The organism is Chryseobacterium soli (assembly GCF_000737705.1).
GTDB classification, from domain to species: domain Bacteria; phylum Bacteroidota; class Bacteroidia; order Flavobacteriales; family Weeksellaceae; genus Chryseobacterium; species Chryseobacterium soli.
On the sequence record NZ_JPRH01000004.1, the window covers coordinates 115,343 to 173,013 of the forward strand.

At 37.4% G+C, this 57,671-nt stretch carries 56 protein-coding genes and 1 pseudogene (1 of these 57 cut by a window edge); 35 read left to right on the top strand and 22 right to left on the bottom strand.

The window, feature by feature from the left end; all coding sequences use genetic code 11:
- The 8 genes and pseudogenes from IW15_RS10805 to IW15_RS10840 all read left to right on the top strand — a co-directional run.
- Nucleotides 1-2,589 (top strand): annotated as a pseudogene (locus IW15_RS10805) (CusA/CzcA family heavy metal efflux RND transporter); it begins 1,750 nt to the left of the window's first position.
- 7 nt (nucleotides 2,590-2,596) lie between these two features.
- Nucleotides 2,597-3,748 (top strand): efflux RND transporter periplasmic adaptor subunit, encoded by a 1,152-nt coding sequence (locus tag IW15_RS10810; protein WP_034711282.1) that lies wholly within the window; start codon nucleotides 2,597-2,599, stop codon nucleotides 3,746-3,748.
- A gap of 192 nt (nucleotides 3,749-3,940) precedes the next feature.
- The gene (locus IW15_RS10815) at nucleotides 3,941-4,150 is read left to right on the top strand and encodes a hypothetical protein (RefSeq protein ID WP_034711283.1); all 210 of its coding nucleotides are present in this window, start codon (nucleotides 3,941-3,943) and stop codon (nucleotides 4,148-4,150) included.
- A 428-nt stretch (nucleotides 4,151-4,578) separates the two neighbouring features.
- A complete protein-coding gene (locus IW15_RS10820) occupies nucleotides 4,579-6,723 on the top strand; it encodes a catalase (RefSeq protein WP_034711285.1) in 2,145 nt (714 codons plus the stop codon).
- 211 nt (nucleotides 6,724-6,934) lie between these two features.
- A complete protein-coding gene (locus IW15_RS10825; RefSeq protein ID WP_034711287.1) occupies nucleotides 6,935-7,435 on the top strand; it encodes a CinA family protein in 501 nt (166 codons plus the stop codon).
- Nucleotides 7,436-7,478: 43 nt separating this feature from the next.
- Nucleotides 7,479-8,138: a DUF6766 family protein gene (locus IW15_RS10830; protein WP_034711290.1), complete on the top strand. Its 660-nt coding sequence runs from the start codon at nucleotides 7,479-7,481 to the stop codon at nucleotides 8,136-8,138.
- A gap of 10 nt (nucleotides 8,139-8,148) precedes the next feature.
- The gene (locus IW15_RS10835; protein WP_034711292.1) at nucleotides 8,149-8,763 is read left to right on the top strand and encodes a hypothetical protein; all 615 of its coding nucleotides are present in this window, start codon (nucleotides 8,149-8,151) and stop codon (nucleotides 8,761-8,763) included.
- Between the two features lie 146 nt (nucleotides 8,764-8,909).
- The gene (locus tag IW15_RS10840; protein ID WP_034711294.1) at nucleotides 8,910-9,353 is read left to right on the top strand and encodes a low affinity iron permease family protein; all 444 of its coding nucleotides are present in this window, start codon (nucleotides 8,910-8,912) and stop codon (nucleotides 9,351-9,353) included.
- Nucleotides 9,354-9,413: 60 nt separating this feature from the next.
- Here IW15_RS10840 and IW15_RS10845 read toward each other — a convergent pair whose 3' ends face one another.
- Genes IW15_RS10845 through IW15_RS10870 form a run of 6 tightly spaced genes read right to left on the bottom strand, consistent with a single transcriptional unit; the run spans nucleotide 9,414 to nucleotide 14,091 of the window.
- Nucleotides 9,414-10,133: a lycopene cyclase domain-containing protein gene (locus IW15_RS10845; RefSeq protein ID WP_228384347.1), complete on the bottom strand. Its 720-nt coding sequence runs from the start codon at nucleotides 10,131-10,133 to the stop codon at nucleotides 9,414-9,416.
- Nucleotides 10,134-10,592: a sterol desaturase family protein gene (locus IW15_RS10850; protein WP_034711295.1), complete on the bottom strand. Its 459-nt coding sequence runs from the start codon at nucleotides 10,590-10,592 to the stop codon at nucleotides 10,134-10,136. It lies immediately after the preceding gene.
- 5 nt (nucleotides 10,593-10,597) lie between these two features.
- Nucleotides 10,598-11,062 (bottom strand): SRPBCC family protein, encoded by a 465-nt coding sequence (locus IW15_RS10855; RefSeq protein WP_034711296.1) that lies wholly within the window; start codon nucleotides 11,060-11,062, stop codon nucleotides 10,598-10,600.
- 36 nt (nucleotides 11,063-11,098) lie between these two features.
- Nucleotides 11,099-11,935 carry a phytoene/squalene synthase family protein gene (locus IW15_RS10860; protein ID WP_034711297.1) on the bottom strand — a complete coding sequence of 279 codons (837 nt, stop codon included), beginning with the start codon at nucleotides 11,933-11,935 and terminating at the stop codon, nucleotides 11,099-11,101.
- A gap of 11 nt (nucleotides 11,936-11,946) precedes the next feature.
- Nucleotides 11,947-13,413, bottom strand: a complete 1,467-nt coding sequence (locus IW15_RS10865) for a phytoene desaturase family protein (protein ID WP_034711298.1) — start codon at nucleotides 13,411-13,413, stop codon at nucleotides 11,947-11,949.
- A 3-nt stretch (nucleotides 13,414-13,416) separates the two neighbouring features.
- Nucleotides 13,417-14,091, bottom strand: coding sequence for a MarR family winged helix-turn-helix transcriptional regulator (locus IW15_RS10870; RefSeq protein WP_034711299.1), 675 nt, complete (start codon nucleotides 14,089-14,091; stop codon nucleotides 13,417-13,419).
- Nucleotides 14,092-14,346: 255 nt separating this feature from the next.
- Between IW15_RS10870 and IW15_RS10875 the strand changes: the two genes are divergently transcribed.
- From IW15_RS10875 to IW15_RS10890, 4 genes are all read left to right on the top strand, one after another.
- The gene (locus IW15_RS10875; protein ID WP_034711300.1) at nucleotides 14,347-16,152 is read left to right on the top strand and encodes a hypothetical protein; all 1,806 of its coding nucleotides are present in this window, start codon (nucleotides 14,347-14,349) and stop codon (nucleotides 16,150-16,152) included.
- A gap of 164 nt (nucleotides 16,153-16,316) precedes the next feature.
- Nucleotides 16,317-17,315: an aldo/keto reductase gene (locus IW15_RS10880; protein WP_034711301.1), complete on the top strand. Its 999-nt coding sequence runs from the start codon at nucleotides 16,317-16,319 to the stop codon at nucleotides 17,313-17,315.
- A gap of 16 nt (nucleotides 17,316-17,331) precedes the next feature.
- On the top strand, nucleotides 17,332-18,231 hold the full coding sequence (locus IW15_RS10885; RefSeq protein WP_034711302.1) for a helix-turn-helix domain-containing protein: 900 nt from the start codon (nucleotides 17,332-17,334) through the stop codon (nucleotides 18,229-18,231).
- A 239-nt stretch (nucleotides 18,232-18,470) separates the two neighbouring features.
- Nucleotides 18,471-19,415: an aldo/keto reductase gene (locus IW15_RS10890; RefSeq protein WP_034711303.1), complete on the top strand. Its 945-nt coding sequence runs from the start codon at nucleotides 18,471-18,473 to the stop codon at nucleotides 19,413-19,415.
- A gap of 69 nt (nucleotides 19,416-19,484) precedes the next feature.
- Here the strand turns inward: IW15_RS10890 and IW15_RS10895 are convergent, their stop codons facing one another.
- The 4 genes from IW15_RS10895 to IW15_RS10910 form a co-directional block, all read right to left on the bottom strand.
- Nucleotides 19,485-21,332, bottom strand: coding sequence for a chloride channel protein (locus IW15_RS10895; RefSeq protein ID WP_034711304.1), 1,848 nt, complete (start codon nucleotides 21,330-21,332; stop codon nucleotides 19,485-19,487).
- Nucleotides 21,333-21,594: 262 nt separating this feature from the next.
- A complete protein-coding gene (locus tag IW15_RS10900) occupies nucleotides 21,595-22,398 on the bottom strand; it encodes an SDR family oxidoreductase (RefSeq protein WP_034711305.1) in 804 nt (267 codons plus the stop codon).
- Nucleotides 22,399-22,414: 16 nt separating this feature from the next.
- The gene (locus tag IW15_RS10905; RefSeq protein ID WP_034711306.1) at nucleotides 22,415-24,076 is read right to left on the bottom strand and encodes an FAD-binding dehydrogenase; all 1,662 of its coding nucleotides are present in this window, start codon (nucleotides 24,074-24,076) and stop codon (nucleotides 22,415-22,417) included.
- A gap of 78 nt (nucleotides 24,077-24,154) precedes the next feature.
- Complete coding sequence (locus IW15_RS10910; protein ID WP_034711847.1) at nucleotides 24,155-24,502, bottom strand: winged helix-turn-helix transcriptional regulator; 348 nt, start codon at nucleotides 24,500-24,502, stop codon at nucleotides 24,155-24,157.
- 100 nt (nucleotides 24,503-24,602) lie between these two features.
- On the opposite strand from IW15_RS10910, the gene IW15_RS10915 reads away from it, so the two are divergent.
- The 4 genes from IW15_RS10915 (at nucleotide 24,603) to IW15_RS22015 (ending at nucleotide 27,203) form a co-directional block, all read left to right on the top strand.
- On the top strand, nucleotides 24,603-25,274 hold the full coding sequence (locus tag IW15_RS10915; protein WP_051881948.1) for an isochorismatase family protein: 672 nt from the start codon (nucleotides 24,603-24,605) through the stop codon (nucleotides 25,272-25,274).
- A 68-nt stretch (nucleotides 25,275-25,342) separates the two neighbouring features.
- Nucleotides 25,343-25,996: a hypothetical protein gene (locus tag IW15_RS10920; RefSeq protein WP_051881950.1), complete on the top strand. Its 654-nt coding sequence runs from the start codon at nucleotides 25,343-25,345 to the stop codon at nucleotides 25,994-25,996.
- 5 nt (nucleotides 25,997-26,001) lie between these two features.
- The gene (locus IW15_RS10925; protein WP_051881951.1) at nucleotides 26,002-26,367 is read left to right on the top strand and encodes a TMEM175 family protein; all 366 of its coding nucleotides are present in this window, start codon (nucleotides 26,002-26,004) and stop codon (nucleotides 26,365-26,367) included.
- 101 nt (nucleotides 26,368-26,468) lie between these two features.
- Nucleotides 26,469-27,203 (top strand): pirin family protein, encoded by a 735-nt coding sequence (locus tag IW15_RS22015; RefSeq protein ID WP_051881953.1) that lies wholly within the window; start codon nucleotides 26,469-26,471, stop codon nucleotides 27,201-27,203.
- Nucleotides 27,204-27,648: 445 nt separating this feature from the next.
- On the opposite strand, the gene IW15_RS23110 is transcribed toward IW15_RS22015, so the two are convergent.
- The gene (locus IW15_RS23110; RefSeq protein ID WP_262483665.1) at nucleotides 27,649-27,774 is read right to left on the bottom strand and encodes a hypothetical protein; all 126 of its coding nucleotides are present in this window, start codon (nucleotides 27,772-27,774) and stop codon (nucleotides 27,649-27,651) included.
- Nucleotides 27,775-28,005: 231 nt separating this feature from the next.
- On the opposite strand from IW15_RS23110, the gene IW15_RS10935 reads away from it, so the two are divergent.
- The 4 genes from IW15_RS10935 to IW15_RS10950 all read left to right on the top strand — a co-directional run bounded on the left by IW15_RS10935 (nucleotide 28,006) and on the right by IW15_RS10950 (nucleotide 29,552).
- Nucleotides 28,006-28,566: a helix-turn-helix domain-containing protein gene (locus IW15_RS10935; RefSeq protein WP_228384348.1), complete on the top strand. Its 561-nt coding sequence runs from the start codon at nucleotides 28,006-28,008 to the stop codon at nucleotides 28,564-28,566.
- An 88-nt stretch (nucleotides 28,567-28,654) separates the two neighbouring features.
- Nucleotides 28,655-28,879, top strand: a complete 225-nt coding sequence (locus tag IW15_RS10940; RefSeq protein ID WP_034711307.1) for a CsbD family protein — start codon at nucleotides 28,655-28,657, stop codon at nucleotides 28,877-28,879.
- Between the two features lie 9 nt (nucleotides 28,880-28,888).
- On the top strand, nucleotides 28,889-29,227 hold the full coding sequence (locus tag IW15_RS10945; RefSeq protein ID WP_034711308.1) for a cupin domain-containing protein: 339 nt from the start codon (nucleotides 28,889-28,891) through the stop codon (nucleotides 29,225-29,227).
- 55 nt (nucleotides 29,228-29,282) lie between these two features.
- The gene (locus IW15_RS10950; RefSeq protein WP_051881956.1) at nucleotides 29,283-29,552 is read left to right on the top strand and encodes a hypothetical protein; all 270 of its coding nucleotides are present in this window, start codon (nucleotides 29,283-29,285) and stop codon (nucleotides 29,550-29,552) included.
- A gap of 90 nt (nucleotides 29,553-29,642) precedes the next feature.
- On the opposite strand, the gene IW15_RS10955 is transcribed toward IW15_RS10950, so the two are convergent.
- The 3 genes from IW15_RS10955 to IW15_RS10965 form a co-directional block, all read right to left on the bottom strand.
- On the bottom strand, nucleotides 29,643-30,251 hold the full coding sequence (locus tag IW15_RS10955) for an alpha-ketoglutarate-dependent dioxygenase AlkB family protein (RefSeq protein WP_034711309.1): 609 nt from the start codon (nucleotides 30,249-30,251) through the stop codon (nucleotides 29,643-29,645).
- A gap of 64 nt (nucleotides 30,252-30,315) precedes the next feature.
- The gene (locus IW15_RS22500) at nucleotides 30,316-30,486 is read right to left on the bottom strand and encodes a lmo0937 family membrane protein (RefSeq protein ID WP_034711310.1); all 171 of its coding nucleotides are present in this window, start codon (nucleotides 30,484-30,486) and stop codon (nucleotides 30,316-30,318) included.
- 352 nt (nucleotides 30,487-30,838) lie between these two features.
- Complete coding sequence (locus IW15_RS10965; RefSeq protein ID WP_034711311.1) at nucleotides 30,839-31,231, bottom strand: VOC family protein; 393 nt, start codon at nucleotides 31,229-31,231, stop codon at nucleotides 30,839-30,841.
- An 88-nt stretch (nucleotides 31,232-31,319) separates the two neighbouring features.
- Here IW15_RS10965 and IW15_RS10970 point away from each other — a divergent pair, with 88 nt between their 5' ends.
- The 10 genes from IW15_RS10970 to IW15_RS11010 all read left to right on the top strand — a co-directional run bounded on the left by IW15_RS10970 (nucleotide 31,320) and on the right by IW15_RS11010 (nucleotide 41,350).
- Nucleotides 31,320-32,504 (top strand): MFS transporter, encoded by a 1,185-nt coding sequence (locus tag IW15_RS10970; protein WP_034711312.1) that lies wholly within the window; start codon nucleotides 31,320-31,322, stop codon nucleotides 32,502-32,504.
- Complete coding sequence (locus IW15_RS10975) at nucleotides 32,498-33,247, top strand: DeoR/GlpR family DNA-binding transcription regulator (RefSeq protein ID WP_034711313.1); 750 nt, start codon at nucleotides 32,498-32,500, stop codon at nucleotides 33,245-33,247. Before IW15_RS10970 ends, IW15_RS10975 begins: the two co-directional genes overlap by 7 nt.
- 118 nt (nucleotides 33,248-33,365) lie before the next feature.
- Nucleotides 33,366-36,137 carry an aconitate hydratase AcnA gene (gene acnA, locus IW15_RS10980; protein WP_034711314.1) on the top strand — a complete coding sequence of 924 codons (2,772 nt, stop codon included), beginning with the start codon at nucleotides 33,366-33,368 and terminating at the stop codon, nucleotides 36,135-36,137.
- 219 nt (nucleotides 36,138-36,356) lie between these two features.
- Entirely contained in the window at nucleotides 36,357-36,749 is a 393-nt protein-coding gene (locus tag IW15_RS10985; RefSeq protein WP_034711315.1) for a DoxX family protein, read from the top strand.
- A gap of 83 nt (nucleotides 36,750-36,832) precedes the next feature.
- Nucleotides 36,833-37,906, top strand: coding sequence for a sensor histidine kinase (locus IW15_RS10990; RefSeq protein ID WP_034711316.1), 1,074 nt, complete (start codon nucleotides 36,833-36,835; stop codon nucleotides 37,904-37,906).
- Nucleotides 37,887-38,588 (top strand): LytR/AlgR family response regulator transcription factor, encoded by a 702-nt coding sequence (locus IW15_RS10995; protein WP_034711317.1) that lies wholly within the window; start codon nucleotides 37,887-37,889, stop codon nucleotides 38,586-38,588. The genes IW15_RS10990 and IW15_RS10995 overlap by 20 nt, the downstream gene beginning before the upstream one ends.
- Before the next feature lie 218 nt (nucleotides 38,589-38,806).
- Complete coding sequence (locus tag IW15_RS11000; protein WP_034711318.1) at nucleotides 38,807-39,940, top strand: FAD-dependent oxidoreductase; 1,134 nt, start codon at nucleotides 38,807-38,809, stop codon at nucleotides 39,938-39,940.
- Nucleotides 39,941-40,046: 106 nt separating this feature from the next.
- Nucleotides 40,047-40,589, top strand: coding sequence for an exodeoxyribonuclease III (locus IW15_RS11005; protein ID WP_228384349.1), 543 nt, complete (start codon nucleotides 40,047-40,049; stop codon nucleotides 40,587-40,589).
- Nucleotides 40,558-40,824: an endonuclease/exonuclease/phosphatase family protein gene (locus tag IW15_RS23025; protein ID WP_228384350.1), complete on the top strand. Its 267-nt coding sequence runs from the start codon at nucleotides 40,558-40,560 to the stop codon at nucleotides 40,822-40,824. The genes IW15_RS11005 and IW15_RS23025 overlap by 32 nt, the downstream gene beginning before the upstream one ends.
- A gap of 100 nt (nucleotides 40,825-40,924) precedes the next feature.
- A complete protein-coding gene (locus IW15_RS11010; RefSeq protein ID WP_034711319.1) occupies nucleotides 40,925-41,350 on the top strand; it encodes a hypothetical protein in 426 nt (141 codons plus the stop codon).
- Between the two features lie 62 nt (nucleotides 41,351-41,412).
- Here the strand turns inward: IW15_RS11010 and IW15_RS11015 are convergent, their stop codons facing one another.
- A complete protein-coding gene (locus IW15_RS11015; protein ID WP_228384351.1) occupies nucleotides 41,413-44,280 on the bottom strand; it encodes an AsmA-like C-terminal region-containing protein in 2,868 nt (955 codons plus the stop codon).
- A gap of 265 nt (nucleotides 44,281-44,545) precedes the next feature.
- Between IW15_RS11015 and IW15_RS11020 the strand changes: the two genes are divergently transcribed.
- The 3 genes from IW15_RS11020 to IW15_RS11030 all read left to right on the top strand — a co-directional run bounded on the left by IW15_RS11020 (nucleotide 44,546) and on the right by IW15_RS11030 (nucleotide 49,801).
- Nucleotides 44,546-45,601, top strand: coding sequence for an AraC family transcriptional regulator (locus IW15_RS11020; protein ID WP_034711320.1), 1,056 nt, complete (start codon nucleotides 44,546-44,548; stop codon nucleotides 45,599-45,601).
- Nucleotides 45,602-45,747: 146 nt separating this feature from the next.
- Nucleotides 45,748-48,597: a TonB-dependent receptor gene (locus IW15_RS11025; RefSeq protein ID WP_034711321.1), complete on the top strand. Its 2,850-nt coding sequence runs from the start codon at nucleotides 45,748-45,750 to the stop codon at nucleotides 48,595-48,597.
- A 22-nt stretch (nucleotides 48,598-48,619) separates the two neighbouring features.
- On the top strand, nucleotides 48,620-49,801 hold the full coding sequence (locus IW15_RS11030) for a phosphatidylinositol-specific phospholipase C domain-containing protein (protein WP_034711322.1): 1,182 nt from the start codon (nucleotides 48,620-48,622) through the stop codon (nucleotides 49,799-49,801).
- A gap of 66 nt (nucleotides 49,802-49,867) precedes the next feature.
- Here the strand turns inward: IW15_RS11030 and mug are convergent, their stop codons facing one another.
- The 6 genes from mug to IW15_RS11060 all read right to left on the bottom strand — a co-directional run bounded on the left by mug (nucleotide 49,868) and on the right by IW15_RS11060 (nucleotide 54,351).
- Nucleotides 49,868-50,365: a G/U mismatch-specific DNA glycosylase gene (mug, locus tag IW15_RS11035; RefSeq protein WP_034711323.1), complete on the bottom strand. Its 498-nt coding sequence runs from the start codon at nucleotides 50,363-50,365 to the stop codon at nucleotides 49,868-49,870.
- Between the two features lie 60 nt (nucleotides 50,366-50,425).
- Nucleotides 50,426-51,046, bottom strand: a complete 621-nt coding sequence (locus IW15_RS11040) for a DNA-3-methyladenine glycosylase (RefSeq protein ID WP_228384352.1) — start codon at nucleotides 51,044-51,046, stop codon at nucleotides 50,426-50,428.
- Nucleotides 51,047-51,105: 59 nt separating this feature from the next.
- Entirely contained in the window at nucleotides 51,106-52,569 is a 1,464-nt protein-coding gene (gene pdxR, locus IW15_RS11045) for a MocR-like pyridoxine biosynthesis transcription factor PdxR (RefSeq protein ID WP_034711324.1), read from the bottom strand.
- 131 nt (nucleotides 52,570-52,700) lie between these two features.
- Nucleotides 52,701-53,135, bottom strand: a complete 435-nt coding sequence (locus IW15_RS11050) for a carboxymuconolactone decarboxylase family protein (RefSeq protein ID WP_034711325.1) — start codon at nucleotides 53,133-53,135, stop codon at nucleotides 52,701-52,703.
- A gap of 60 nt (nucleotides 53,136-53,195) precedes the next feature.
- The gene (locus tag IW15_RS11055; protein ID WP_034711326.1) at nucleotides 53,196-53,636 is read right to left on the bottom strand and encodes a DoxX family protein; all 441 of its coding nucleotides are present in this window, start codon (nucleotides 53,634-53,636) and stop codon (nucleotides 53,196-53,198) included.
- Between the two features lie 223 nt (nucleotides 53,637-53,859).
- A complete protein-coding gene (locus IW15_RS11060; RefSeq protein WP_034711327.1) occupies nucleotides 53,860-54,351 on the bottom strand; it encodes a hypothetical protein in 492 nt (163 codons plus the stop codon).
- A 252-nt stretch (nucleotides 54,352-54,603) separates the two neighbouring features.
- Between IW15_RS11060 and IW15_RS11065 the strand changes: the two genes are divergently transcribed.
- Complete coding sequence (locus IW15_RS11065) at nucleotides 54,604-56,034, top strand: exodeoxyribonuclease VII large subunit (RefSeq protein ID WP_034711328.1); 1,431 nt, start codon at nucleotides 54,604-54,606, stop codon at nucleotides 56,032-56,034.
- Between the two features lie 79 nt (nucleotides 56,035-56,113).
- Nucleotides 56,114-56,599 carry a hypothetical protein gene (locus IW15_RS11070; RefSeq protein WP_034711329.1) on the top strand — a complete coding sequence of 162 codons (486 nt, stop codon included), beginning with the start codon at nucleotides 56,114-56,116 and terminating at the stop codon, nucleotides 56,597-56,599.
- A gap of 80 nt (nucleotides 56,600-56,679) precedes the next feature.
- On the opposite strand, the gene IW15_RS11075 is transcribed toward IW15_RS11070, so the two are convergent.
- A complete protein-coding gene (locus IW15_RS11075; protein ID WP_034711861.1) occupies nucleotides 56,680-57,360 on the bottom strand; it encodes an XRE family transcriptional regulator in 681 nt (226 codons plus the stop codon).
- Nucleotides 57,361-57,671: the final 311 nt, after the last annotated feature.

Below are 57,671 nucleotides of genomic sequence, written 5' to 3' on the forward strand. Positions count from 1 at the left end.
TGCAACATCAATGAAACTAAAAAAGTAACCACGCAGGCTGCCAACATTTTATTAAAAAAGTTTCCGGAGGTTCAAAAGGTAGTCACTAAAATCGGAAGTGCCGAAATACCTACTGAACCCATGCCAATGGATGCCGGGGATATGATCATCGTTTTAAAACCTAAGAAAGAATGGACTTCTGCAACCTCATTCCCGGAGCTGTCAGCAAAAATGAGCGAAGCTTTAAAGGTAATTCCGGGATTAACAACCGGATTCCAGTTTCCTGTTCAGATGCGTTTCAATGAACTGATGACCGGGGCAAGACAGGATGTAGTCTGTAAAATTTACGGGGAAGATCTTGATAGCCTTGCATCGTATGCTAAAAAATTAGGAGCCATTATTACCACTGTAAAAGGAGCGCAGGATTTATATCTTGAGCCTGTTGTAGGCGCACCGCAGGTAGTTATTGACTATAATCGCCCGGCACTTTCACGGTACAATATTCCTGTAAAAGATATCAATAGGGTGATCAATATGGCTTTTGCGGGTCAGACAGCCGGGGCTTTATATGAAGGGGAAAGAAAATTTGATGTGGTGGTCCGTATGGATCATGAGCATAAAAAAGACCTCACCAGCATTCAGAATCTATTGGTTCCGACCTCTACCGGTGAGCAAATCCCATTATACCAGTTAGCCTCTATAGAACTGAAAAGCAGTCCAAACCAGATCCAGAGAGAAGATACCAAACGAAGAATTGTGGTAGGATTTAACGTTCGGGGAAGAGATGTCCAGACGATTGTGGAAGAACTTCAGCAGAAAGCAGATAAAAACTTACAATTATCATCAGGATATACCATTTCTTACGGAGGTGCTTTTGAAAATTTGAATGAAGCGAAAGCCAGATTGGGAATTGCTGTTCCTATTTCATTAGTGATGATTTTCCTCTTGCTTTTCTTTGCATTCGGTTCTGTAAAACACAGTCTTCTGATCTACACGGCTATTCCGTTATCCGCGATTGGCGGGGTGTATTTCCTTGCATTAAGGGGAATGCCTTTCAGCATCAGTGCGGGAGTAGGATTCATTGCCCTGTTTGGTGTTGCCGTACTGAACGGAATTGTATTGATCTCGGAATTTAACCGGCTTAAAAACAACGGAATAAAAAATACCAGCAGAATTGTACTGATGGGAACCAGAATACGTCTTCGTCCGGTCCTGATGACCGCTTTTGTGGCCTCATTAGGATTTTTACCGATGGCTTTGAGCAGCGGTGCAGGTGCGGAAGTGCAGAGGCCTCTGGCAACAGTCGTGATCGGAGGGTTGATGCTTGCTACCTTCTTAACCCTCTTTGTCCTGCCGATTCTTTATGTCTTATTTGAACGAATATCTAATAAAAAAATGAAATTTTCTAAAAAAAACCAATATAAAAAACTGACTATACTCCTGTTCTTTATTTCTTTCGGAAGTGCTCAGGCTCAGGAAACAATTACCCTTGAACAGGCATTGGAAAAGGCCTACCAACAGAATGGAACTCTAAAAAATTCAAAACTTATTTCAGAATATCAGGAAAAATTAAAATCCAGCTACCTGGACATCCCACAACTTGAAGTTACAGGCGGATTTGGACAGATTCAGGGGGAGGAAACCGATAATTCCATTTCAGTTTCCCAACGTTTCAATTTTCCAACCGTTTATTCTAAAAAGAAGCAGATGCTGGACGCCGAATGGATCGCGGGTCTCATTAATCAAAAATTAACAAAAACCCAACTGACGAAAGAGGTTTCCGAGGTATTTTATAGGATTATTACCCTTCGGGAAAAGAAAAAAGTACTTGAATATATTGAACGGCTTTATAATGGTTTTGCAGAAAAAGCAGGCTTACGATTGAAAAAGGGTGAGGCCAATATTTTAGAGGAATCTACCGCCGAAATTCAAAAAGAACAGGCCATAATCCAGCTGAATAGTCTTGAAAACAGTCTTGATATTGCAAAATTGCAGTTCCAGTTATTACTTCAGTCCGAACAGTCCTATCAGCCTGTGGCAGACCAACCCATAATGAAAGTGAATGTACAGTTTTCAGAAAATGACATTAAGCAGCATCCGGAACTGCAGTTCCTGGACCAGCAGATCAAAGTGAATGAAGCGGAAGCAAAACTGGAGAAAAGCAAACTTCTTCCGGATCTTCTGATCGGCTATACCAATCAGAGCATGAAAAATATCAATAATAACCGTTTTAATTCAGTTCTGCTGGGAGTGGGAATTCCTTTGTTTACAAAAGGACAGCGGGCTTTGGCAGAAGCTGCAAAATCTAAAATTAAAGTCTCTGAAAATGAGTATCAGAGAAAAGAAATTGAGCTTAAAAACAGGATGAAACAGCAGATTAATAATTATATGAATCAGCTTACGATTGTAGAAAATTACGAAAAGAAACAGCTTCCAAAATCAGAGACAATTCTTTTGGCTGCCCAGAAACAAATGGAAGCGGGAGAAATAGATTTTCTGAACTGGGTAATCCTCACCAATCAGGCCGTAAAAATAAAAGTTGATTATATCGAAAACCTGGAGAACCTGAACCAGATCGGAGCAGAACTTAATTTCTTAATTTCAAAATAAAAGCACAATGCATTTCAAAAAAACATCAATATACAGTCTTATCACCATAGCCGTTTTGTCTTCATGCTCAGGAAAAAAAGAAGAAGAAAAAACCGTGTATGAGAATACAAAATCATCCAAAAATGATCAGAATATTGTACACTTATCACAACAGCAGCTCACTACGGCAGGACTTACCACTACAACTCTTCAGAATAAAAATATGCTAAAGCTGGTAAGATTGAATGGTAAGGTGAATATTGCACCTTCACACATCAGTCTCCTGTCCAGCATTATGGGTGGGCATATCAAATCCATTAATGTTATCAACGGAAGTCATTTTTCTAAAGGGCAGGTATTGGCTGTAGTGGAAGATCCGCAGTTCATTCAGCTTCAGCAGGATTATCTGGTGACAAAAGCACAACTGGAATCTGCACGCCTCAACCTTAACCGACAAAAAGATCTGAATACCAGCAAGGCAAGCAGTGATAAAACATTGCAGACCGCACAGGCAGATTATTCTACTTTGAATGCCACCCTTAAAGGCCTCGAAGAGAAATTAAGAATTATCGGAATTAATGCAAAAGGTCTGAATTCAGGAAATATCAGAAGCCGTATTAATGTGTATGCCCCTTTCAATGGTTTTGTGAGTAAAATTTCGGTGAGTAACGGGCAATACATCAATCCGTCTGACACGTTGTTTGAACTCATCAATCCTGCCGGACTATTACTGGAATTAAAAGTTTTTGAAAATGATGTCAACGATCTTAAAATAGGGCAGGAGATTGCGGTGTACACCAATCAGAATCCCGATAAAAAATCCAATGCAAAAATCATCAGCATGGTTCCGAACATTGAAAACGGAGGTTCATCCATTGCCATTGCAAAACTTTCTGTACCCAATTCTGAATACATCATGGGAATGTATATGAACGCAGAAGTAAGCATCAACAGCAGATACACATTAGGACTCCCCAATGAAGCGATAGTTTCTTTTGAAAATAAAAATTATGTTTTTGAAGATATGGGAAAGCATACTTACAAAATGATTCCTGTAACTACCGGTATTTCTGATGATCAGTTCACGGAGATTACAAAAGCAGACTTTTTCAAGAATAAAAAGATTGTTGAGAAAGGAGCTTACAGCCTTCTGATGATGCTTAAAAATAAGGCAGAATAATATTTTACATTGCTGACAATGAAAAAGCCGTTCAAAGATTTGAGCGGCTTTTTATTTTAAAATTTCGTAGATAATTTTAAAGTTCTTCAAATAATGAACAAAATTACAGAAATCCCTTCCGGTATATGATCATGGTCATAAAATAGGGGCTGTATTTTATCTATTTTTGATTCACACCAAAATAGAAAGTACATGAAAAATATCATCTTATCAGTTCTCGGTTTGGGATTCATTGTCCTGAGCTGCACAAAAAAAGAAAAGGTAATTGAAAAGACCAATACGAATACCATTATTACCGATTCTACCACGACAGCTGCTCCTGCTGCAAGTTCCGACACCATGAAAATTTCACATAGTGACAGCACGTCACACCACTTAGATTCAGTAAAAAGAAGCAGATAATCAATCTTTATCTGCAATTTATCAATCCGTTTTCAACATCATGAAATCGGATTGATATTTATATACAGTATAGTATGAATGCCTTATTAAAGAAGTAATAATCATATCGTAAAACTCTTATGACTTGAGTCATAGGATATACAGTTATTTATTTCTAACTTAGATTAAATTGATTTTGAAAAATATTTAATAAAATTCACAAAATAATTAACATTTAATAAAATATTCTAAGTTTAATTATTTCATTAAAAATCATAATAAAAAAATAAGGAAAAGACTGTTATTTCTACTGATCAAGATTGATCATATGGCTGTAAAAATTATATTCAGTCCCATCATACTTGAAAATATCGATTGTAAAACGATCATTATATTCTGTTTCTTAATGAGACATATAAAAATAAACACCCAAATATTAAGATACCATTATGAAAAATAGCAAACTACCACCCAATGAAAAAGTAAACCAGCTTCAGGATCATACTACCGATAATAATGATCAGAAACTGACAACCAATCAGGGATTAAAAATTAATAATAATCAGGATTCATTAAAGGCAGACGAAAGAGGGCCTAGCTTATTGGAAGATTTTATCCTGAGAGAAAAAATCACACATTTTGACCATGAGAGAATCCCTGAAAGAATTGTCCACGCCCGTGGCTCTGGGGCTCATGGCGTTTTTAAAATGACCAAAAGTCTTGAAAAATATACCAAAGCCAAATTCTTACAGGAAGTCGGAAAAGAAACTCCGGTCTTTGTACGGTTTTCTACCGTGGCAGGAAGTTCAGGAAGTACAGATCTAGCACGGGATGTAAGAGGTTTCGCCATCAAGTTTTATACAGAAGAAGGGAATTATGACCTGGTAGGTAACAATATTCCGGTATTCTTTATTCAGGATGCCATGAAATTCCCGGATCTTATCCATGCAGTAAAGCCGGAACCCGATAATGCAATTCCACAGGCTGCTTCAGCCCATGATACGTTTTGGGATTTTATTTCCCTGATGCCGGAAAGCATGCACATGATCATGTGGGCCATGAGCGACAGAGCGATTCCAAGGAGTTTGAGAATGATGGAAGGATTTGGGGTTCATACCTTTAAATTCATCAACTGTGAAGGAACGGTACATTTTGTTAAATTCCATTTCAAACCCAAATTAGGAGTCCATTCTGTAGCCTGGGATGAAGCGACTAAAATATCCGGAAAAGATTCGGATTTCCATCGAAGAGATCTTTGGGAAGCTATTGAAAACGGAGCTTTCCCGGAATGGGAATTCGGCGTACAGCTGATTCCGGAAGAAGATGAGCACAAATTCGATTTTGATTTACTGGATCCTACCAAACTGATTCCTGAGGAAGAAGTTCCTGTGGAAATAGTGGGAACTTTAACGCTTAACAGAAATCCGGATAATTTTTTCGCAGAAACGGAGCAGATTGCTTTTCATCCAGGACATTTGGTTCCCGGCATTGATTTTACCAATGACCCGTTATTGCAGGGAAGATTATTTTCTTACACCGATACTCAGCTTTCAAGACTCGGATCTCCTAACTTCCATGAAATTCCGATCAACAGATCGATCAATACCGTTCACAATAACCAGCGTGACGGCCATATGCGTCAACAAATTGTAAAAGGAAAGGTAAGCTACGAACCGAATTCTATCGGCGGAGGATGTCCGTTCCAGGCCATGATGAAAGATGGAGGTTTCAGTACCCATAACGAAAGAGTAGATGGGCAGAAAATCCGTGCGAGAAGCCAGAGTTTTGTGGATCATTATTCACAGGCAAAACTATTTTACAATAGCCAGTCCGGCCCTGAAAAACAGCATCTTCAGAATGCTCTTATTTTTGAACTTTCCAAAGTAACTATTCCGGCGATCCGTGAAAGAGTGGTGGGACAGCTTGCTTTTATCAATAAAGATCTTGCTGCTGTAGTTGCTAAAAAAGTAGGCGTAAAAGTAACTCATCTGGACCAGCCTAACGGAAGTATTCCGGCAGATGCAGATCCAAAAACGTTACAAAGCCCTGAAAAAGAACCAGCCACCAAAACTTCTGAAGCATTAAGCATGGCCAATACCGTGAAAAACACCATTGAAAGCCGTGTAATCGGTTTTATCATGGAAAATGGGGTAAAAGCGACTGATGTTAAAACGCTTCAATCCAAACTGGAAGGAAAAGGGGCAACCGTGCAAATTATTGCGGGAAGTCTGGCTCCTGTAACCGCAGATGACGGTACTGTTTTTGAACCTAAACATTCTCTGACCAGTACAGCAAGTGTCTGCTTTGATGCGTTATATATCTGCAGCGGGAAAAAATCAACCGCACAGCTTATGAATGAAGATAATCTTCCGGGAACTTTATTATTCGTTAATGAAGCCTACAAACACTGTAAAGCCATTTATTTCGGACAGGAAACAGAGGCTATTTTTAATGCAAGTCATATTAAAAATAAAAAACATGATGATCCCGGAATCATTATTGCTGATCATAAAAATGCAGACGATGCGTTCGTTAAAGCGATTGCAGGCCATAGAGTATGGGAATTGGAAAAAGAAAGAAACAATCCGGCGTAAATACGTTGAAAAATCTGTCTTAAAGATTAGAAATATAATGTGAAAAGGTGGTTTCGGTATTAGCAGATGAATCTGCAAAAAATGCTCAATGAGAATTTTTTAAATACCGAAACCTCCTTTATCTATAAAAAAGTAATGAAGAATGGTAACCCCTTCATTATAGCTTATATAATATATCAGAACTAAAAAATCCTATTTAATATGTGTTATCATGAAACTTCAACAGAGTTTATTAGATTATATCAGCCATTCGTTATTAGCAACGAATGAAACGATTTCAGTGGCAGAAAGTGTAACTTCCGGACTTCTCCAGTTTTCATTTTCTCAGATGCAGAATGCTTCCTTATTTTACAAAGGAGGAATGACAGCTTATACTATCGAGGAAAAAGTGAAAATTCTGAATGTCGACAGAAAAGAAGCCGAAGAATGCGATGGTGTTTCGCAAAGCATTGCAGATAAAATGGCATTAAGTGTTGCCAAACTGTTTTCTACAGACTGGTCTATAGCCGTTACCGGATTTGTAACCCCAATTCGCAGCTCGGGATATAACCTGTTTTCCTTTTTCTCAATCGGATACAAAAATGAAGTTATCCTTTCCAAAAAGATTGAACTGCATCATAAAACCCAAGCAGAGAATGCTCAGTGGTATTATGCAGAATTCATACTGGGCTGTTTTAAAAGTGAACTCAATCAGGTGTCAATTTTAAAATAAACAGTATCAACCTCATACTAACTTATTCTTAAACAGTTCAGCAATGGCAGTTTCGAAAAATAGTTTTTTGTATAAAAATGGACTGAGCATTGTGGTTGTCAGTTTGTTTTTCATATTCCTTTTTTGCCAGCTGATCACCGGATGGCATGTGAAAAATGATGAACTGGCAGAACACCATCTTCCGCCATTAACGCTTTACCGTTATTTTCTGAGTCCTCACTTTATGCAGGCTACTTTTGAAAACTGGGAAAGCGAATTCCTGCAAATGGGAATGTATGTGCTGCTCACCGTTATGTTAAGGCAAAAAGGATCTGCCGAATCGAAAGCTATCGGTGAAAAAGAAGAGGTCGATAAAGAACCTGTTCCGCATGAAAAAGCACCGTGGCCGGTAAAAAAAGGCGGCTTCATTTTATCGCTATATCAACATTCGCTTTCTATTTCATTAGGTATATTATTTGTGTTGAGTTTTATTTTTCATTTTATCGGAAGCCTCAACAATTACAATGAGGGGCAGATCGATAAAAAATTAGGAATTATTACATGGAAAGAATATATCATCGACTCTCAGTTTTGGTTTGAATCTTTCCAGAACTGGCAAAGCGAATTTCTGGCAGTGGCATCTTTAGTTATCCTTTCCATCTGGCTTCGTGAGAAAGGATCTCCACAGTCTAAACCCGTAGATGCTCCTCATGATGAAAATTAAATAGTAAAACATGAAACCTAAACATATTCCCGGAATTCCAGAACAGGAAAAGGGCGGTTTCCATGATACGGAAAGCCGGAAAATTTGTAATGATACAGAAGCAGCCATTCAAAAATTTGCTGTTTTAAAAAGACGTTTTCTTTCTGTGCATCAATGGAAAAAATACTGCGGAAAAGGTTTTGCAGATTTCAGACTGTATGATGGATCAGGGAAAGCTGTTGAGCGAAATCCCCAACCCGGTGATTTTATAAGAATTGATATTCCGGGTCCCGGTAATGTAGAAGCAAAAGGATTTGACTGGGTAGAAATTACAGAAATTGATGACCAGACGCTTACGGGAACTAAGTCTGAAAGCTTAATGATTACCTGTCGTCCTTCGAAGATCCCAGGGAAAAATACAAACAGCCATATTGCTCATTTTTACACTTCTGAAGCAACTTCTACATTCATCATTTCCAGAAACGGGAACACTATTCAAGCGGGGATCTATGGCAGGAATGAATCTCCTAATTTTAATGCTTCATTTTTCGATATAATTCGCAATTCATTAATTGCTGCCGGCGGAATGATCGGTTTTTCTAAAATCCAATGGAAAAAACTTACTGATGGATTCTTAGATTTTTAATCTATAAAAAGCTCCAAAATTTTCGGCTCGTTATGCGTGCAGTCATAATTTTTCATATAATTAATTCACTAATTTAGAAGTGGTGAATTCGTCACTATTTATGATCTCAATAGTTTTCAAACTACACTATATAGCAATTAATTATTATGGAAAAGAAATTTTTTGACAAATTCGCAGACAAAGCGGTTTGTTTCACAGGAAGTGCGGGTGCATTTATAGCAGCAAGTGTTCTGGTACTGATTTGGGCGGTTACAGGTCCTGTTTTTAAGTTTTCTGAAACATGGCAGATGGTCATCAATACCGGAACCACCATCGTTACTTTTTTAATGGTATTTCTCATCCAGAAAGCTCAGAATAAGGATTCTAAAGCCATTCAGATAAAATTAAATGAATTAATCGCCGCTCATGAACAGGCGAGCAACACCATTGTAGACATCGAAGATCTTACCGAAGACGAACTTGATGAACTTCATAAAGTGTATGAGCAATTAGGAAAGTTTCCCAGAAAGAAAAGAGAAACAGAAACGAAAACTAAGCAATCAACCTCGCTTCAAGAAGAAGAACCTGTCGCTAACCTTAGATATAAATAGACTAAAAGGGAATTAGTCTATGATAATTACAAAAGCTGAATTAAAAATAAACAGATGTACTTATGATAGTAAGGTGTTATCTTCTTCCGAATTCTTATCTTTTTTAAACCATTGGAAGAAATACAGGTTCCAAAGAATCATTTCATAACCGTATACGGTATCTTCAATAGGAATAGTGAGAATTCGTATTCCGAGAAATTTTCCCGGGGTATAATTGACGATCGGGGATTCCAGTCCTGTACCGGTTAAAATTCCGTTTACTGCCAAAAATCCGGGCATCAGAAGGAAATAAATAAACGAAGCCTTACCAATCCACCGTACTTTTAAAATAAAATATAAGATAAACAGGCTCAATCCCGTTGTAAGGAAAGTCATGAAAGTATATAGTAACGGAGAAAACCACAAGGCAAGAAAAAAAGAAGCCAATATAGAAATCACGACAAATATCTTTTCAGGAAGCGGTTTCCAGTCCAGTTTGAAAAACTTATCCAAGCAATAATAAGTGAAAACACAGGAAAAGGGAATGCAGATAAAAAATAAAATTTCTTCAATAGGTAATCCCAAAAGCCGTACTCCAATAAGATAGTTGTCATTAAACCACCATACCCCAATTTTCGTAAACCACGAATCCCAGACAATAAAAAATACGGCAACCATCAGGGAAGCTCCTAAAAACGCCTTGAAATGCCTGCTAAATTTGATTTTCGGGTGAAATGAAAAGATAAAACAGATGATCACCGTAAAAAAATTAATCAGGAGGTAAGTATATTGCTGCATCATCTAAGCCTTGTTTTTATTAAAATACATTCTGAAATATTTCACAGGAACCCATAGAAACCCAAAACATTCTCCTTTCTCTTTTCCCATATGCTTATGATGCTGCTTATGGGCACGTCTTATGGCCAGCAGATAAGGATTTTGGGTATCTCTAAGGAGTTTGAACCGCTGGTGGATGAAAATATCATGTACGAAAAAATAAGCCATTCCATACAGCGTAATTCCAATAGAAATATAAAAGTAGATATTAAAATTATGAATGGTTCCGTAATACATCAGCGCAATAGTTGGAACCGCAAAAATCGCGAAAAAATAATCGTTGCGTTCCATATGCCCTTCATTGCTGTGGTCATGATGGTCTCTGTGAAGCGTCCACAGAAAACCATGCATGATGTATTTATGAATGCACCAGGTCATTCCTTCCATCACAAAAAAAGTAAGTAAGACCGTTAAAAAATTCATTTGTTTTATTTTTTCTGATTAAATAATTTCTCCAATACTGCATTTCGATATTCGAAAATATGTTCAAGCTTTTTCTTTACAAATAATTGATGCGCTATTTCTCCCAGGAATCCCATGGGAAGCTCATAATCAATGGTATCTTTCATTAAGACACCCTTTTCATTCGGGATAAATTCATGAAAATGATTCCATAACTTATAAGGTCCTTTATTCTGGAAATCAGTAAAACTTTTTTGAAAAGAAACCTGTTTAATTTCCGTCTGCCACTTCATTTTTATGCCTAATAAAGGCGAAACGTAGTAATCGATAATCATTCCTTTATAGATTTCATCATCTTCCAGTTTTGTGCGGACGATAAAATTCATATCCTTTGGCGTAATCTCTGAAAGGTTGTTAGCAGAGGAAAAGAATTTCCATGCCGTTTCCAGATTACAATATAGTTGCTGCTCGCGTTTAAGCTGATGTACCATTTCTATTTTTTTTAATTTTAACGTACTGCAATCAATTTACAGATAAGATATTTTATACTGCAGATAGCTGCTCATCATCAATGAAAACTTTCTGCCGTTGGAAATCCTGATCCGCTGATTGATGATCTTTTTAGCAGGAGTTCTTCTAATTTTTCCAAACAAAGAAATATAGTATTTGTAGGCCAGATATACTCCAAATCTTGAAGAATTAGGCAGTTTTTTAATACCTTCAAGAGCTTCCTGAAATTCTTCATAAATCTCTTTTTCAATCTGTTCTTTAATTGTATTGTTAAAATAAGAAATGTCCACATTGGGAAAATACGTGCGTCCCAGAATCTGATAGTCATCCTTCATATCCCGGAGAAAATTAACTTTCTGGAAAGCAGAACCCAATTTCATGGCAGAAGGTTTTAAACTGTCATACTGTTCCTTATTTCCATCCACAAAGATTTGTAAACACATCAAGCCAACCACTTCCGCAGATCCTAAAATATATTCTTTATAAAGATCAGAATCATAATCGATTTTCTGCAAATCCATTTGCATGCTGTTCAAAAACTGATTGACCAACTGTATATCAATTTCATACTTGTGAATGGTCTCCTGAAAAGACTGTAAAATAGGATTTAAAGAGATTTTTTCATCCAATGCCTCAACCGTCTGTTCCCGAAATCTCATTAGCAGGGCTTTTCTATCGTATTCATGAAAGCTGTCTACAATTTCGTCAGCGAGTCGTACATACCCATAGATGGCATAGATAGAATTTCTGATCTTTGGTGACAAAGCTAAAATCCCTAATGAAAAACTGGTGCTGTACTGTTTTGTCGTCTGTTTACTTATCTTATAAGAAAGATCGTCAAATAGTTTTTTCATACAAATACATTTTATTTATTGGCTTCGTTAGCTGCAATTTTCCCCGAAATAATAGACGGTGGAACTCCCGGTCCGGGAACCGTTAACTGTCCTGTATAAAACAGATTACTTATTTTTTTGTTCTTTAGTGATGGTTTTAGAACGGCTGTCTGGCTCAGCGTATTAGCCAATCCGTAAGCATTTCCTTCATAGGCATTATAATCTTCCTTAAAATCTTTAATGCAATAGCTTTTCTTATAATCGATTTTCGAGATAAGATTGGAAGTACCTGTATGTTTTTCAAGCCTGCCGATCATTTCCTGAAAATAATGCTCTCTGGTTTCTTCATGATCTTCAATTCCGGTAGCTACAGGCATTAAAAGGAAAATATTTTCACAGTGCTCAGGAGCCAGATTAGGATCTGTTTTTGAAGGACAGCATACATAAAATAAGGGCTGTGTGGGCCATTTTTTATCTTCATAAATTTCATGGGTATGAAGATCCAGATCATTTTCAAAGAATAACGTATGATGCTTCAGGTTAGGAATTTTGTCCTTAAAGCCCAGATAATAAATAAGGCAGGAAGGCGCAAAAGTGCGTGTTTTCCAGTAATCTTCAGTATAATTTCTATATTCCTCAGAAAGCATATGTTTCTCCGTATGATGGTAGTCTGAGGAGGCAATGACGGTATCAAATTCAATTTCAGTATCATTCACTACAATTGAAGTTGCTTTTTTATTTTTAATGATAATCTGGTCTACCTGAGCATTGCAATGGAATTGAGTACCCTGTTCTGTTGCCACTGATGCCATCGCATCAATAACCTTCGAAAATCCACCCATCGGATACCAGGTTCCCAGCTTGTAACCGCCATAATTCATCAGGCTGTATAAAGCAGGAATATCTTTAGGTGCAGCTCCCAGGAAGATTACAGGAAATTCCATGAGCATAATAAGTTTCGGATGTGAAAAATATTTCCTTACAAAACGATGAAAGTTCGATAGTAGATCCAGTTTCAATGCAGATTTTGCAATGGTAGGAGATATAAATTCCATCCAGGAATGGCAGGGTTTATTCACAAAATTCTTCATTCCGACTTCATATTTATACCGGGCATCTTCCATAAAATCATCCAGCCTTTTTCCTGCTCCGGTTTCTGTTGCTTCAAAAAGGTTTTTCATAGCCTCATAATTTTGAGGAACAGCCATGATTCCATCCGAAAAAACCATTTCAAACTGAGGATCAAGAGAAACAAGCTCATAAAAATCGGCTGCTTTTCTGCCAAAATCTTCAAAAAAAGATTCAATGATATCAGGCATCCAATACCAGCTTGGACCCATATCAAACACATAGCCATTCTCAGTGGTAAACTGACGCGCTCTTCCGCCTAAGCTGCTGTTTTTCTCAAAAACATGCACTTCATGACCTTGCTGAGAAGAGTAGGCGGCCGCTGATAATCCCGAAAAACCGGATCCAATAATGGCTATTTTCTTTTTCATGAATTAGTTTTTCTGAAATGAATATTCTTTATATACGGTTTCTATAAGATCTTTGGTTTCAATATGTCTTGAAAAAATAGGCGAGTGGAAATGATCCAGCTTATTCAGGATACGGATCAGATCCATCTTTTCGGAATGAGTAAGATTACCGGAAACAATATGGGTAGCCTGGCGGATCTTATTCATTTGAGCTTCCAATGCCGATTTTCCTTCTTCTGTAATTTCAATAACTTTAGTTCTTTTATCAACCGTTGAATCCGTCTGCTGTACCCAGCCCTGTTTGATCAGTCTGTTGATGATCAGAATTCCTACTGGTTTATCATGTATATTTTTCTTGATAAGCTCCATTTTGGTCATTGCACCAAATGCTTTGAGATTGATCAGGTAAATAAAATCTTCCTGAGTCGTAAAATCAGAATCCGCAATAGCAGACTTGGAGTAGGTTTTTGCATATCGGTTAAGGCGTACCAAAGAAGTGGCAATCGCACTTTCCGGAGTTCTTCCGTTTTCTTTTCCTTCCCATTCTGCTTCTTCATTGGTAGTGTGCACAGAATTGGTTTCCCGATCAGCGATCCATGCTGTAAACCCTTTCAACGTAGAAGGATAAGCTTCATTCTTATTTTCAGAATCAAAATTTTCCAGAAGATTGATGACTTCTTTTAATAGAGTAAAGTTCATGACTGCTTCTTTAATTGCATACAAATATACTAATTATTAAATATAAAGTATATTAAAAAACAAATATTATTCATATCTGTTTTTCAAAATATACCGTTTTGGTATATTTTAGTAGGTTATGGTATAAAATATTCTATTAAAACTGATTTTTAACATATTTTCGATATTAAATAAGGTATTTAATGCATAATTACTATTTAAAAGATAATTTTATTACGAGTAAAACTCCGTAAACAAGATTTTTAATTGATAAAAATGACAAATAAACCTTTACACAATTTCCATATTCCGGTAATGGGACTGGCTTATACGATAGACAGCCCGATCCGTGTTGCCCAATATGGCATTTCTTCCGTTATTTCTATTATAGACGATGAGATTATAGAAAGGATGAAAGACTTTTATGCTAAAAAATTTAATCTAGATTATTTAGGAATCAGCACAAAAACTGAAGATTATCGGGCCAAAAGAATTACCGACTACCTGAATATGGTGGATGATATCGTCAATGAAAAATTCGAGGCATTCAAACAGGAAATCACAAAGAATAAGGAAACCCTGAAAAATTTCATCGGAATGCTTCCCAATACTTCTGATCTCAAAAACGGACTGCAGAATATTCTTGTCCAGACAGACAACTGGGGAATGGCGATAAAAAGCTTTATCGAAGATAATTTACAGCCCGGAAGTATCGATGTGAACATTATGACGAAAGTAGACAAAGACAATTTCAGAAAGAATGAACAGCTTCCTGTGATGTATAATGATGCTCATGCTTCATTGCGTGGTTTCGCCAACAGTAAACTGTCTTCTTCAATGGTTCTTTCTGCAGGAATGAACCCGCGTTTATACAGCTATATCGAAGAATTTGATGATTTTTTCCCTGATTCCAATGGGGTTTTAAAAAAGAAGATCATCCTTAAAGTGAGTGATTTCCGCTCCGCTATGATCCAGGGAAATTTTCTGGCTAAAAAGGGACTTTGGATCTCGGAATACAGGATAGAATCCGGATTAAACTGCGGCGGCCATGCCTTTGCAACAGAAGGAATGCTGCTGGGACCGATCATGGAGGAGTTCAAACAGAAAAAAAATGATCTGATACAGTCTGCGCATGCTTTAATGATCATTGCTTTGGAGCAAAAGGGGAGACCTACTGTTGCTGAACCGCTGAAAATGAAAATTACCGTTCAGGGCGGAGTAGGAACTGCTGAAGAACATGATTTCTTGTTGGAAAATTACCATGTGGACAGTGTAGGCTGGGGTTCCCCTTTTTTACTGGTTCCGGAAGCCACTTCCGTAGATATTGAAACCCGAAAACTGCTTTTACAGTCGAAACAGGAGGACTTTTATCTGAGTCATATTTCACCTCTGGGAGTTCCTTTTAATTCAGTACGGGGCACTTCCAACGAAATATTGAAACAGCAAAAGGCAGCTCATCAAAAATTCGGGAGTTCCTGTCCTAAAAAACTATTGGCATTGAGCAAAGAATTTTCTCCAAAAGGAACGTGTACGGCATCCAAAAAATACCAGGACATCAAATTAAAGGAGCTGAAGGAAGACAATACTATATCACCAGAACAATATGAAAAAAGACAGGCAGCAATCACAGAGAAAGCATGTTTATGCATAGGTCTTGTGAATGCAGCCTATATGGAACAGGATTTACCAATTAAAGGAGAGAAACAAGGCGTAGTGATCTGTCCGGGGCCTAATCTGGCATTTTTTGATAAGGAAGTCTCTCTGTCTGAAATGGTGAATCATATCTATGGAAACACCAATATTCTTGCTGACCATGAACGACCGAATATGTTCATCAACGAATTGAAAATGTACATTGATTATCTGAAAAAAGAGATTGCCGATTCATTCGCTCCAATCACTCCTTCACAGGTAAAAAAATGGAATGCATTCAAAAAAAACCTGTTCGAAGGCATCGCGTATTACCATACTCTGTTTACCGCTTCTTCCTTTTTTAAAACAGATTTGAAAACGATCAGGATGCAGTTAGATCATTATCAACTAGAATTATCTGCCATTGAAATTCCGCAGCCCGATAAATAGAATTTTTTAATTGATGAATAACCTCTGTACCGGAGGTTATTTTTTTGCAATAATAACTGATGCTACATTCAATATCCTTGATTTACATACATTGTTCAGGATTTTGCATACAGGAAATTCATGATTTCTGACCAATTTTGAAGTATTAAAATCAACAATATAAAATGAAAACAATTGCATTGGGAAATCAGGGCCTTATCGTTCCAAATCTGGGATTAGGCTGTATGGGAATGACAGGTTTTGAAACCGGTGATATGTATGGGAAAGCAGACGAACAGGAAGCGATCGCTACTATTCACAGGTCTTTTGAACTGGGTGGTAATTTTTTGGATACGGCAGACCTGTACGGACCATTAAAAAACGAACAGCTTATTGCAAAAGCAATGGGCAACAACCGAAGTCAATATATTGTAGCAACCAAATTCGGTTGGGAAATTGATGATAACGATGCGGTAACCTGGGCCATTAACGGAAGCAAAGAATATGTAAAAAAAGCGGTTGAACGGTCATTGAAAAATTTAAAAACAGACTATATTGACCTGTATTATATGCACCGTCTTGATAAAAATACGCCAATCGAGGAAACCGTAGGCGCCATGGCAGATCTGGTAACGGAAGGGAAAGTACGGTACATCGGATTATCGGAGGTTTCTTCAGAAACGGTAAAAAGAGCCCATGCTGTGCATCCGATTACGGCTGTACAAAGTGAATATTCATTGTTTGAGCGTAGTGCAGAAGAACGGGGAGTACTGCAAACACTGAGGGATCTGGAAATCGGTTTTGTAGCCTATTCTCCTTTAGGCCGCGGCTTTTTATCCGGGCAGATTCGTTCTCTGGACGATTTGCCGGAGAATGATTTCCGAAGAGCAATTCCGAGATTTCAGGAAGCCTATTTTCATAAGAATATTGAATTGGTAGAGGCCATCGAAGCAATGGCCAAAGAAAAAGAAGTAACCACTTCCCAGCTTGCTTTGGCGTGGATCATCAGTAAAGGGATCATTCCTATACCGGGTACGAAACGTAGAAAGTATCTTGAACAGAATATTGAGGCCGGAACGATTCAACTCAGTGAAGCCGATCTTGTAAAGCTGGAAGATATTGTACCTTTAGGAACAGATACCGGTGCTCCTTATGATGAATTCAGCATGGGGCTGTTAGATTAATCTTTACATTTGTCATATGAATGCCATCACATCTGTTTCTGCTTTTCACCTACTGCTCTCGCTACCGGAACCCCGGCATCCGCTGGTAAGTGTTATCAACCTGTCGCAAAGCATTTTTCTGGAAGATGATATCTGGAAGGGTTTTGTGAACAGATTTTACTGTGTTGCCCTAAAAAAGGATGCAAAGGGTAAGATACGGTATGGCCAGCAGCATTATGATTATGATAAAGGCGTTCTCAGTTTTACCGCTCCCAATCAGGTGCAGTATCTGGATCTTCACAATATGGAATGCGGATCCGGATATCTTCTGATTTTCCATCCTGATTTTTTATTGAAACATCCACTGGCAAATACGATCTCAGGATACGGATTTTTCTCTTATGCCGTGAATGAAGCACTGCATTTATCAGCGGAAGAAGAGGAAGATCTCATTGAAATTCTTCAGAAAATAGATAAGGAGTGCCAGCATATCGACCGGCATACGCAGGAAATTATTTTATCACAGATTGATCTTTTGCTTAATTACTCCAACCGTTTTTACGAGCGGCAGTTTATTACCCGTAAAAACAGTAATCATCAGCTTCTGGCAAAATTTGAGCATTTCCTGAATGATTATTTCGACAGTGATCAACCTTCGGAGAAAGGTCTTTTAACGGTTCAGCATATCGCCACTGCCATGAATCTTTCATCCAACTATCTCAGCGATTTACTGCGCATTCATACAGGGCAGAATACTCAGCAGCACATTCATGAAAAACTGATCTCTAAGGCCAAAGAAAAATTGTCTGCCACCAGCTTATCCGTAAGTGAAATTGCTTATGAACTGGGGTTTGAACATTCACAGTCTTTCAGTACACTTTTTAAAAAGAAAACCAATATGGCTCCACTGGAATTCCGGGCTGTTTTTGGTGGATAAGAAAACTTTCTATAATAATATAATAAATGCTATCATAGCTAAAAGCAATCTCACGATAGAGGTTGCTTTTTCATTCACTTATACTATTAATATTATCTTAAATAGAAGGTTCTACAGTATTGGTGAACATATTTTTCCTTAAATTTACAATAGAGTACAAGATGTATTCTCTACTAATTTCATGATAATGCTTATTTAAGCATTACCGAACCATACAATCAAAAAAATAATTTTTACTTATGGAAAAAAGAAGGATAAAAAACACCGATTTATCAATTGCACCGATCAATTTTGGAGGAAATGTTTTTGGATGGACACTGGATGAAAAGCAGTCTTTTGACATACTGGATCAATTTACAGAAGCAGGATTTAATTTCATAGATACCGCAGATACCTATTCATGGTGGGTGAACGGAAAAGGAGGTCAGTCAGAGGAAATCATCGGAAAATGGATGAAAAGCCGCTCTAACCGAAAGGACCTTGTGATTGCTACCAAAGTAGGTTCGGAAACTAAAGAACATGGGTTTGATATCAGCAAAAAGCATATTTTACAGTCTGTGGACGAATCCTTGCAAAGGCTTCAAACCGATCATATTGATATGTATTATACCCATTTCGATGATCATAAAACACCTGTAGAAGAAACTCTTTCGGCCTATGACGAAATTATTAAAGCCGGGAAAGTACGCTATATTGCGGCTTCCAACCTTTCACCTGAGCGCTTAAAAGAATCATTCGAAGTTTCAGAAAAACACAATCTTCCCAAGTATGTTGCTTTGCAGCCTCATTACAACTTAATGGAAAGGGAAGGTTTTGAAAAAAACTATGCTCCGCTGGTGGAACAGTATGACCTGAGTGTATTTCCGTACTGGTCTTTGGCCGCTGGATTTTTAACCGGAAAATACCGTAATGAAGACGATCTGGCAAAAAGTCAGCGAGGTGAGGGAGTTAGAAAATATCTTAATCCTAAGGGACTGGAAGTCATCAAAGCTTTAGATCAGATCAGTGAGAAGCATAATACCACTCAGGGAGCCGCAGCATTAGCCTGGCTTTTAGCTAATCCACTCATTACAGCTCCTATTGTAAGTGCAACCAGCAAATCCCAGCTTACCACACTTTTCAATGCTCCAAAGCTTGTTCTTGATAAGGAAGACCTTGATCTTCTGAATACGGCAAGTCATTAAGCTAGAAAACTGATATAAACAAATAAGCTGTCCAACCGGGCAGCTTATTGTTTATTTTTATATTGATTTTTAATCTGAATATTCTTTCAAAAGCTGTCTGTAACTCATCAGAATAGAAGATTTCGAAATAAATCCTATGAAACCATTAGTTTCACTGACGACCGGGAGATTCCAAACTCCGGTATCATCAAAAATCTGCAGGATTTCCAAAGGTTTAAAGTCCGGATAAACTACAGCCGGAGGTGCTTTCATAATCTGAATAACAGATAATGAGGGATCAATTTCTTTATTAAAAAGATAAGGTCTTATATCATCCAATGTCAGAATTCCTTTCAATCTTTTGGTTTCATCGACTACAGCAAAAATATTTTTATTTCCATTTTTCACGAGTTCAAATAATTCTGTAACCGGTGCATTTTCGCTGATGGTCTCCGAATATTTATCAATAAAATCTTCAGTCCGCAATAAGAAAAGAATATTGTTGTCATGTTTATTGGTGAAAATTTTCCCCTGATCAGCTAAAAACTTCAATTCCGGAGAGATGGGAGAGAACCATTTGGCAATCAGATAAGACATGATGGCTACGATCATTAAAGGAATGAACAGGTCATATCCAAAACTGGATTCCGCAATCAGAAATATAGCAGTAAGCGGTGCATATAAAACTCCGCTCATGGCTCCTGCCATTCCTACTAATACAAGATTGGTCACCGGAACGTCTGCAAATCCTAAATGCTGGCAAATCAGTGCAAATAAATAGCCTACCGTACCGCCTGCAAAAAGAGAAGGTGCGAAATTCCCTCCGTTTCCACCACTGAAAATCGTAAAAGAAGTGGCAAAAGCTTTTAAAAGGCATACCAAAACTAAAAATATAATCACCGTCCAGTCTCCGATCTCAAAATACCTGAAAAAACTGTTTTCAATAATAGAGTAGGTGTTGCCATTCGTAAAAGCCTTTACTGTTTCATATCCTTCACCAAATAACGGCGGAAACAATACGCAGAGCAGTGATAATACGGCACCGCCAAACATCGCTTTACGCATCCGTGAAAGCTTTAACCCTTTAATGAAATGTTCAACTTTCTGAGAAATTACCAGGAAATAACGGGCATACAAGCCGGTTACAATTCCTAATATCAAATAGTAAGGAACATTTTTATAATTGAAAGGTTCTCTGGTATAAAATCTGAAAAGGACGTCTTCCTGAAGCAGTATCCTGGATAGAAGACTCCCACAGACCGCTGCAACCACCAACGGAATAAAATCGGTGAATACCACGCCTGTCAGCAGAATCTCAAAAGCAAACATAATTCCGGCAATAGGAGCGTTAAATGCTGATGCAATCCCTGCTGTAGCGCCCGCTGCCAGTAAAAGGGTTCGTTCTTTATAACTCAGTCTATAAGTTTGGGCATAATTGGAACCTATCGCAGCTCCCGTTACCGCAATGGGACTTTCCAGTCCGGCCGAACCTCCCAATCCAACGGTTATTGCACTCTGAATAACCTGAGAATACATTTTAACGGAAGCAACAATACTTGAATTCTGGGCAATTTCATATAAAATCGCACCAATCCCTTTTCTGTCCTGTCCTTTAAACAGGGTAAGAACGATACTTGTTGTAAGGACGATCCCTAAAAACGGGAAAATAATATAAAATAAAATCTGATATTCAAAATGAACCTTGTGGGTAATAAAATAATGGATATTATGAACCAGTGTCTTCAGGATTACTCCCGCAAGACCAGCCGTACAGCCCACCAGAATCCCGGAGAGAACCAGGAACTGGCTACGGCTGAGCCTGTTGTTCAGCCAATGCAGGATAAGCTCGTAACTGCGTGCTTTTTCAAGTCCATATTTCTGAAAGTCTCTTTTAAACTTTAGAAAACTTAGGTACTTTTTTTTATTGTGAATTTTCACCTGGGAATCATTTTAGTCCTGTCACCGAATTGTTACAGTTCCGTAAATTTATGAAATATATCAGGAATCATAAAATGACTGTGTTACAAAAATATTTCCAATACATTCATTTTTTACATGATCAGTTTAAACTTCGATACACAATATGTAACATTCCTGTTTTTTGTTTAAAAATACTGGTAAAATGCTGCGGATATTTAAATCCTAAATGATAAGCAATTTCAATAATGGATTTATCAATCTCCAAAATTATTTTTCCGGCTTACATCACTTTTGCTTTGCGGATAACTTTAGCTAACAATGCAGGAAAAAACCTTTTAAGATACACTCCGAATATTTCTTTTCCGCCAATAGCGACCTGATATTTCTGCTTTCTAATGGCTGTAAGCATTTTTTTTGCAAAAATTGAAGTCGGCATACCTTTCAGGGTAGCTTCATCCATCGTTCCCTGTGATGATCCGTTTCCCGTCACTGCATTCAGGGAAATATTGGTTCTTATAAATCCAGGACAGATTATGGTAATTAGTATATTGTCATTAAATAATTCAGCTCTCAGCGCATCAAAAAAACCGTGTAAAGCATGCTTTGCCGCTGCATAACCGCTCCGCATGGGAGCTCCGAAGATTCCCATCAGACTGGATACCACCGCGATCTGCCCACCTCCGTTTTTAATCATATAAGGAATAGCTGCCTTCGTGAGGGCTACGGTTCCTATAAAATCGGTTTCCATCAAGCGTTTATCAACTTCAATATCCGTTTCCATAGCCAGTGACCGTTGCGACAACCCTGCATTATTGATTAAAATATCAATACGTCCGAACTTTCCCACAGCCTCAGCTGCCACGGCAGGCATCTCTTTATAATCTAAAAGATCCAAGGGGAGAATGGCAAAACGGTCTGCACTCAGCTTTGCTTTTTCAGCAATGGCAACTAATTGGTCTTTTTTTCTTGACGAAAGAATGATTTTAGCTGTCGTTGTTGCGGCCAGTTCCATAACCAGTGCTTCTCCAATTCCGGAAGAAGCTCCGGTAATCCAGATTATTTTATCATTAAAATAGGTATTCATCGTATTGTATTTATGCTTATTTCAATGCTGCGATATATTTTCCTGCCTTCATTCCTGAAAAGATACATCCACCCAGAAAAGTGCCTTCCAATGCCCGGTATCCATGCATTCCGCCGCCGCCGAAACCGGAAACTTCTCCTGCAGCATACAATCCTTCAAGTACAGTATCATCTTCTTTTAAAACCTGTCCGTTAAGATTGGTTTTAATTCCTCCCAACGTTTTTCGGGTCAGAATATTAAGCCGAACGGCAATCAGTGGTCCGTTTGCGGGATCTAATATTTTATGCGGTACGGCTACACGACCCAGTTTATCACCCAGATATTTTCTGGTGCTCCGGATATAATTTACCTGAGTATCTTTTGAAAACGGATTATCCAATTCTCTGTCCCTGGCTTCAATCTGTGATTGTATATCTTCATACTCTAAAAGATGATCTCCGGAAAGGATATTCATTTTTGTGACGAGATCTTCCAGGGTATCAGAAACAATAAAATCTTTTCCATGCTCTTTAAATGCTTCTACAGGTCCCGGTGCCTTTTTTCCAAAGATCCTTTTTAAAAACAGTGCATAGTCTTTATTGGTAATATCGGGATTCTGCTCAGATCCGGAAAGGGCAAATTCTTTTTTAATAATTTTTTGAGTCAGAATAAACCAGGAATATGAAAATCCAGAATCCTGTATATATTTTAAAGTCCCCAACGTGTCAAATCCCGGTAAAAAGGGAGCGGGGAGACGTTTTCCTTTGGCATCAAACCAAAGTGAAGAAGGTCCCGGCAAGATCCTGATTCCGTGATCCGGCCATATAGGATTCCAGTTTTGCAGGCCTTCTGTATAATGCCACATTCTGTCGCGGTTGATCATATGGGCGCCAGCATTTTCTGCAATACTGATCATTTTCCCATCTACATAAGCGGGAACGCCGCATACCATTTTTTCCGGTGCCTTTCCTAACCTTTCAGGCCAGTTTTTCCGAACCAGCTCATGATTAGCGCCTATACCGCCAGATGCGATTACAATATGTGGTGCATGACAGGTAAATTGCGATACCATCTGCCGGTTGGTGGGTGCCCCTCTTTCCTGATCATCGTCTTTCAGAACATCACCTTTTACGCCGGTTACTTTACCATTTTCAGTAATAAGTTCGGTAACGCGATGTCTGAACTGCATCTTTAACAGTCCTTTTTCCTTTGCTGCATAAGCTTTTTCTACAAAAGGTTTTATAATTCCGGTTCCGGTACCCCAGCTTACGTGAAAACGGGGAACCGAATTTCCATGGCCGTCTGCAGATCCGTCACCACGTTCTGCCCATCCTACCATAAACATCAGTTGTATTCCCATCTTAGAAATATATTCGTACTTTTCCTTTGCAGCGAATTGCAAATAGGCTTCAGCCCATTGTCTCGGCCAATGATCTTCCTCACGGTCGAATCCTGCAGTACCCATCCAGTCCTGCCTTGCCAGCTCATAGGAATCTTTGATTCCCATTCTACGTTGCTGGGGTGAATTGATCAGAAACAGTCCGCCGAATGACCAAAAAGCCTGTCCGCCGATATTCTGTTCCGTTTCCTGGTCTATCAGCAATACTTTTTTCCCGGCATTGGTGATCTCCATTGCAGCAGTGAGGCCGGCCAGTCCGGTTCCGATGATGATCGCATCAGGCTGAAATTCTTTATCCATATATTGTATTTCTAAAGGTGTATTTCTTGTACGTCGTGCGTTATGCAGCCAACATTCTTTCTAAACTTCAATCAATCACTATTTGCCTACAATTTCTTTTCTAAAATGATTGCCCCAATTTAGCAATTCATCCAGCAGTTTTTCCATGGAGTGTCCAAGCGGCGTTAGCGAGTATTCAACCGTTACAGGCATACTGTCATACAAAGTGCGACTGATGATTTTGTTTTCTTCCAATGCTTTTAATTCTTGCGACAACATTTTTGGCGACACATCACCAATATCTCTTTGTATTTCTCCAAAGCGTTTTGTGCCATACATTAAAGAAATAACAATTGGTATTCGCCATTTGCCTTGAATAATTTCCAAAGCATCTCTTGAAGCCCTTAATCTAAATGGGCAAGCCTCATTTTTTGTTTTATTTTTCATACTACTTACTTTATGGTAACTACTTACCAATAGGTAACAACTATCGATTCAATAGCAAATATAGTTACTTTTGCATCATAACTAATTTAAAATTAAAAAGATGACAAAAAAATTATTTCAAACAGCTTTACTTATAGTAGCAACCATGATTTCAGTAGTGAGTTTTGGACAAACATCAAAAACCTCTACAAAATTTACCCCACAAAATTCTGCTATTCTTTTGATTGACCATCAAAAAACGACAATGGATTGGATTTACAGCCAGGATAAAAAAACAGTTGAAAACAATTTAAGAATGCTTGCAAGAATTGGTGCGGAAGTACATGTACCGTTACTCATTACCACAACAATGGAAGAACAAGTAGGCTTGACTTGGGAAGGAATTCAACAAGCAGCACCAGCACAATTTGCGGCGAGAATAAAAAGAGGCGGTACTTTAAACTGCTTTATAGACCCAAATTTTAAAACCGCTGTAAAAAACCTGAACAGAAAAAACCTTATTATTTGCGGATTAACAACTGATATATGTTTATTGCATACCGTTACTTCTGCAATTGAATTAGGTTACAATGTAATTGTAGTAGCAGATGCAAGCGGAAGTATGAGTACAATGGCAGATGAAACTTCATTTGATTATTTCAGACAAATTGGAGCAACCGTGTTATCTGCCAATGCAGCTGTAACCGAGTTGTTTCAAGATTTCAGTACACCAGACGGACAAAAAGTAATGAAAATAAACTTGGAAGAAGTGGTTTCAAAATTGGGCAAGTAATTTTTCACAATTTTAAAAATACCTTGTTTATAAAGCAAGGTGTTTTTTCTTAATGCAATTTTAAAACAATGAAATATCGAATTTCATTTCTCTTTTTACTTACTTCATTTATTGCAAATGCACAAGAAAAAGTAACACACAATGAAGCACCAAGCCCAGTAGAATTAAATATTGGAAACAACCGCTTTGGTTTGCAATTTTTGATGAACAAACATTTTACACCAGCAAGTAAATTTTCATTCCTTTCGGTTACAAGTTTTGAAAGCACTTACAACAATGATATAAACAACTTAGATTTCATCAACAATTCGCAAGTGAGTTATGAAATTTACAAAGGATTTGGCGTTGCAACAGGGATTTCAGTCAACAGAGTGTCGGGTTTAACACCGATTGTAGGATTGGAATACGTTTTCGTTAATAAAGAAATTTTATTGGTTTTAACACCTACTTATCATTTATCTAAAAATAAAAATATTGAAGGATTGGCATTAATTGAATACAAACCGAAGCTTACAGAAAAAATAAATCTTTATACTCGATTTCAAACATTATACAATTACAATTCAGAAAACAACCAGCACGAAAGAAGTTATATGCAATTTCGTTTAGGTGTAGGCATTAGCAATTATCAATTTGGTTTAGTAACCAATTTAGATTATTATGGAGCGGCTAAAATTCTTAAAGAGAATTATGGTGTTTTTTTACGGTTTAATTTTAAATAAAAGAAATGAATAAATCAAGATTAGAAGCATTTAGCGATGGTGTTTTGGTAATCATCATCACAATTATGGTTTTGGAAATTAAAGTGCCGGAAACTGCCAATTGGCAAGGTGTTACCCATTTAATACCAACATTAGTCAGCTATATTTTAAGTTTTGCTGTTGTAGGTGTGTATTGGAATAATCATCATCACTTACTACATGCTTTAAAAAAAGTATCATCTGCAATGATGTGGACCAATCTTAATTTATTGTTTTGGTTATCACTTATTCCGTTTGGTACAAAATGGATGGGGGAAACACATTTTGACCGTTTTACTGTAATTGCTTACCTACCGTATGCAATTTACTTTCTATCCCTACAGCATTTATAAATCCACATATTTCACTAGTATTTTTTGCAATTTCATCTACAATCTGGATTGTGCCAAGTAAAGAAATTGAAAAAGAATTATCACAACAAGAGTAGAATAAAATGATACAAATACAAAAAAAAACAGAACAGTTTAATACCACTATTTTTAATGGCCGATTTGTAGTAAACAAACCTGTAGCCAGTGGTTTTTCAACAGCAATCGCACCTTATTCAAATTTGTTTTATTGGAGCCACGCCATAGCACTTGAAGATTGCGAATTTGGATTACACCCACACGAAGGTTTTGAAATAATGACCTTTATTTTAGAAGGGGAGGTAACGCACTTTGACACAGCGTCGAAAGTTTGGACGCCTTTAGGAGCAGGTGACTTTCAAGTAATACAATCCAACAAAGGCATTCAGCATCAAGAAAGAATTTCCAAAGGAACAAGCAGTTTTCAAATTTGGTTTGATCCCAATTTTTACGAAGCCATCAAGCAAGAGCCTGTTTATGTGGATTATCACAGCAGGGACTTTGAAACATTATCTGAAAACGAAATTAAGACAACAACTTATATAGGAGGAAACAGCAAAGTATTTGCAATGACACCAGGGTTGATTATTAAGAAATTTGCATTTGACCACCAGACAAAAATAAGTTTGCAGCTAGATAATAACTCTAGTTACACTTTTTATGTTTTGCGTGGTAGTGGTTTAGCAGACAATCAAAAAATTACAAAAGATGATGCAATCAGACTATCTAATACCCAACAACTTGACATAGATTTTACAGGCGAACTTTTTTGTATTCAAACTCCAACCCAACTTGACTACAAACCTGTGTGGATACCATAAGCGAGGAAGAACAAACATACAGTGTTGCCAAAATCGGAGCTGACGGTTTGCTATATTTGAACTTTGGATATGGTATTGAATTTCCGCGTCTGGCAATACTCAGCCCCCAACCCTTTTTTCAGAATACGAAGAAAATTTAGGATACGGAATGATTCAGTATATTTAGAATTTACACACAGTCATTCTTTCCAAAATATTGAATATAATGGGAGAATATGGGCACGACTATAAAATGTATTAATAGTACAGATCGGCCTTTGGAATAGGCTGCAATACCGGAGATTCCCGGAGGAAAAGTTTCATTAATTGACTTCGGACAAATTAGTATTTAGTTGTGCTTTTTTATGCTTTTAAGATGTCTTCTTATCTTTTCCTCCTCGTCAAGAGTTTATATGGTCCTGTTTTTTCTAACTCATGTAAGATGAAGAAACTGTTGACAGAAATATTATATATCACTCTGCTTACTCTCTTTATCCTGACGTTTGATCAGCTTGTCAGCTTTTTTTTCTTTTGCTGTTTTCAACGCTGGGGTCTTATCTGATTTCTTTTTACCGTCTTTCTCTTTTGCCATAATGGAATATATTTTATTAATGGTAAAGGTGGTCTATTAAAAGCCAAAAAACTTATACTTATCTTTCCATTTGTTGCATAAATCATACTTCTTACCCATTTTCACATCGTAACTATAAATAAAATCATGCTTTCCCAGGATAACGACTGATAAAAACGTAACTTTGAGTATAATTACGCGTACTGATTTACAATATTGAGTGGATCTGCTTGAAAGTTCTTATACAATACAATGAAATTGTATATAAAATATATGGTGAGCCTTCGCTGTAAAATGGTTGTACACGAAGAACTGAATAATCTGGGTATAAAACATGCTGTTGTAGATCTGGGTATGGTAGAAATACTGGATGATATCACCAGGCAGCAGCGCGAAATACTGAAAGAAAATCTCCTGAAATCCGGACTGGAATTACTGGATGATAAAAAAAGCATTCTCATCGAAAAGATCAAAAACGTAATTACCGAAATGATCCATTATGCTGAGGAAATGCCCAAAGAAAATTTTTCAGATTACATCAGCGAAAAATTGGGGTATGATTATACGTATCTTGCCAATACATTTTCAGAAGTAAAAGGAATTACCATTCAACATTTCATTATCGTTAATAAAATCGAAAAAGTAAAAGAACTGCTGCTGTATGATGAACTCAATCTCACAGAGATATCTTATAAACTCAATTACAGCAGTGTTGCCCATCTTTCCAATCAGTTCAAGAAAATAACCGGGCTTTCTCCTTCTTTCTATAAACAGTTAAAAATCAAACGGAAAAACAATCTGGAAGACCTGTAAATACATGGGATATATATAACTTTATTACAACGTTGTACAACATCATCCATTTAAAACGAGTCATCTTTGTATGATAAATACCCTAATTATGGAAACCAATCACAACAGACCCCGTATACCCTTTAAAATTACCGGAGACTGGAAAACACAGTCAAAACAACTGAAAGAAAAATTTTCAGTTTTAACCGATTGGGATTTACTGTTTACCGAAGGTAAAGAAAGAGAACTTATTGAAAAAGTGGGAAACAGATTGAGAAAGAACAGGGAAGAGGTAATCGATCTTTTAAAATATATGAATCTTTCTTCAATATAACCCACCTGTATGAATCATACTCCACTTGAAAAATCAAAAGTACATGATACTGTTGAAATGATAGCATATGTTCCGCAGTCTGTGGTAAGCAAAACTATTATCATGAAATCTACGGGCAGCGTCAGTATTTTATCTTTTGATGCCGGTGAAGGAATGACTGAAAAAATTTCTCCTTTTGATTCTTTCGTACAGATTGTGGAAGGAAATGCAGAAATCATAATTGAGGAACGTGTTTTCTTTTTAGAAACCGGACAGTGTATGATCATCCCCGCCCATAAATCCAATTGTATTAAAGCAAACGAACGCCTTAAAATACTGATCACCATTATCAAAAGCGGGTATGAATAAATTCCGTAAAATCATCATATTATATTCTTAATCATTTAATGCAATTTTCTTCTTTATGAAAACCATTCATCTTTTTCAATTCAAAAAATCCATTACCAGCGAACCGCCTTCTTTTAATGAAAAATACAGACCTCTGAATGTAGATGATTTAATAAAATCCAATGCAGTTAATACCGAAAAAGTAAGAGAATTCATTATGGATGTTTCGGATGATTTCAATTTTGAGAATACACATATAGAAGATCTGCTGCGGATGTGTCTGAATGCCCGTGAATGCATTGATCATCATTTTGGTGCTGTTCTAAGCGATCCTGTTTCTGTGTAAAGCAATCATTCAATTTTCAAAATAATAGAACAATCCGAACAAAATTGATCATGGTAAAAAACAATATAGTAAAACCGATTGTTATTTTTATTATTCTTTGATTAAACGAAAAGTAAGATTAATACGGGGCTGCATAGGTTTTACCGATTTTGCAATCCGATGTTCCCAATGAGTTTGAAGATCTCCTTTCATAATAAGCAGCGAACCATGCGATAGTGGCAAACTGTATTTTTTATGATGATCATCAACTTTACGAAAGTCAAAATTTCTAACCTGTCCGAGACTGACAGACGCAATAACGGGCCGAATGCCCAATTCACTATCTTTATCCCTGTGCCAGGCAACAGAATCATTGGCATCACGGTATAAATTCAGCAATACCGTATTAAACTGATATCTCGTACTTTTTTCTATATTTTGCTTCAATGCCAACAATTCAGGAGACCAAGGATTGGTAGATACCATATTATTTCCCAATGTGTACGATTTTCCTTCCTCGCCATACCAGGCAGTAAGTCTGGGCGTGAGAACCGTTTTATCATACATTTTTTGAGACGTTTCTCTCCATGAAACATTTTCTATCAGCAGTTCATAAAGCATTGATGCTTCAGCTGCTGATAGAAAATGTTCTGTATACTCCAATAATTCTTCAGGGAATTGATAATAATCATCTGCACTAAATAAACTGAGCTGATCCATTACAAATAAATTGTTTTTTTGTAAAAATTCTTTTAATTGTCTCCCTGAACATTGGAGCATTTATCTAATCAAGAGGCTTTCTGCCTGAAATAAGATTATAAAGAACTACAATGATGGCAATAACCAATAAAATATGAACTAAATAACCTGTACTGATTCCCGGTATTACATTTAACATTCCTAAAAGCCAAACAATAATACAAATAACGGCGACTAACCATAATAGACTTCTCATAATGTAAATTTTTAAAGTTATATAAGTTAATACTAGCATATTTTATGCCTTTTATATTTATTATACATTAAATTTTAAACAAAATACCTCCAAAATCAGTATTTCAATTTTAAAATCAATCAGAAGCACAATAATTTTTCAAACAATTTAAATATTTAATTATCAGCATGTTAATTATTTAAAATAGGATAGCTAATTTATTTTCAGTTAAAAAACGGATTATTGTAAAGTGTGGTATCTAAATAATGATTTTGCCTTTTTAAACTAATTATTAAAGCCGGAATTTTAATGATAAATCAGGATTTTTCCTTGAAAATATTCAAAACCGAAACTGATAGATGACGATTTATTTTTATTCTGTGATTTCGATCCAGTTTCCTTCGGGATCTTCCACTATACTTTCATAATATCCGTCACCGGTAGTTCTTGGTTCTCCAACGATGGAATACCCGTCAGTACGCAGTTTTTCAGTCAGCAGATCCACTTTTTCTTTACTCCTTACCGACACTGCGAGATGAGCATAGCCCATTAACATACCTCTTGTAACATTATTGTCTATACAGTCAGGGCGCTGCATCAGTTCCAGCCGAGTAGAAGAATCAGTATCAAATGATAAAAAGTAAGAGGCATATTTTTTTACCTGATTCTCATATTTTTCATTACTGATCATCATAAAATATTCCATATAAAAGGTTCGCATCACTTCCAGATTACGGCACCAAATTGCCATGTGTTCAAATTTCATCTTTCCAATTTTAATTTAAATTAATCCTTAAAACATTTTGCAAATTTATGCAAATTTGCATAAATTTGTAAAATAAAATAATGATTGAATGATTACAACGAGAATAATTAAAGCAAAAAGAGCTACACAACTCATATTTTTAGTATGCGGATTGGGCATAGCAAGTTGGGCTCCCATGGTACCTCTGGCCAAAGACAGGCTTGGACTTAACGAAGCTGATTTAGGACTGCTGCTTCTTTTACTGGGAGGTGGAGCATTGCTAATGATGCCATTATCAGGTATTCTCATTAATAAAGCTGGAACCAGAAAAGTGATTGCCGGAAGCGTTGTGCTAAGTGCTCTATTACTGCCTTGGTTGTTGGTGATCTCAAACATATACATCATGGGAGCTTTTCTTTTTGCATTCGGATGCAGCATAGGAACCATCGATGTCGCCATGAATGCACATGGAGTACAGATTCAGAATGAGTATGGGAAACCTATCATGTCTTCATTACATGGATTATTCAGTGTTGGAGGACTTTTGGGATCACTTGGATTGGGGTTTTTAATGAAAATGGGGCTTAATCCTATTTATGCAGCAATCAGTATTTCCGGGCTTCTTATTTTTCTGCTGGTCATTCAGTTCAGGTATTTGCTGGGATATAAAGAGGAAAAAGAAATCATCCTAAAATTTTCTCATGCTGACAGCAAAAATAATGATCCCAAAAAGTTTCAATGGTTGAATTCAAAAATTATATTGCTGGGAACGATGTGTTTTATTGTATTTCTTTCCGAAGGAGCAATGCTAGACTGGAGCGCTGTATTTTTAAGAGATAACAAAGGGGTTGAACCTGCATTTTCAGGAATCGGGTATGCCGCATTTTCAGTAGCAATGGCGGTTATGAGATTATCAGGAGATTCTTTGGTTAGTAAGATAAGCAGCAGGGTAGTTGTGATAGGAGGCAGTCTTGTCGCTTCGTTTGGAATGCTCATTTTAATTTTCAGTCCATGGATAGGTTTATCTTTAGTGGGATACATCCTGCTGGGACTGGGTGCCGCGAATATTGTTCCGGTATTCTTCAGTGAGGGAGGAAGGATTCCGGGGATCTCATCAACGGTAGCCATTCCTGCTATTACCACTATGGGATACGCAGGCCAACTGGCAGGACCTGCATTATTAGGCTTTATTGCTCATCATTTTTCTTTGACCGTAGCCTTCGAAAGTATAGCTTTGCTGTTTATTGTGGTTGCATTACTCTATAAATTCAGAAATAACTCACCGGTATGCTAAAAGAAGAACGTTTTGAGATCATACTGACTCAATTAAAGGAAAAAACAAAGGTAACATTTGAAGAACTGGCTACAAGTCTTCAGGTCTCTGAAGATACTGTACGAAGGGATATTGAAGTCCTTCACCGGAACGGGCTTCTGTCAAAAGTAAGGGGTGGTGCTATACTAAGAGAAAAAGATCCTCTTTCTTTTCATGACAGACAATCATTTTCAGCGGATGAGAAAAATGTGATCGCTTTAAAAGTGCAGCCTTTCATTAAAGACGGAATGACGGTATTCATGGACGGAGGAACTACTATTACTGCCGCTGCACATGATATGCCCGCCAATATCAGGCTGCGTGTGATTACCAATAATATGTCGCTCATCCCTGTATTGAGTAAGTTTAAAAATATAGAGCTGGTGGTTTTAGGAGGAAATTATGATCCGGATCTCGCTGTTACTGCAGGACCGGCAACCTGCCATGAAGCATCTCAATACATTACCGATCTTTTTATTATGGGAACCTGCGCGGTAGATGGAGTATTTGGAATTTCAGCAACATCTGATGTGGATGCAGAAACAAAAAAAACAATGATCCAATCTTCAAAAAAGATCATTGCATTAGCTGATCAAAACAAACTCCGCCGTACAGAACCCTTCAAAATATGCAGCATCAGTGATATTCATATTTTAATTACAGATTTGCCAGCAGATGATTCAGAACTGGAGCCTTTAAGAAACTCAGCCATTCAAATCATATAACCTGTCTAGAAAGATAATGAGTACAAAAAACACGATTCTTAATGTTAATGTATCCTAATATTATGTAAACTATTCTTTTTTTGCGGTAACTTAGAAGTATATCTAAAAAACATCTGATATGAACACTTCAAACGCAAAATCTCTCCAACAACTTAACGTTAATGGTAAAACGTATTCCTACAGTTCTCTGAAAAACCTTTCGGCAGGAGTCAGCCACCTTCCTTTCAGCATCCGTATTCTTTTAGAGAATGTACTGAGAAATTATGATGGCTTCAGTATTACCGATGAACATATTAATACTTTGCTCAGCTGGACTCCGGCATTTACGGATAAAGATATTCCGTTTAAACCGGCAAGAATTCTGATGCAGGATTTTACAGGAGTTCCGGCCGTCGTAGATATGGCCTCTCTGCGGGCGGAATTTGTACGTCAGGGTAAGGATGGACAAAAGATCAATCCGGCAATTCCGGTGGATCTGGTGATTGACCATTCTGTTCAGGTAGATTACTTTGGGACAGATTATGCGTATGATAAAAATGTAGAACTGGAGTTTGAAAGAAATAAAGAACGGTACGAGCTTTTAAAATGGGCACAGCATGGGCTCAATAACTTTACGGTAGTTCCTCCCGGTATGGGCATCTGCCATCAGGTAAATCTGGAATATCTGGCTAAAGGAGTCATCAGCCGAGACGGCTGGCTGTTCCCGGACACTTTGGTAGGAACAGATTCACACACGCCCATGGTGAATGGAATTGGAGTGATTGCATGGGGTGTCGGAGGTATAGAAGCTGAAGCCGCCATGCTGGGACAGCCGATCTTTTTCACCTGTCCCGAAGTAGTAGGTTTAAAATTAACAGGTAAAATTCCTGATCATTGTACTGCCACTGATATGGTACTTTCTATTACGAAAATATTGAGAGATAAAGGAGTGGTAGGGAAATTTGTTGAAGTGTTCGGGGATGGTCTGGACCATCTGACCGTGACAGACCGTGCGACGATTTCCAATATGTCTCCGGAGTTTGGCTGTACGGTAACTTATTTCCCAATTGATAACAGAACATTGGAATATATGCATTCTACCAACCGTTCCCCAGAACAGATCCAGATTGTGGAAGAATATTGCAAAGAAAATCTTTTATGGAGAACAGGAAGTGAAGAAATCATTTATTCTTCTGTAGCAGAACTTGATCTTTCAACATTAGAGCCTACCGTATCCGGTCCTAAGCGTCCTCAGGATAAAATTTTAGTAAAAGATCTCAGTCATAAATTCTCTGAAGTGTTAATAGATGAGCATCACCGGATATATGAGCCTATTTCCAAAAGAACAGACTATGCATGGCTTGCCGATGGTGGATCAGGAACCGAATTTACCTTTGGAAAAGTGCCTATTGAAGGGGAACTGCATTCCGAAGTTATCCAGGATTCTCTGCGTACGGTAAGAATCAAACATAATAATTCCGAATTTACGTTGAGTGATGGAAGTATTGTTATTGCAGCAATCACCAGCTGTACTAACACTTCAAATCCTGCGGTGATGATCGGAGCCGGACTGCTAGCCCGAAATGCTATTGAAAAAGGTCTCAGAACCAAAAGCTGGGTAAAAACATCTTTAGCCCCAGGCTCTAAAGTGGTAACAAATTACCTGGACCGTTCAGGATTAAATACAGATCTTGAGGCGCTTCGCTTTCACACCGTTGGATATGGATGTACTTCCTGTATCGGGAATTCAGGGCCGCTTCCTCCGGCAATTGCTACAGCGATTGATAAAGGAGAATTGGTTGCTGCTTCAGTGCTTTCAGGAAACAGAAACTTCGAAGCCCGTGTTCACCCGCAGGTAAAAATGAATTTTCTCATGTCGCCGATGTTAGTTGTAGCTTATGCTTTAGTTGGACACGTCGACATCGATCTCATCCATGATCCCCTTGATTATGACCCTAACGGACAGCCTGTGTATTTAAAAGATATCTGGCCTTCCCGGGAAGAGATTCAAAAAACGATTAATGAATGCATGAAGCAGGAAGATTTTGAAGAAGTGTATAATGTGATCTTTGACGGAGCAGAAGACTGGCAGAATTTAGAAGTGAATCTTGATCAGAATTTTGAATGGAGAAAAGATTCCACCTATATTAAAGAAGCTCCTTTCTTTGAAAATATCAATGCGACTCCCGACGTAGTAACCGATATAAAAAATGCACGGGTTCTGCTGTATCTGGGAGATTCTGTAACAACGGATCATATTTCGCCTGCGGGATCATTTAAAGAAGATTCTGCAGCCGGAGGGTATTTAAAAAACAACAGCGTCAATAAAGAAGATTTTAATTCATACGGTTCCAGAAGAGGAAATCATGAGGTCATGATGCGCGGTACCTTTGCCAATGTAAGAATCAAAAACAAAATAGCAGATAAAGAAGGAGGATACAGCAGATATCTGCCGACCGGAGAAGTGAAAACCGTATACGACACTGCTATGCAGTACCACAATGACAATACTCCTTTAATTATACTGGCAGGAAAAGAATATGGTTCCGGTTCGTCCCGTGACTGGGCCGCAAAAGGTACTTTTCTGTTAGGAGTACGGGCAGTTATCGCTGAAAGTTTTGAGCGCATCCACCGAAGCAACCTTGTAGGAATGGGAGTCGTTCCGTTGGTTTTCAATGAGGGAGAAAATACAGAGTCATTAGGCCTGGACGGTACGGAAACCTATACCATTAGCGGTTTAGAAGACAATCTGGTTCCTCATAAAATATTGAATGTACATGCAGTTCATCCTTCAGGAAAAGAAACTCAGTTCACAGTTAAAGCCAGACTGGATTCTGCCATAGAAATTGAGTACTATAAAAATCAGGGAATCTTGCAGTATGTATTGCGTGATTATTTGAAAAATAATTAACCCTAAAATGTAAGAACAGCTCCTCCCGTTAAAGAGGAGCTTTTTTTAAATAATGAAATGAATAACCACAAAAAGTCTATTCTACCAATTTCAATCTTTTAATCTTTTAATCTTTTAATTAAATAAACCATACCTCCTAAAAAAATCATTGGTATACCTTTAAAAGCAGTTGATAGGAAATATAAATCTCTTATTTTCCTTATTTCTTACTTTTGGATCATGAAAAAGAGTTTCTTCCTTCGTTTGGCGCTTTCAGTAATCTTACTGATGCACAGTATAAGTTCTATCTTAAGTGGAGACGTTAATAATTTCGGAATCCACTTTCTCAATACTGTAGGTTTCAGTCCGATCGGGCTGTATCTTGCCTGGGCCGTTAAATTAACCCATCTTATCTCGGTACCATTGCTTTGGATAGACCGCTACATAAAACCTGTGGCGATCTGTAATATTTTAATTTTTGTTTTTGGGATCTATTATGTCCACCTGCAGAACGGATGGTTTGTCGTAGGCGGCGGAGCCAATGGTGTTGAATTTAACTTCCTGCTTATTTTCTGTTTTCTCAATCTTATGTATCCTGAGATTATCCTGCGAAGTAAAAAAATACGTAGTTGATAGACTGATCCTTTCATTTCGTAGTTTTTCTGTTTTTATATTGCGGGGAAAGATATTACTTTGTATGGTAAAACCTAATTCCCTTGAAATCCAATATATCGTCTAAACTATATACCCATCTGATTTTCTGGATCCTCTATCTTATTCTGGAAGTGTATCTGGATTTTTATTGGTCAAGGTACCAGTTTCCGGATTTCAAATGGCCGGTGCGCCTTCAGAATACGGTTATGCTGGAGTTAGGATACTTACTGATCAAAATTCCTCTTGCCTACGCGATGTTGTACGTTTATGAAAAAATTAATATCAAAAGGGTTTTTAAATATCTTTTATGCATCATTATTCTGGTAACGGGCGTATTGGTACACCGGTTTTTCACCCATTACATCATTTATCCGTTCATTTATGGCGTGAAAGAAACCCTCGACGGACATCAGCCTTCAGGATTTATTAACGGACTGGTAGCGTTCAATGCATTCATGGATCTCATTTTTATGGTTGGCTTAGTGTTCGGAATAGAAATTACCAGACAGAAAAACCTTCTGAATCAACAAATTTCAATACTGAAAGCAGAAAAACTTGATCAGGAACTCACCATGCTGAAAGCCCAGATCAATCCGCATTTTCTCTTCAATACCCTTAACAATATTTACGGAATGGCATTAAAAAAAGCCGATGAAACTCCCGATGTCATCCTCCAGCTTTCCAAAGTAATGCGGTACAATATTTATGAAGCGGCGGTAAAAAGTATCTCTCTCGAAAAAGACATTGACAATATTAAAGATTTTATACAGATTCAGAAAATCCGCCATCACCAGCTTTCTGTAGTTTTCAATGAAGATCTTGATCATCCTTCGCAGGAAATTTCACCGCTGATATTGATTCAGTTCGTTGAAAATGCTTTTAAACATGGCGTTTCTGAAAGCTTAGGACATTCATTTATTTCGATTGATATCCAACTGAAAAATGGAATTCTTACCTACAGAATTGAAAATTCCAAAGAGGAAAGATCTCAGGGACAGTCAACCAAAATGGGACTGAAAAACATCCACAGACAGCTTGAATTATTATATCCCAAGCATACACTCAGCGTTGAAGATCAAAATGACCGCTATATTGTAGAACTAAGCATTGATTTTAATGATACATCCAGCCTCTAAAAAATACCGCTGCATTATCGTGGAAGATGAACCTATTGCAGCAGAAATCCTCGAAACCTTTATCTCTAAAGACGAAAAGCTTCATCTTGTGGGAAAATGTACCGATGCTGTACATGCAAACAATCTGTTACATACCCACGAAATAGATCTTATGTTTCTGGATATAAATCTCCCGGTAATCAAAGGATTTGATTTCCTGAAACAATTAAAAAATCCACCATTTGTCATTGTAACCACTGCCTATCACGAATATGCCGTAGAAGGGTATGAGCTTGATGTCGTAGATTATCTGATGAAACCCATTCCTTACAGCAGATTTCTTACTGCAATCGGGAAGTTTACGTACCTCATCGAAGCAGAAGACGCTTTGTTAGAAATCGCTGATCGTGATCATATTTTTATTACCATTGGAAAAAAGCAGATCAAAATAACCTTGGAAGACATTTTTTATATTGAAAGCTTAAGAGAATACATTAATATTCATACTAAAACAGAGACTTTTACGGTTAAAATGCCTATCAGCCGAATAGAAGAAAGTCTAAATCCCAAGCTGTTTATACGGATTCATAAATCATATATTATTTCCAAGTCAAAAGTTGAAGTGAAATCTGCGAATATGATGCAGGTACATGGCAAAAAACTTCCGATAGGCAGAACTTATAAGCCTTCTATAGAATTTTAAATATAAATTTATTCTTTCAAAAACAGTCTATTTTGGAGTGTTTTTATTGTTAATAGACGTAAGCCGCTGTTTATATATTTATTTTTCAGGTTTGGGGAAATGGTTTTACTCTTAGTTTATAAAAAATGAAAAGAACCTGAAATCTTGATTTTGTCGTGTTTATACAATCCTGATCCGGGAGCATTTCAGAATTTTGTAACCAATAAACAAGACAAAATATGTTACTTAACAATAAAAAGGTAGCCATTATCGGTGCCGGCCCCGTAGGTTTAACTATGGCCATATTATTACAGCAAAAAGGAGTGGATGTATCCGTGTACGAAAGGGATACCGATGCACAAACCAGAATTTGGGGCGGGACTCTTGACCTGCATAAAGGTTCAGGACAGGAAGCTTTGAAAAAAGCAGGGCTGCTGGAACGCTATTATGAAAAGTCCATTCCGATGGGAATCATCATTACAGACGAACATGCCAATCATTTATTCACGAAAGAAATTACTCCTGAAAATCAATACGATAATCCGGAAATTAACAGAAATGATTTACGAACAATGCTTTTTGACAGTTTAAAAAGAGATACGATTGTTTGGAATAGCAAAATAACCGGACTTGATGAACAACAGGGAAAATGGCACCTGCAGTTTGAAAACCAGCCTGATGCCACCGCAGATGTCGTCATTATAGCCAATGGAGGAATGTCAAAGCTGAGAAAGTATGTTACGGATACCAAAGTTGAAGATACGGGAACTTTCATCATCCAGGGAGATGTTTCGGATCCTGAAATAAACTGCTCTGAATTTTATCAGTTATGCAATGGCAGCAGATTAATGACTGCTCATGGAGGAAATTTATTCGTTGCCAATCCCCGAAATAATGATGCATTAAGTTATGGAATCATTTTTAAAAAACCTGAAGAATGGGGCGATCATAATGGATTAAACTTTCATGATAAGAACAGTATTGTTGATTTTCTTTCCAGCAGATTCTCACATTGGGATGAACGGTATCAACAAGTATTCCGTGCAACTTCTTTCTTTGTGGGACTCCCGACCAGAAAACTGCCATTAGGCAAACCATTGAAAACAGGGCGTCCTTTGCCGATCACCCTTATCGGCGATGCTGCCCACCTGATGCCTCCGTTTGCAGGCCAGGGCGTAAATACGGGACTGATTGATACGTCTGTTTTATCTGATAACTTAACGAATGATACATTTGCAACCCTGCACGATGCGATCAGCGATTATGAACAGAAAATGTTTAGCTATGCTTTGGAAGCCCAGCTTGAATCAAGTAAAAATGAAATGGAAATGCGTGATACCGGCTTTTCTTTCATGACCCTGATCAGCCAGTAACTTTGGATTCCAATATGTTGTCCTTTTGATTTTTCATTTAATCATATATTTTGATGGAATAATTATTGCCTTATAACCAAAAGGGATCTAATAATTACCCCAAATCATGAAAATAGCAACGTATAATGTGAATGGAATCAACGGGCGGCTGCCAGTCTTACTTCAATGGCTGAAGGAAGCACAGCCCGATATTGTCTGCCTTCAGGAATTGAAAGCTCCACAGGAACGTTTTCCAATAGAGGAAATTAATGCTGCAGGATATCAGGCGATCTGGAAAGGGCAGAAAAGCTGGAACGGGGTTGCTATTCTTACCAAAGATCTTGAAATCACAGAAGTTCAGAATACGCTGCCCGGAGATCCTGAAGACGTTCAAAGCAGGTATATTGAAGCCATTATTGATCAGATGGTCATCTGCTGTCTTTATCTTCCCAACGGTAATCCTTATCCGGGGCCGAAATTTGATTATAAACTGTCATGGATCAAACGTCTGAAAAAAAGGACGAATGAACTCATCAGTATGGAACTTCCTGCCATTATCATTGGTGATTTCAATATTATTCCTACGGCATTGGATGCTCATCATCCTGAGCGGTGGGAAGATAATGCGCTGTATAGAATTGAAGAAAAAAGCCTATCAGGAATTACTTAAGAAAGGATGGCTTGATTCGATTCGTACTTTATTTCCCGATGAAGAAATCTATACTTTTTGGGATTATCTGTACAAATCGTACGACCGGAATGCAGGATTAAGACTGGATCATATCTTATTAAGTCCTTATCTCGTTTCCCGTTTACAATCGGGTGGAGTAGACCGCTACGTCCGGGGATGGGAAAAGACCAGCGATCATGCTCCTGTATGGATTGAATTACAAAAAGAAAAGTAATTATTTTTCTCATTAGAATGATTCATTTGATAAATTAATTAATGGTGGGAATTAAAACATTTTACGTAATATTAGAATATTAACTTAAACATTTCAATATATGAAAAACACAAATTTATTACTGGCAGCGATAATGACTGTAACGTTTGCCACAGCAGGATTTGCACAGAAAACAACTCCAAAAGCAGTAGGATCTGATAAAGATAAACACGGCTGCATCGGTTCGGCAGGCTATACTTTTTCGGTAGTAAAAGATAAATGTATCAAGCTGTTTGAGGAAAAAATACAGTTAAAGGAAGCTGACTCCAAAAAAACCTATATAGCCAATGCGGTGGTTATTTTAAGTAAGGATGGAAAGAAAGCAGAAGTATTCATGCCTGATGCCAAAGGGAGTATTATACTCACCAGAGCCGTTGAATACAGAGATACTACGCTATATAAAAACAAAAAAGGAGCTTACGAACTTTCTAAAGATAAAGACAGTTATACCCTGAAAAAATCTAAGAAAATTATTTTCAGTATTTAAAATTAAAAAGGCGGAGCCCAGATAATATATCTGGGCTCCGCCTTTTGCTATCTGCTAATGGATTATTTTTCCTTAAGATCTTTTCCAATCTGTTTCTCTGCATTCTCCGCTTTTTTCTCCTGAGCTTCTTTGTCTTTACGCTGTTGTCGACGTGTTTTTTTCTCCGCTCTTCTTTCTTCACGGATTACTTTGTTGGATTTCTTATTATACAAAGCGTCTGCAATTCCCTGTCCGGTTTTACTGAAAATTTTTATTTTCGGTTTGTCATGAGTTCCTGTTACTACGACCGGAAAACCGATCCATCCGCCAGGCGGCAATCCAACTCTTACCCGGAGATCCAGTAATCCGTTGAAACTTGTCGTTCCGCTGATAGAAGGTCTTAAAATCGAAACCTTGAAGGTGAATTTATCAACATGGATCAGATTATTTTTGATGAAGGTTTCAATAGTTACTCCTTTCATATCAGGATTGTTAAACGCATTAGCACCAATATCATTCCCAATTACGGAAAGCATTTTCAGATTTTTTACTTCCACATCCCGAAGGTTTACTATTCCGCCGCCTTCCAGTGATGGATAAATAGGGCTCATATTTTTATCAAAATCACCTTTCAGCTTATAATCCAGTGATACAATTCCTTTTACATTTTTTGCGGCAGTTGCCATTTCACGAACCATATCAATCTCTTTGTACGCTCTCTCTACATTAAAATCCTGAACTTTAAGGGCTACATCATAATTAGCGGTTAACGGAGATTCATCCTGATAACGGGCGTCAATATTCATCCGGCTTCCAATAATGTCAAAAGAGGTGTTTTTAAGATAAACTTCTCCTTTATTTACAGAAGCGGATCCCTTAAGATGATTAAGACCCAAGCCTTTAAATTCTACCTTCTTTGCATTGGCTTCCAGTGCTACATCCAGATTTTTCGGAACGATTACTACACCGTTGCTTTTCGGGTTTTCGGCTTTGGCGTATTCAACTTCTATAGATTTGTCAGTGTTGTCACCATTTTTAAGCGCCATAAATTCATCTATCAGAATATAATTGGAGTTCAGGACAAATTTTCCATGAAGTGTCCCTTTTCTTTCAATAAAATAATTAATCGTGTTCAGAAGATAACCATTTAGTGCAAAATCTGATTTTCCGTAGGTGGCAAAAAATTTTCTGAACCACATTTTTTCATTTTCAAACTGGAAATTTCCTTCTTTAATATAAAATGACTTCGGTAAATATTCTGTAGTAGCTTTAATATCCTTTAATACCAGAGTTCCTCTGTTATCAAGTTTGCTGTATTGACCTGTAGTGGCATAACTTTGACGTCCGTTAAGAGAAAGATCAGCCATAATTAATCCACTGATATCTAATCCTTTCTTAGCAAAAACTTTATAAATTCTGCCTACATTTAAAACTCCTTTTGCCTTTACCTTATACAGCAGATCTTCAAAATTCTGTAAATCTGCATTCACAAAAACAGGGTTTCCCTCAAAATCAAACTGAAAAGGATTCAATTGTACTCCAAGGCTTTTGAAAGTACCATCGGTATTGTTGACATGGGCTGCCATGCTGATATTTTGAATAGGATTAGGGTAATATTTGGTCTTCAGCCAACCGTTCTTAAGGTTGATATATCCATTGGTAATGGGAAACAGCTTTTTTTCGAGGCTGAAGATCCCGTCTGCTTTGATGTTGGTATCGATAAGACCTCTTATATCAATATCTTTTAATCCTAATGCCTGATCTAATGTCTGAAGATTAACCGCTCCTTTCACATCTGCTTTGATCTGCATTTCATTCAGTCCTTTCGTTTTTACTACCGCCCGGAAATTATTATTCGGGCCAAGATCAAAACTTAATTTTTTAAGATCCAGAGCCAATTGCTCGGTGTCCAATGACGGAAGATCCACATTGAGATCCATATTAAGGTTGTTCATAGGAACGGGAGCTTTCCCGCTGGATACAAATCCATTTTCTACAACCAGCTTGGCAATAAGTCTCGGCTTAAGCTTTTTAGGTTCACTAAATTTACCTTTTAAACTGAAAAACAGATCACTGTTACCTTCTATTTTCGTATCCTTTGCCCAGTCCAGATATTGTGGCGGCAATACGGAAATCATATCGCGAATTGTGGTTTTTTCAGATGCTGCATTGATGTTAAGATCATATCCATCTTTCAGAATACTTAAATCTCCGGTAAATTTTAATGGCAAATTATTAATTCTTAACTCATTTTTTCGGAGTACAAAAGTCAGTGCATTCGTATTGATTCGGGTGATCAGATCAGCATGCAGTGTTTTTTGCTTGGCATAATAGATCCTGTTCAGACTAAAATCCACTTTATCAATATCCAGATTGGTTTTAAGATCAAAAATATCTTCACTTAATCCTCCTTTTCCGGTATAATTTAGCCCTTTTGCATCCACTAAAACCCTTGCTGCATGATCATTATATCTGATATGGCAATTTCTGAACTTGATAAGATCCAGTTTTATGGATGCTCCTTTTTCATTGCTATCTTTTGGTGTTGTGGAAGGTTTGGAAATGTAAACGTTATAATTGGCTTCTCCTTTGGTATTCACAAAAACATTGGCGTAAGCATCCGTGACATATATTTCATCGATCTTCACTTCGCGGTTAAAAATCAGATTCTTTAAATTGATTCCTACAGAAACTTCTTTTGCCGCTAATAAAGTATCCTGTTGAAAAGGTTTCGACCCATTTAAAATAAGATCATCCACAGAAACCGTTAGGGAAGGAAAATGCCTGAAAAAAGTAAGATGTGTTTTTTTATAATCAAGTTTTCCGGCAAGATGTTTATTGGCAAATAATTTTACCTGTTGAGAAATCGTACCGGGAAATAAAATCGGAATGATAAACATCAGAAATAGAATTGATGCAACTGAAATTCCTGTCCATTTTAGAATTTTCAAAATTATTTTCTTAAACCTTTCCATAAATCTATAATTTTGATTCAACAATATAATTATTACATAATAAGTAAGAATAATGAATTATTTATTATCTAAAATCAAGCCATTTTCCCTGCATACATATTAAATTCAGAATCAAAAAGGGGAGGATACTTCATATTCTAAATACAGAGATTCTCAAAGAGGAAGTATTATCAATAATTTAATGCTGCGTTAAAAATAGACTTCTTCTTTATTGATAATTTTGAACAGATTTAACCGTTTTATGCTGTACATATTTATTGTAGTTATTCTCCAGGCCTTTATTACCCTGGCAGTTTTACTTTGCCTGGCGCAAAATAGAAATTCTTTTCACAATATGTTACTGCTTTATATTGTGACCGTAGTCCTGGATATGGGCTATGAATACTTTATCATCAACAGATTCGGCTATGAATCTGTTCTTTACGAAATCCCCTGCAGCTTAAGAATCTTCAAAGGGTTACTGTTTCTGTACATTACCCTTTACCTTATTGAGAGCAAGTGGCGGGATAAGCTGAAGTATCTGTTATATCCTTTCTCCCTGATTGTTTTATTCCACACTTTTGCCTTATCCATCATGTTATTTGGTTATAAAGAAGCAGACGCACTTTTACATCTGTATAAGACCTATTTCTTCAATTTTTATATTTATTATTGGACCGGAAGTCTCAGCGTTTGTATTTTTCTGCTTTATGTATTTCAGAACCGCACAAAAAATCCTTTTGCTAAAAAATTCAGATCATTTTTATCCTTTGTTTTACTGAGTGCTTTGGCATTTTGGGGAAGTTTTACATTAGGACTGGACGTTTTGTTATTCCAAAAAATTTACAGCCTCCTGTTTTTAGTTCAATTTGCCTGGATTTTGTACGTTTATATTTTAACGTACCAGGAACAGCTGAAGAAACTGGCTGCTGCTATCGCTGAAGAGATCACTGTTAAAGAAAAATACCAATACAAAGACCTTTCTAAAATAAATTTTGAGGATATAAAGCATTCCATCTCCGAATTTTACAGCAACAGCAGGGTATATCTGGATGAAGGCTTTACCCTGGAACAGCTTTCCCAGTACCTCTCAGTTTCCAAAACCGATCTCACCATTACTTTCAGTCAATATCTCTCTTCTAATTTTCATGAATATACGAATCGTAACCGCGTGCTACAGTTCAGGCGGATGCTTGAGGAAGAACCGGATGCCAATGTAACAGATCTCGCGTATCAATGCGGATTCAAATCCAAATCTACTTTTTACAAGTATTTTAAAAAGGAATTTAACTGTCTTCCGTCAGAATATGCCTTTTAACTTTTTGATGATGTTACAATTATTTAATATTCGTAATAAACATTAAATCAATCACTTAAAAACAACTACACACAAGTTTGGTCTGTTAAAATTTAAATGAACTTATTTTTTTTCGGGGCAGAACATCTTTGCAGCAAATTTAAAATATGTTACAAAGAAGATTTTTTTTAACCACTGCTGCCGTCTTTTTATTAGGCAGCGTTGCTGTAGCCCAAACCACCATACATGGGGTTGTAACAGATCATCAGGGGAATCTTCCCAATGCTTTGGTCTATCTTGAAAATAAAGGTGAAAAAATAACGTCCAATACAGACGGATCGTTTATTCTAAGTAATATTCCGGACGGAAATTACAGACTTGTCGTTGAATATAGCGGCTATGAAATTACCTATCTGCCCTTCACCATCACCGATAAAAAGCCTGTAGATCTTGGAATGATCCGCATAGGAGAAAATAAAGCTAAGGAAAATACAATTCAGGAAGTTGTGGTAACCAGTGTTTATAAAGCATCTCAGGCCAGGGCAATTACCATGAAGAAAAATTCCAATACCATTACGGAAGTGTTGAGTGCAGACGCTATTGGAAAGCTTCCGGACCGTAACGCAGCCGATGCTGTACAGCGTATGCAGGGCGTTTCCATTGAAAGAGATATGGGTGAAGGCCGGTTTGTCGCAGTACGGGGAACTCCGGTACAATGGACTTCTTCTACACTCAATGGCAACAGAATGCCGAGTGCCAGTGGTGATAATGCCAACAGAGGGCTGCAGATGGATATCTTCCCTTCAGAACTCATCCAAAATGTACGTTTATCTAAAGCTTTAACTCCCGACCTTGACGGAGATGCCATTGGAGGGAGCATAGACTTTATTACAAAAACATCACCCAACAAAGAAACTCTTGCGATCAGTACATCCACCGGATATGTGAATATGTCCAGATCACCTACTTTCAATTCCTCTATTGTCTACGGAAATAAAATTACAGATAAGTTAAAGTTCATTTCCTCAGCAGTGATATGGCAGCGATCCAGCGCGATAGACCAGATGCGTAATATTTTCAACTATGGTCTGGGTGGGACTGCATCCAATTCCATCAATCAGCTGCAGTTGCGTGATTACCTGGCTGACAGGAGAACGTTAGGCTTCAATTATGCTATGGATTATGACATCAACAGTAAAAACAAGCTGTATTTCAAAGGTTTATACAGCCAATACAAAGATCAGCAGTCAGTAAGAGAAACATATTTTAATTTTGACAGTAAAAATGTGATGCTGCAGGCAAGGCATGCGGATTATCTTACAGATCTGTATTCTATGCAGATTGGAGGAAACCATCAGGTAGGGCAGCGACTGGAAATAGACTGGTCTGCATCGAAGGCAAGATCTGCTTTTAAATTCAATTCTCCGGGCCAGCTGGATGAACATGACAGGGGATATCCTATTATTAATTTTATACAGCCCATGGGTTATGGAAATATTGCTTCTGATGGGAGAAAATATTTTGCAATGGACGCTCCCAATGGTGTCGGCGATCAGACAGAATATACATTACCTTACAATCAAAATACCATTACAGGCAATCAGTTAAAGCTGAACCAGGTTATCATCAGCCAAAACCGCAACAGCGAAACGGACCTGCGGGGCCAGGTGGATCTGAAATATACGGTTGCAGAAAATTTCAAATTACAGTTTGGAACCAAATTCAACAATAAGGAAAAAATAGTAGATGCCGCGGTATTGGTATGGATGCCCAAATCAGCATTAGGAATTCCGGGTGCACCAATAAGTTATATGAATCAGTTCGGACAGACTGATTTTCCATTGAACGGAGGCTTTATGAACCCTCTTGGAAATCCCTATCAATCTGTCATTATCAATCAGATTACCAATGCCCAGATTGACCAGTTTTACAATGCCGATACCCAAAACAGTCTCGGACTTCAGCAGGTAAGCGGGAAAAACAGCAGTTCCAATATCACCAGCTCTTATCGTGGACAGGAGAATGTTTGGGCAACTTATCTTATGGGCACCTGGAAAGTTAATGAAAAACTGCAGTTACTGGGCGGTGTACGTAATGAATATAACGATATTTCCTTTTACGGTAAAAAAGTAGTCTCCACTCAGGCCGGAACTGCAGCAGAGGACATTAAAGACAGTAAAAAGTACAATGTATTTCTCCCGATGGTTAATATGAAATGGAATCTCAGTAAAGACCAGATTGTGAGGGCTGCCTACACAAGATCTTTCGCAAGACCGGATTTTAATGATCTTAACCCGGGTACTATCGTGAATGATCTTTCCAGCACGATAACGCAGGGAAATACCCAGCTGAATCCTACATTCTCCAACAATTTCGATCTGATGTTCGAAAACTATTTTGGAAAACTAGACCTTGTAACTGCCGGAGCTTTCTATAAAGATATTACCGACCTGATTTATAAAGATCAATCGATTGTCAGCCTCAACGGACTTCCTTATACCTTTACCACTCCGAAAAATCTGGAAGGAGCAAAACTCTATGGTTTTGAAGTGGGGATTTCCAAACGTTTTGAAGGACTTCCAGGGTTTCTAAAACATTTTGGTTTCGAAGGAAACTACACTTTTATTGCTTCAGAAATGAAAATGCCGGTATATGAAAACGGCCGCCAGACAGGAACCATGAAAACTACGATTCCTAACCAGGCCAAGCATATTTTTAATACCATTTTATTTTATGAAACCGGTGCATTTATGCTCAGGCTGGCAGGAAATTACAAAGGAAATTATGTAAGCGAAATAAGAACTGCCGCAGGTCCGGATCATTATCAGCATTTTGATAAGAACTTTACAGTAGATGCTTCGGCTTCTTACAGCATTCACAAAAACATACGGCTTTTTGTAGAACTGAATAATATCTTCAATGAACCCAACCGCTATTATATGGGAATTAAATCCAGAGTAGAAAATATTTCATATTCGGGAATACGGGGTCAGATGGGTGCTACTTTCAATTTTTAATAATATAATAATCTTCAATTTTATGAAAAAATATATCTGTACTGCTGCCATAGCGGCTGCAACGTTATTCCATGCGCAGGAAAAATGCCGGAATATTAAAATCAATCAGATACAGGTGTTAGGAACTCATAATTCCTATGCAGAACCTGTAGATCCAAAGGTGCTTGAATTGGCAGCTCCCATTATCAAAAATGTTATGAAAAGCTATGATTCAGGAATGTCTCCGGAACAAAAAGCGAAATTTCAGGAATATCATCCTAACGGATTAGATTTTAATGAAGCGCTTAACTATAATCATCCGGATTTCATTCAACAGCTGAATGCCCATCTCCGCAGTCTCGAACTGGATGTGTACTATGATCCTAACGGAAACCGTTTTAATCATCCTACTTCGTATCGTGTTTTAAATGAAAAAGGAGTTAAAGATCTTGCTCCCCATAATACTCAAGGATTAGACCAACCAGGTTTCAAAGTACTGCATATGGCAGATATTGATTTCAGATCCCATTATCCGACTTTAAAAGCTGCGTTAACAGAACTTCGCCAATGGTCTGATAAAAATCCGAATCATACCCCAATTTTTATAATGGTCGAAGCTAAAGATTCAGGTTTTCCTATTTTTCCCAACAGTACTCAGGTGCTACCTTTCGATCAGACAGCCTATGATGATCTGGACAAGGAAATATCCCAATATCTTGGAAAAAATAAAATCATTACTCCCAAAGAGGTTCAGGGAACATTTCCTACCTTGCGTGAAGCCGTTATTCATGGTAACTGGCCAAAGCTGGAAGACAGCAGAGGCAAATTTATCCTGATGCTCCTTCCTGGAAGTGCCGGAACCCGATCTACTAAAGACAACCCGTATCTGATCAACGGTTCTCTGGAAAAAAGACTCATGTTCATGGAAAGTGAACCTGACGACAATTTTGGAGCTTTTATTTTAAGAGATAATGCCCTGATCCGTCAGAAGGAAATTAAAGAGATGGTACAACAAGGATTTATAGTAAGAACAAGAGCGGATATTGAAACCTATGAAGCTAAAGTAAATGATCCCACCCGTTCAAAAGCTGCCTTCAGCAGTGGGGCACAAGTGGTATCCACCGATTTTTTCAAACCGGGAAACAGCTATGGAACGCCTTATTTTGTGAAACCTCCACAGGATAAAGATTATCTTGCCAATCCGGTGAACGGAGAATGTCAATAAAAAAGTTCCGCCTCAAGTTATTCTGAGGCGGAACTTTTTATTTTATACCAAAGAATATGCTCTTAGCTAAAAGATATTTTTATGAAATTCAGTGTAAGAAGCTACGAGATTCTCAAGACTAAATCCACGGTTCAGGCCACTTGTATTGGGCAGCACCCAAACTTTAGCCCCACAAAATTCTTCATCCTGCAGTCCCCATGGGATATCTTTTTTTCCGGAGAATGCTTTGTATGCTGCTTTACCGAGAAAGGCAATGTATTTGGGCTGAAATTGGTTCATTTTATTTTTGAAAATTTCAAGGGAATGATCAAATTCTTCGTTGGAAAGCTCATCTGCACGGGATGTAGCCCTCGCTACAGCAGTCGTCAGTCCATATCCAAAATCTAAAATACTGGTGTCATTTTCAGCTTCAATCTGATAAGGGGTAAATCCTGCCTGATGCAGAACTTTCCAAAAACGGTTGCTTCTTCCTGAAAAATGATGCCCGTCGTCCGAGGATTTTAATCCCGGATTAATTCCGCAAAAAAGGACTGTCAGATCGGTTTTGATGATATCGGTTAACATAGCTTGAATTATTGAAAATGATTTCTATAAGAAGAGATTCTACAGGTTTTCTTTTACTAATTATTTATTAGGCTTACTTACATATTTATTGCCTTTTACAAAAAAACGCCATGGCAAGAATGCATCTTCCTGGGCATAGGCAACTCCTATACGAGGTCTGGCGGTAATCTCATCCGGCGTATACCGAATGTTGTGATCTTCAATCCATATCTCTTCTCCGGTTAAATCTTTGGTATTGAAAGAACGGTCAATTCCTAAAGCTTTCGCAGCAGAACCCGGGCCGGAAGAAATAGCAGCTTTAGAAACAGGCATATTCCTCCTGAGCTCCATGATTTCTGTACCTATTAAAGGCTCAACAGCCCGTACCAGTACGGCATGATGTTCGTCTTTAACAGAACTCACGATATTGAAGAGATGGTGAATGCCATAGCATAGATACACATAGGAAAGGCCGCCATCATTGTATAGAATTTCAGTTCTGTCGGTTCGTCGGCCGCCGTAAGCATGGGAAGCCTTATCCATTACCCCAAAATACGCTTCCGTTTCTACGATAATGCCTGCCGTAATATTTCCTTCGATCTCAGTAAAAAGCACTTTCCCCAAGAGATCTTTTGCCAGAAAAACGACATCCTGATTTTGATAATAAGAATATGGTAATTTCAAATCTTTATTGGTTATCATGAAATTTAAAGATAATCAAAAATTATATTTTTCCGACATAAAGTATCAAATGATATTGATCAGATAATTTTCCGTAACAGTTCAAGAGACTGTTCAATTTCCTGTTCATTAAGTGATGCAAATCCCAGTCTAAGGCCGTTGGGTATAAATATTTCATTATTATAAAACGAGCCGTCAGCAATTTTCAATCCCTTTTTTGCCGCAGATTGTGAAAGATCGGATAGGCTGATGGAAGTATCAAATACGGACCAAACGGCAAGGCCTCCTTCAGGAATTTTAAAATCAATCACATTACTGAATCTGCTATGAAGTATTTCACAAAACAGGTCCCTGCGCTGTCTGTATATTTTCAACGATTTTCGGAAATGCCTTTCCATTTCTCCATTATCAAACAAAGAAGAAAACGCTTCTTCCAGTAAGGAATCCCCCTGTTTATCGATCAGCTGCCTCAATGAAGATGAAGCTTCCACAAAACCAGGTTCAGCAATCATAAATCCTGTTCGGAGAGCAGGCGCAAAGGTTTTAGTAATAGACCCGATATAAATAACATTTCTGTTGTGGTCTATACTCGCTAACGGGATATAGGGTTTGTTGTCATAATGAAAATTGAAATCATAATCATCTTCAATGATTGCGAACCGATATTCTTTGGCCAGCTTCAGCAGTTTCAGTCTTCTTTCCATGCTCATCGTTACCGTAGTGGGAAAATGATGGCGCGGAATAATATAAACCGCTTTAATGGTCTGCTGCTGCAGGACTTCCTCAAGAACATCAATATCCATCCCATAATCATCTACCGGAATTCTTAAAAGAGAAGCCCCCGTATACCTGAAAATTTCATCAGCAGAGCGATAATTGGATACTCCAACAGCTATATGATCCGATGCTTTCAGTAAAAGCTGTGCGGCAAGATATATACCCATCTGACTGCCTTTGGTAATCAGAAGATTTTCAGGAGTAACTACTAAGCCCCTCGTATCCGCCAGATAACGGCACAAGGCATTACGAAGATGCTCCGAACCTTGCGGATATCCATATTTCAGGAAATTTTTCCCGTAAAACTTTTTAGAAATGCTTCGATATTCACGCATCAGCAGATCTATCGGTGTCAGCCTTACATCAGGAAATCCATCATCAATCGTTAAAACTGATTGCTGGAAATTCTCAGTTTCTTTCTTTCCTATAAAAGGATTATCCCATATAAATGATTCCTTTTGCAGATCCAAAACCCGGTTAGAAACATTTTTTTTATTTTTAGAAAGAGCAGGCAATTTTGACAATACAAATATGCCTTTACGTTCGATGGATTCAGCCCAGCCCTGGCTTACCAGTTCTTCATAAGCCAGTTTCACCGTATTCCGGTTGAGTCCGGTTAATTCCGAGAGTGCCCGCGTACTGGGCAATGCATCTCCAGCCTGTAACGTACCATCAGTAATCAGGCTGATAAAGCTATTGCACAGCTGAATATACAATGAAATATTGGATGCTCTGTTAAGCTGTATCAGTGTTTTGTAAGGTAACATTCCAGGTCAGATATTTTTTATTTTATCCTGTAATTTATGATAAAAAAATTATTAATAGATTAAAGCTCTATAAAAAACTGCTTCCAAACAAAGTAAGGAAACAGTGATAATTCAGATAAAAAATGATTATTCTAACCAGGAATTAATTGGGTGGTAATACCAATTCTATTCCAAGCGTTGATCGTTATGATGGCCAGAATCACCTGGGCCAGATACGTTTCTCCCAAAGCTTCCAGCGCTTCCTGGTACGTTTGATCTTTTACATGATTACTGATCAGAGTAACTTCCTCAGTTAAGGCTAATATCGTACGTTCTTCTTTGGTGAAAAAGGGAGTATCACGCCATGCGTTAAGGGCATAAATACGTTGTTCCGTTTCACCGGATTTTCGGGCTTCTTTTGTATGCATATCAATACAAAATGCACATCCGTTGATCTGTGAAGCTCTGATTTTTATCAAATCCTTATGTGTTGCTGTAAGGGGAGTACTTTCAATGAATTTTTCAAGACCCAGGATGGCTTTGTAGCCTGCCGGTTCTGCCTGATCAATTTTAATACGTGTTGCCATTTTATTATTATTTTATATTTGTTTTATCAGATGTAAATACTTTCTAAAAGAATGGGAGCATTATTTACCTTTAAAAAAATTGTCCAGGCTCCATTCATAATTGGGAATACGGGAAAGCAGGAAACTTGCAGCCGTTGCTGTAAAGACTCCAAAATTGATCGGTTTTTGTATCCCGACAAAAAGAGTCATAAATACAATAAATGTGAGCGTCAGTAATGAGCCCGCTATCGCAGCATATTTTGTTTTAAAACCTATGATTAAAAGGACGCCGATCACCAATTCACATACAGTAGCAATTCCGCCCATTACATTGACCATCGGTCTGTCTAAAAAAGGCATGAGCGTTGTCGTGTAACTAATGAAATTATCCCAATTTCCCCATTCTACATTTCCCGTACCTGCTGGTCCTAAAAGTCCTAATCTGTCTGAAACCGGTGTTAAAAATGTAATCCCTAATGCAAACCTTAACAGAAACTGTGGAATTTTAAATGAATCCTTCATAAATCTTGTATTTTATTGGCACAAAAGTAGGAACATTCTGAACCATGTTATAGATCCAGATTTGTCAAATTACATGGCCCAGCAAAATAATATGATTTAGTAGTATTTCAGATATTTTTAAAAGAAAAAAGAGCTATATTGATGTTCAACTATAGCTCTTTTTATATGGTAATGAGAATATTGTTATGGTCTTTATGCCGTCTTATCCTCCAGGTTTTTCTTATTACTTTTTAATGCCAATGGCTTTTAAAGCTGCATGTGTTAAATATATTTCTTCAAAAACAGTAAAGGACTCAATATCTTTAAATGTTGGAGACCTTAAGTCACTTTTATTAAAAGTCAGTTCAATAGAATCATCATAGTTGGCTACGATTCTTACCACAGAATATCCGTTATAATCAATCCTGAATTCTTCAAAAAAACATTTTTGTTCGGCCTTTTGATATATTTTGTGTTCTTCAGATCCAACCCCTTCATCATCTTTTCCATTGTTATGTTCAAGGGTTTTCCAAATCGTATAATTTTTGGGCATTTTCAGCACATTTCCTTTCGGATCTACAGGTACAAACATTCCAAGCGTTAGCGGTTTTTTAAGGAAATTAGCATAATTATTCATCAAGGCTAATGTTTGTAAATCAGCATATCCTTCGTGCGAATAATATTCAATCACAAAGGTTGTCATAGGAATCAGCTTGTGAGACGCTTCAGTCGGCATAACCAGTATTTTTTTTTGAGAAATAAATATAATATTTTTATTTCTTCTTCCAGCCTCTATTTACAGCTTTCCGATTATTCGTGGTAAACTGTTAATTAAACAACAGTACAGAGCTCTGAAGAATGAAATTTATTTTCAATATATTTTATGATTTCATAGTATTTTTTTCAACAAAAGAAAATAATATATTTGCAGATCACCATTGAAAATAAATACTTCAAGAAATTTTAAACTCTTGGGTATACCCATCAAATGTCAGATAACGAAATTACTTACCCCATTTATTCGCCGGCTTCAGTCATTGGGCTTTTCAGCAATGCATTAAAACTGCCTGCAACGGTAAATCTCATTTACCTGAAAGGAAAATATTCTTACGGCGGCGGTAAAGCCTATGGGAATTATTATTATGACTACCTGTATTCTGAAGGAGACAACACCAGCATAGGAGTTCGAATATCGTCTTTGATGCGAAGTACAATCATCAATAATGAAATTTACACCTTAAAAGGATTCATAGAAAAAAGTATAAAAAACTCAAGCATAGAACTTCGTTTTGTTGTTGATGAGATCATCCAGCAGGAAGAAAAAGCAATATCAGAAGAAGAACTGCTGCGTTATGAACTGATCCAGAAAAAGCTGGAAAAAGGATCGAAAGATCTGGAAACGGTGATCAGAGATAAAATCCTGAAAAATGAAGAAATAAGAATCGCCAATATTTATGGGCATAATGCCATTGTTCAGAAAGATTTTAAAGAAGGTCTGGATGTATCACAGGCTTTTTTTCATATTTCAGAATATACCTGCAATATCACGTCTTCTACTTCTATTCTGTCAAAATTAAGTGAGATCACTGCACTGGATTACGACATTATTGCCTTAGTAAGAGGAGGGGGCGACCGGCAAAGTCTCGAAGCGTTCAATGATCTGAAACTGTCCGAAACATTTATTGGTCTCAATACCGTTACTATTACCGCTATCGGCCATACGGTTGATGAAACATTATTAGATAAGCTTGCCGACAGAAGATTCTATCTACCTCATGATTATGGTGCCGGACTTCATTCCATTATCGAAAAACTTTCCCATGAAAAATCTAATTCCAGAGCTTTACTTATTGAAGAAGTGAAAAAAGATATGGTAAAGCAGTTTCTGGAACAGGTAACGACCTTGGAAAAGCAGCTGAAGAATAAGAATGACGAATTCACAGAAGCTCAAAAAGCATTTAAAGAACAGGCTGAAAATCAAAACAAAGCTTTTACAGACCAATTAAAACTCCGTAATGAAGAAGTGGAAAAATTAAAAAAAGACCTTTCCGAGAAACACGGGGAACAGCTGAAAATGCTTTCCGAACAGCTGGCAAAAAAGAACGATGAATTCCAGAAATTTCAGGAAGCATCCGCAAAGCAGGCTCAGGATGTACAGAAAAATTTCCAGGATCAGCAGAAGCTGCGTCAGGAAGAAATGGATAAATATAAAAAGGAAATCGCCTCTCTTCATGAGAAAAATATACAGTCTGCCGTGAATGAGAAAACAGCTACTTTAGATGCTAAGCTGGAAACCTATCAAAAGGAAAATACACTGCTTCAGCAAGAGCTGAATACTCATAAACCCAATTATACAAAGCAGATTATTTTTATCATTCTGGCTCTTATTGCAGGAATTATTATTGCTAAAATTCTATAAAAATCAAACATATGTGATTTAATTTAAAAGAACTATATTTACCAGTAAGCATTATTTCTTTAATTAAAAACTTAAACATATGTCATTTGTAACAGCAGAAGGAGCTAGAAAAGCTCAGTTATCCAAATCTGAAAGGCTACCGATTGCGAATGCAATGTTATCAGGTGCAGAAAATATTTCAAAATACAACAGTGGAGTATGCCACGATGTGGTAGGATACGCATTATACATGCTCGGTTCCGGAATAGCTCCCGATGATTTGGTTGAATTATACGGGCAAAAGTGGCTGAATAAATTCAATTACTCCGGAGGGCAAAAATGGAATGGATATTCTGTTATTCCAAAAGGAAAAGCGATAGGCTTTTATAGGCTTATTGATAAAACCTGGTTTCATTCAGCGATAAGTACGGGAAACGGAAATGAAATCCGTTCAGTAAATGGATTGGCATTGGGAACCGCATGGTCTGTACCTGTAGATTTAAAATGGGTATTGGGAAAAATAAATCCGGATGGAACATTCAATTATGACGGAACCAAAATAGAGGTGTACATCTCTTCTTTATAAGAACTAATTTCCATTACTTACAAAAGAAAAGCCGTTTCAATCAGTAATAAACGGCTTTATATATTTATATATTATAAGGATTAAAAATCCTCTGGAAAAATCCCTGAAGCATATTGCCATATTTCAAGAATGTCTTCTAAAGGAATCTCATACGGATCATAAAATGAATTGTCCGCAGCTACAGTAATCGAATATTCTTTTTTCCCTTTGAATCTTTTATAAGTAATACCATCGTTGGAAGTCACAAAAACATAGGTTTTCCCTTCTTTAAGCTCACTGATGCTTTCAATATATTTTCCGATAATAAAAGAGCCGTCTTTAAATGGCGGCATCGAATCTCCATCAGCAGGAAACGCCCTGAATTTCCCATTTTTAAGAAACGGAAAAGAAATTCTCTGCAACCCTTCAATGTATCCGGGATCACTGTACCCCGCCAAATATCCCATGGATGCTTTCTGGGAAACAATCTCAATGCTTTCATTTCCTGCCTGGTCTACTACAATCGGCAATACAATCCTGTTATCCGGAAGTTTCAGCATGTCTTCCAAAGGATATTTTGTAATGTCTACAGACAGTAAAAGATCAATACTGACATGAAAAAATTTGGACATTTTAATCAGTACGTCGATTGGGGGCCGGGATCTTCCGTTTTCATAGGAAATATATCGTGATCGGGTAATTTGTAAATGTTCGGCTATTTCACGTTGAGTTTTCCCCTGTTTACCTCTCAAAAGCCTTATATTATCTGAAAAAATTGACATTGTTAAAAATTAGAACGGTAAAAATACAAATACTTTAAAGATAACGCCAACTTTAGAGCTTATAAACTGATGCCTGGAAGCTGATAAAACCCCATAGATTCAGTAAATTTTGAAATCCTCTGCTTTTTATCTTCTAAAAAATTATCAAAGCTGGGAAAACCATTCTTTTTGAAATTCTCATTTAATAGTAAGAAAATCAATCAAATAACCGAAATAATTCACATAATGACATATTCATTAAATTGCGTTTATATTAATGAAATATTAAATTATAAAAATATTTTATTATTTTTTTCGAAAACATATTGATG

Excerpts from the sequence above, each read along its gene's own strand:
- IW15_RS11060 (WP_034711327.1), bottom strand. The coding sequence starts at position 54,351 with ATGCCGACTGAAGCGTCTCACAAGCTGATTCCTATGACAACCTTTGTG.
- IW15_RS10995 (WP_034711317.1), top strand. The coding sequence starts at position 37,887 with ATGATACATCCAGCCTCTAAAAAATACCGCTGCATTATCGTGGAAGAT.
- IW15_RS11070 (WP_034711329.1), top strand. The coding sequence starts at position 56,114 with ATGTCATTTGTAACAGCAGAAGGAGCTAGAAAAGCTCAGTTATCCAAA.
- IW15_RS11040 (WP_228384352.1), bottom strand. The coding sequence starts at position 51,046 with ATGATAACCAATAAAGATTTGAAATTACCATATTCTTATTATCAAAAT.
- IW15_RS10875 (WP_034711300.1), top strand. The coding sequence starts at position 14,347 with ATGACAAATAAACCTTTACACAATTTCCATATTCCGGTAATGGGACTG.
- IW15_RS10810 (WP_034711282.1), top strand. The coding sequence starts at position 2,597 with ATGCATTTCAAAAAAACATCAATATACAGTCTTATCACCATAGCCGTT.
- IW15_RS10905 (WP_034711306.1), bottom strand. The coding sequence starts at position 24,076 with ATGGATAAAGAATTTCAGCCTGATGCGATCATCATCGGAACCGGACTG.
- IW15_RS23110 (WP_262483665.1), bottom strand. The coding sequence starts at position 27,774 with ATGGCAAAAGAGAAAGACGGTAAAAAGAAATCAGATAAGACCCCAGCG.
- IW15_RS11025 (WP_034711321.1), top strand. The coding sequence starts at position 45,748 with ATGTTACAAAGAAGATTTTTTTTAACCACTGCTGCCGTCTTTTTATTA.
- IW15_RS10920 (WP_051881950.1), top strand. The coding sequence starts at position 25,343 with ATGAAATATCGAATTTCATTTCTCTTTTTACTTACTTCATTTATTGCA.
- IW15_RS11055 (WP_034711326.1), bottom strand. The coding sequence starts at position 53,636 with ATGAAGGATTCATTTAAAATTCCACAGTTTCTGTTAAGGTTTGCATTA.
- IW15_RS10815 (WP_034711283.1), top strand. The coding sequence starts at position 3,941 with ATGAAAAATATCATCTTATCAGTTCTCGGTTTGGGATTCATTGTCCTG.
- IW15_RS10825 (WP_034711287.1), top strand. The coding sequence starts at position 6,935 with ATGAAACTTCAACAGAGTTTATTAGATTATATCAGCCATTCGTTATTA.
- IW15_RS10865 (WP_034711298.1), bottom strand. The coding sequence starts at position 13,413 with ATGAAAAAGAAAATAGCCATTATTGGATCCGGTTTTTCGGGATTATCA.
- IW15_RS10975 (WP_034711313.1), top strand. The coding sequence starts at position 32,498 with ATGCTAAAAGAAGAACGTTTTGAGATCATACTGACTCAATTAAAGGAA.
- IW15_RS10950 (WP_051881956.1), top strand. The coding sequence starts at position 29,283 with ATGAAAACCATTCATCTTTTTCAATTCAAAAAATCCATTACCAGCGAA.
- IW15_RS10915 (WP_051881948.1), top strand. The coding sequence starts at position 24,603 with ATGACAAAAAAATTATTTCAAACAGCTTTACTTATAGTAGCAACCATG.
- IW15_RS11005 (WP_228384349.1), top strand. The coding sequence starts at position 40,047 with ATGAAAATAGCAACGTATAATGTGAATGGAATCAACGGGCGGCTGCCA.
- IW15_RS10860 (WP_034711297.1), bottom strand. The coding sequence starts at position 11,935 with ATGAAAAAACTATTTGACGATCTTTCTTATAAGATAAGTAAACAGACG.
- IW15_RS10855 (WP_034711296.1), bottom strand. The coding sequence starts at position 11,062 with ATGGTACATCAGCTTAAACGCGAGCAGCAACTATATTGTAATCTGGAA.
- IW15_RS10965 (WP_034711311.1), bottom strand. The coding sequence starts at position 31,231 with ATGAAATTTGAACACATGGCAATTTGGTGCCGTAATCTGGAAGTGATG.
- IW15_RS22015 (WP_051881953.1), top strand. The coding sequence starts at position 26,469 with ATGATACAAATACAAAAAAAAACAGAACAGTTTAATACCACTATTTTT.
- acnA (WP_034711314.1), top strand. The coding sequence starts at position 33,366 with ATGAACACTTCAAACGCAAAATCTCTCCAACAACTTAACGTTAATGGT.
- IW15_RS10890 (WP_034711303.1), top strand. The coding sequence starts at position 18,471 with ATGGAAAAAAGAAGGATAAAAAACACCGATTTATCAATTGCACCGATC.
- IW15_RS11030 (WP_034711322.1), top strand. The coding sequence starts at position 48,620 with ATGAAAAAATATATCTGTACTGCTGCCATAGCGGCTGCAACGTTATTC.
- IW15_RS10910 (WP_034711847.1), bottom strand. The coding sequence starts at position 24,502 with ATGAAAAATAAAACAAAAAATGAGGCTTGCCCATTTAGATTAAGGGCT.
- IW15_RS10925 (WP_051881951.1), top strand. The coding sequence starts at position 26,002 with ATGAATAAATCAAGATTAGAAGCATTTAGCGATGGTGTTTTGGTAATC.
- IW15_RS11075 (WP_034711861.1), bottom strand. The coding sequence starts at position 57,360 with ATGTCAATTTTTTCAGATAATATAAGGCTTTTGAGAGGTAAACAGGGG.
- IW15_RS10820 (WP_034711285.1), top strand. The coding sequence starts at position 4,579 with ATGAAAAATAGCAAACTACCACCCAATGAAAAAGTAAACCAGCTTCAG.
- IW15_RS10940 (WP_034711307.1), top strand. The coding sequence starts at position 28,655 with ATGGAAACCAATCACAACAGACCCCGTATACCCTTTAAAATTACCGGA.
- IW15_RS11000 (WP_034711318.1), top strand. The coding sequence starts at position 38,807 with ATGTTACTTAACAATAAAAAGGTAGCCATTATCGGTGCCGGCCCCGTA.
- mug (WP_034711323.1), bottom strand. The coding sequence starts at position 50,365 with ATGTTAACCGATATCATCAAAACCGATCTGACAGTCCTTTTTTGCGGA.
- pdxR (WP_034711324.1), bottom strand. The coding sequence starts at position 52,569 with ATGTTACCTTACAAAACACTGATACAGCTTAACAGAGCATCCAATATT.
- IW15_RS10970 (WP_034711312.1), top strand. The coding sequence starts at position 31,320 with ATGATTACAACGAGAATAATTAAAGCAAAAAGAGCTACACAACTCATA.
- IW15_RS11010 (WP_034711319.1), top strand. The coding sequence starts at position 40,925 with ATGAAAAACACAAATTTATTACTGGCAGCGATAATGACTGTAACGTTT.
- IW15_RS11050 (WP_034711325.1), bottom strand. The coding sequence starts at position 53,135 with ATGGCAACACGTATTAAAATTGATCAGGCAGAACCGGCAGGCTACAAA.
- IW15_RS10830 (WP_034711290.1), top strand. The coding sequence starts at position 7,479 with ATGGCAGTTTCGAAAAATAGTTTTTTGTATAAAAATGGACTGAGCATT.
- IW15_RS10835 (WP_034711292.1), top strand. The coding sequence starts at position 8,149 with ATGAAACCTAAACATATTCCCGGAATTCCAGAACAGGAAAAGGGCGGT.
- IW15_RS11020 (WP_034711320.1), top strand. The coding sequence starts at position 44,546 with ATGCTGTACATATTTATTGTAGTTATTCTCCAGGCCTTTATTACCCTG.
- IW15_RS10935 (WP_228384348.1), top strand. The coding sequence starts at position 28,006 with ATGAAATTGTATATAAAATATATGGTGAGCCTTCGCTGTAAAATGGTT.
- IW15_RS10955 (WP_034711309.1), bottom strand. The coding sequence starts at position 30,251 with ATGGATCAGCTCAGTTTATTTAGTGCAGATGATTATTATCAATTCCCT.
- IW15_RS10885 (WP_034711302.1), top strand. The coding sequence starts at position 17,332 with ATGAATGCCATCACATCTGTTTCTGCTTTTCACCTACTGCTCTCGCTA.
- IW15_RS10985 (WP_034711315.1), top strand. The coding sequence starts at position 36,357 with ATGAAAAAGAGTTTCTTCCTTCGTTTGGCGCTTTCAGTAATCTTACTG.
- IW15_RS10840 (WP_034711294.1), top strand. The coding sequence starts at position 8,910 with ATGGAAAAGAAATTTTTTGACAAATTCGCAGACAAAGCGGTTTGTTTC.
- IW15_RS10850 (WP_034711295.1), bottom strand. The coding sequence starts at position 10,592 with ATGAATTTTTTAACGGTCTTACTTACTTTTTTTGTGATGGAAGGAATG.
- IW15_RS11065 (WP_034711328.1), top strand. The coding sequence starts at position 54,604 with ATGTCAGATAACGAAATTACTTACCCCATTTATTCGCCGGCTTCAGTC.
- IW15_RS10870 (WP_034711299.1), bottom strand. The coding sequence starts at position 14,091 with ATGAACTTTACTCTATTAAAAGAAGTCATCAATCTTCTGGAAAATTTT.
- IW15_RS10845 (WP_228384347.1), bottom strand. The coding sequence starts at position 10,133 with ATGATGCAGCAATATACTTACCTCCTGATTAATTTTTTTACGGTGATC.
- IW15_RS22500 (WP_034711310.1), bottom strand. The coding sequence starts at position 30,486 with ATGAGAAGTCTATTATGGTTAGTCGCCGTTATTTGTATTATTGTTTGG.
- IW15_RS10900 (WP_034711305.1), bottom strand. The coding sequence starts at position 22,398 with ATGAATACCTATTTTAATGATAAAATAATCTGGATTACCGGAGCTTCT.
- IW15_RS10880 (WP_034711301.1), top strand. The coding sequence starts at position 16,317 with ATGAAAACAATTGCATTGGGAAATCAGGGCCTTATCGTTCCAAATCTG.
- IW15_RS10945 (WP_034711308.1), top strand. The coding sequence starts at position 28,889 with ATGAATCATACTCCACTTGAAAAATCAAAAGTACATGATACTGTTGAA.